This window comes from Gordonia sp. GN26, from assembly GCF_054823965.1.
This window is the reverse complement of the sequence record NZ_JSYC01000084.1, coordinates 1-46,222: the sequence shown is the minus strand read 5'-3', so window position 1 is coordinate 46,222 and position 46,222 is coordinate 1. Positions and strand designations below refer to the sequence as shown.

At 67.6% G+C, this 46,222-nt stretch carries 45 protein-coding genes and 1 riboswitch; of the genes, 30 read left to right on the top strand and 15 right to left on the bottom strand.

The window, feature by feature from the left end:
* The 14 genes from OK17_RS17045 to ppc form a co-directional block, all read left to right on the top strand.
* A partial coding sequence (locus OK17_RS17045) for a RibD family protein (protein ID WP_461418146.1) occupies window positions 1–230 on the top strand: 230 nt, incomplete at its 5' end.
* Window positions 231–324: 94 nt separating this feature from the next.
* Window positions 325–481, top strand: a riboswitch (FMN riboswitch).
* 44 nt (window positions 482–525) lie between these two features.
* Entirely contained in the window at window positions 526–1,161 is a 636-nt protein-coding gene (locus OK17_RS17040) for a riboflavin synthase (protein ID WP_461418145.1), read from the top strand.
* A 38-nt stretch (window positions 1,162–1,199) separates the two neighbouring features.
* Entirely contained in the window at window positions 1,200–2,513 is a 1,314-nt protein-coding gene (locus tag OK17_RS17035) for a bifunctional 3,4-dihydroxy-2-butanone-4-phosphate synthase/GTP cyclohydrolase II (RefSeq protein WP_461418144.1), read from the top strand.
* On the top strand, window positions 2,510–3,022 hold the full coding sequence (ribH, locus tag OK17_RS17030) for a 6,7-dimethyl-8-ribityllumazine synthase (RefSeq protein WP_006866312.1): 513 nt from the start codon (window positions 2,510–2,512) through the stop codon (window positions 3,020–3,022). Before OK17_RS17035 ends, ribH begins: the two co-directional genes overlap by 4 nt.
* A complete protein-coding gene (locus tag OK17_RS17025) occupies window positions 3,019–3,483 on the top strand; it encodes a PH domain-containing protein (RefSeq protein ID WP_232719336.1) in 465 nt (154 codons plus the stop codon). The genes ribH and OK17_RS17025 overlap by 4 nt, the downstream gene beginning before the upstream one ends.
* A gap of 10 nt (window positions 3,484–3,493) precedes the next feature.
* Window positions 3,494–5,584 carry an excinuclease ABC subunit UvrC gene (uvrC, locus tag OK17_RS17020; protein WP_461418143.1) on the top strand — a complete coding sequence of 697 codons (2,091 nt, stop codon included), beginning with the start codon at window positions 3,494–3,496 and terminating at the stop codon, window positions 5,582–5,584.
* Entirely contained in the window at window positions 5,577–6,527 is a 951-nt protein-coding gene (gene rapZ, locus OK17_RS17015; protein WP_232719334.1) for an RNase adapter RapZ, read from the top strand. The genes uvrC and rapZ overlap by 8 nt, the downstream gene beginning before the upstream one ends.
* A complete protein-coding gene (locus OK17_RS17010; protein WP_006866308.1) occupies window positions 6,524–7,543 on the top strand; it encodes a gluconeogenesis factor YvcK family protein in 1,020 nt (339 codons plus the stop codon). The genes rapZ and OK17_RS17010 overlap by 4 nt, the downstream gene beginning before the upstream one ends.
* A gap of 70 nt (window positions 7,544–7,613) precedes the next feature.
* Window positions 7,614–8,591, top strand: a complete 978-nt coding sequence (gene whiA, locus OK17_RS17005; RefSeq protein ID WP_174310871.1) for a DNA-binding protein WhiA — start codon at window positions 7,614–7,616, stop codon at window positions 8,589–8,591.
* A 179-nt stretch (window positions 8,592–8,770) separates the two neighbouring features.
* Window positions 8,771–9,790, top strand: a complete 1,020-nt coding sequence (gene gap, locus OK17_RS17000; RefSeq protein ID WP_006866307.1) for a type I glyceraldehyde-3-phosphate dehydrogenase — start codon at window positions 8,771–8,773, stop codon at window positions 9,788–9,790.
* A gap of 37 nt (window positions 9,791–9,827) precedes the next feature.
* Window positions 9,828–11,039, top strand: coding sequence for a phosphoglycerate kinase (locus OK17_RS16995; RefSeq protein WP_232719333.1), 1,212 nt, complete (start codon window positions 9,828–9,830; stop codon window positions 11,037–11,039).
* A gap of 3 nt (window positions 11,040–11,042) precedes the next feature.
* Entirely contained in the window at window positions 11,043–11,831 is a 789-nt protein-coding gene (gene tpiA / locus OK17_RS16990) for a triose-phosphate isomerase (RefSeq protein ID WP_232719332.1), read from the top strand.
* Between the two features lie 110 nt (window positions 11,832–11,941).
* Window positions 11,942–12,175 carry a preprotein translocase subunit SecG gene (gene secG / locus OK17_RS16985; protein ID WP_006357231.1) on the top strand — a complete coding sequence of 78 codons (234 nt, stop codon included), beginning with the start codon at window positions 11,942–11,944 and terminating at the stop codon, window positions 12,173–12,175.
* A gap of 98 nt (window positions 12,176–12,273) precedes the next feature.
* A complete protein-coding gene (gene ppc, locus OK17_RS16980) occupies window positions 12,274–15,114 on the top strand; it encodes a phosphoenolpyruvate carboxylase (RefSeq protein ID WP_232719331.1) in 2,841 nt (946 codons plus the stop codon).
* Here the strand turns inward: ppc and OK17_RS16975 are convergent.
* From OK17_RS16975 to OK17_RS16965, 3 genes are all read right to left on the bottom strand, one after another.
* Entirely contained in the window at window positions 15,111–15,830 is a 720-nt protein-coding gene (locus OK17_RS16975) for an NAD(P)H-dependent oxidoreductase (RefSeq protein ID WP_461418142.1), read from the bottom strand. The two genes, ppc and OK17_RS16975, sit on opposite strands and share 4 nt — an antisense overlap.
* Window positions 15,831–15,865: 35 nt before the next feature.
* Entirely contained in the window at window positions 15,866–16,192 is a 327-nt protein-coding gene (ppnP, locus tag OK17_RS16970; protein ID WP_232719329.1) for a pyrimidine/purine nucleoside phosphorylase, read from the bottom strand.
* A gap of 107 nt (window positions 16,193–16,299) precedes the next feature.
* Complete coding sequence (locus tag OK17_RS16965; protein ID WP_308196042.1) at window positions 16,300–17,454, bottom strand: substrate-binding domain-containing protein; 1,155 nt, start codon at window positions 17,452–17,454, stop codon at window positions 16,300–16,302.
* A 45-nt stretch (window positions 17,455–17,499) separates the two neighbouring features.
* Between OK17_RS16965 and OK17_RS16960 the strand changes: the two genes are divergently transcribed.
* The 5 genes from OK17_RS16960 to OK17_RS16940 all read left to right on the top strand — a co-directional run bounded on the left by OK17_RS16960 (window position 17,500) and on the right by OK17_RS16940 (window position 21,296).
* Entirely contained in the window at window positions 17,500–17,874 is a 375-nt protein-coding gene (locus tag OK17_RS16960) for a MarR family winged helix-turn-helix transcriptional regulator (protein WP_232719328.1), read from the top strand.
* A 181-nt stretch (window positions 17,875–18,055) separates the two neighbouring features.
* Entirely contained in the window at window positions 18,056–18,367 is a 312-nt protein-coding gene (locus OK17_RS16955; RefSeq protein ID WP_406567082.1) for a zinc ribbon domain-containing protein, read from the top strand.
* Between the two features lie 43 nt (window positions 18,368–18,410).
* Window positions 18,411–19,655 (top strand): formamidase, encoded by a 1,245-nt coding sequence (gene fmdA, locus OK17_RS16950; protein ID WP_232719327.1) that lies wholly within the window; start codon window positions 18,411–18,413, stop codon window positions 19,653–19,655.
* Window positions 19,656–19,704: 49 nt separating this feature from the next.
* A complete protein-coding gene (locus OK17_RS16945) occupies window positions 19,705–20,754 on the top strand; it encodes an alpha/beta fold hydrolase (RefSeq protein WP_232719326.1) in 1,050 nt (349 codons plus the stop codon).
* Between the two features lie 44 nt (window positions 20,755–20,798).
* Window positions 20,799–21,296 carry a DUF1097 domain-containing protein gene (locus tag OK17_RS16940; RefSeq protein WP_232719325.1) on the top strand — a complete coding sequence of 166 codons (498 nt, stop codon included), beginning with the start codon at window positions 20,799–20,801 and terminating at the stop codon, window positions 21,294–21,296.
* Between the two features lie 12 nt (window positions 21,297–21,308).
* Here the strand turns inward: OK17_RS16940 and pgl are convergent, their stop codons facing one another.
* The 5 genes from pgl to tkt are packed head-to-tail and all read right to left on the bottom strand — an operon-like array spanning window position 21,309 to window position 27,827.
* Complete coding sequence (gene pgl, locus OK17_RS16935) at window positions 21,309–22,043, bottom strand: 6-phosphogluconolactonase (protein ID WP_232719324.1); 735 nt, start codon at window positions 22,041–22,043, stop codon at window positions 21,309–21,311.
* Window positions 22,044–22,048: 5 nt separating this feature from the next.
* Window positions 22,049–23,050 carry a glucose-6-phosphate dehydrogenase assembly protein OpcA gene (locus OK17_RS16930; RefSeq protein ID WP_232719323.1) on the bottom strand — a complete coding sequence of 334 codons (1,002 nt, stop codon included), beginning with the start codon at window positions 23,048–23,050 and terminating at the stop codon, window positions 22,049–22,051.
* On the bottom strand, window positions 23,047–24,600 hold the full coding sequence (gene zwf, locus OK17_RS16925) for a glucose-6-phosphate dehydrogenase (protein WP_232719322.1): 1,554 nt from the start codon (window positions 24,598–24,600) through the stop codon (window positions 23,047–23,049). Before zwf ends, OK17_RS16930 begins: the two co-directional genes overlap by 4 nt.
* A 6-nt stretch (window positions 24,601–24,606) precedes the next feature.
* The gene (gene tal, locus OK17_RS16920) at window positions 24,607–25,728 is read right to left on the bottom strand and encodes a transaldolase (RefSeq protein WP_006866293.1); all 1,122 of its coding nucleotides are present in this window, start codon (window positions 25,726–25,728) and stop codon (window positions 24,607–24,609) included.
* 20 nt (window positions 25,729–25,748) lie between these two features.
* On the bottom strand, window positions 25,749–27,827 hold the full coding sequence (gene tkt / locus OK17_RS16915) for a transketolase (RefSeq protein WP_232719321.1): 2,079 nt from the start codon (window positions 27,825–27,827) through the stop codon (window positions 25,749–25,751).
* A 240-nt stretch (window positions 27,828–28,067) separates the two neighbouring features.
* On the opposite strand from tkt, the gene OK17_RS16910 reads away from it, so the two are divergent.
* On the top strand, window positions 28,068–29,060 hold the full coding sequence (locus OK17_RS16910) for a heme o synthase (RefSeq protein ID WP_461418141.1): 993 nt from the start codon (window positions 28,068–28,070) through the stop codon (window positions 29,058–29,060).
* A gap of 49 nt (window positions 29,061–29,109) precedes the next feature.
* Here the strand turns inward: OK17_RS16910 and OK17_RS16905 are convergent, their stop codons facing one another.
* A complete protein-coding gene (locus tag OK17_RS16905) occupies window positions 29,110–30,084 on the bottom strand; it encodes a quinone oxidoreductase family protein (protein ID WP_232719320.1) in 975 nt (324 codons plus the stop codon).
* A 75-nt stretch (window positions 30,085–30,159) separates the two neighbouring features.
* Between OK17_RS16905 and OK17_RS16900 the strand changes: the two genes are divergently transcribed.
* A complete protein-coding gene (locus OK17_RS16900) occupies window positions 30,160–30,543 on the top strand; it encodes a hypothetical protein (protein WP_006357241.1) in 384 nt (127 codons plus the stop codon).
* A 77-nt stretch (window positions 30,544–30,620) separates the two neighbouring features.
* Here OK17_RS16900 and OK17_RS16895 read toward each other — a convergent pair whose 3' ends face one another.
* The 4 genes from OK17_RS16895 to mptB form a co-directional block, all read right to left on the bottom strand.
* Window positions 30,621–31,655: a COX15/CtaA family protein gene (locus OK17_RS16895; protein ID WP_232719319.1), complete on the bottom strand. Its 1,035-nt coding sequence runs from the start codon at window positions 31,653–31,655 to the stop codon at window positions 30,621–30,623.
* Entirely contained in the window at window positions 31,652–32,455 is an 804-nt protein-coding gene (locus OK17_RS16890) for an ABC transporter permease (protein ID WP_406567088.1), read from the bottom strand. The genes OK17_RS16895 and OK17_RS16890 overlap by 4 nt, the downstream gene beginning before the upstream one ends.
* An 11-nt stretch (window positions 32,456–32,466) precedes the next feature.
* Window positions 32,467–33,417, bottom strand: coding sequence for an ABC transporter ATP-binding protein (locus tag OK17_RS16885; protein ID WP_461418147.1), 951 nt, complete (start codon window positions 33,415–33,417; stop codon window positions 32,467–32,469).
* Window positions 33,418–33,526: 109 nt separating this feature from the next.
* Window positions 33,527–35,359 carry a polyprenol phosphomannose-dependent alpha 1,6 mannosyltransferase MptB gene (mptB, locus tag OK17_RS16880; protein ID WP_232719500.1) on the bottom strand — a complete coding sequence of 611 codons (1,833 nt, stop codon included), beginning with the start codon at window positions 35,357–35,359 and terminating at the stop codon, window positions 33,527–33,529.
* A 175-nt stretch (window positions 35,360–35,534) separates the two neighbouring features.
* Here mptB and OK17_RS16875 point away from each other — a divergent pair, with 175 nt between their 5' ends.
* The 8 genes from OK17_RS16875 to OK17_RS16840 are packed head-to-tail and all read left to right on the top strand — an operon-like array spanning window position 35,535 to window position 42,427.
* Window positions 35,535–36,338, top strand: coding sequence for a helix-turn-helix transcriptional regulator (locus tag OK17_RS16875; RefSeq protein ID WP_232719318.1), 804 nt, complete (start codon window positions 35,535–35,537; stop codon window positions 36,336–36,338).
* Window positions 36,335–37,789, top strand: coding sequence for a Fe-S cluster assembly protein SufB (gene sufB, locus OK17_RS16870; protein WP_232719317.1), 1,455 nt, complete (start codon window positions 36,335–36,337; stop codon window positions 37,787–37,789). Before OK17_RS16875 ends, sufB begins: the two co-directional genes overlap by 4 nt.
* The gene (gene sufD / locus OK17_RS16865) at window positions 37,789–38,976 is read left to right on the top strand and encodes a Fe-S cluster assembly protein SufD (RefSeq protein WP_461418140.1); all 1,188 of its coding nucleotides are present in this window, start codon (window positions 37,789–37,791) and stop codon (window positions 38,974–38,976) included. Before sufB ends, sufD begins: the two co-directional genes overlap by 1 nt.
* 57 nt (window positions 38,977–39,033) lie before the next feature.
* On the top strand, window positions 39,034–39,807 hold the full coding sequence (gene sufC / locus OK17_RS16860) for a Fe-S cluster assembly ATPase SufC (protein ID WP_006866281.1): 774 nt from the start codon (window positions 39,034–39,036) through the stop codon (window positions 39,805–39,807).
* Window positions 39,808–39,833: 26 nt separating this feature from the next.
* Window positions 39,834–41,120, top strand: coding sequence for a cysteine desulfurase (locus OK17_RS16855; protein WP_461418139.1), 1,287 nt, complete (start codon window positions 39,834–39,836; stop codon window positions 41,118–41,120).
* A gap of 2 nt (window positions 41,121–41,122) precedes the next feature.
* Entirely contained in the window at window positions 41,123–41,605 is a 483-nt protein-coding gene (gene sufU, locus OK17_RS16850) for a Fe-S cluster assembly sulfur transfer protein SufU (RefSeq protein WP_232719313.1), read from the top strand.
* Complete coding sequence (locus tag OK17_RS16845; RefSeq protein WP_232719312.1) at window positions 41,602–42,012, top strand: metal-sulfur cluster assembly factor; 411 nt, start codon at window positions 41,602–41,604, stop codon at window positions 42,010–42,012. Before sufU ends, OK17_RS16845 begins: the two co-directional genes overlap by 4 nt.
* Window positions 42,013–42,031: 19 nt before the next feature.
* On the top strand, window positions 42,032–42,427 hold the full coding sequence (locus OK17_RS16840; RefSeq protein ID WP_232719311.1) for a DnaJ family domain-containing protein: 396 nt from the start codon (window positions 42,032–42,034) through the stop codon (window positions 42,425–42,427).
* Window positions 42,428–42,430: 3 nt separating this feature from the next.
* Here OK17_RS16840 and OK17_RS16835 read toward each other — a convergent pair whose 3' ends face one another.
* Together OK17_RS16835 and OK17_RS16830 are read right to left on the bottom strand one after the other, a co-directional pair.
* Window positions 42,431–43,567 (bottom strand): lycopene cyclase family protein, encoded by a 1,137-nt coding sequence (locus OK17_RS16835; protein ID WP_461418138.1) that lies wholly within the window; start codon window positions 43,565–43,567, stop codon window positions 42,431–42,433.
* 41 nt (window positions 43,568–43,608) lie between these two features.
* The gene (locus OK17_RS16830) at window positions 43,609–44,424 is read right to left on the bottom strand and encodes an SDR family oxidoreductase (protein WP_461418137.1); all 816 of its coding nucleotides are present in this window, start codon (window positions 44,422–44,424) and stop codon (window positions 43,609–43,611) included.
* Between the two features lie 99 nt (window positions 44,425–44,523).
* Here OK17_RS16830 and OK17_RS16825 point away from each other — a divergent pair, with 99 nt between their 5' ends.
* Window positions 44,524–46,152 (top strand): ABC-F family ATP-binding cassette domain-containing protein, encoded by a 1,629-nt coding sequence (locus tag OK17_RS16825; RefSeq protein WP_232715104.1) that lies wholly within the window; start codon window positions 44,524–44,526, stop codon window positions 46,150–46,152.
* Window positions 46,153–46,222 lie beyond the last annotated feature (70 nt).

The following is a 46,222-nucleotide window of genomic DNA, read 5'->3' as shown; positions in this document are numbered from 1 at the left end:
TGGAGGGCGGCCCGCACATCCTCGGCGCCTTCTTCGCCGCCGACCTCGTCGACGAGGTGCACGCCTACGTTGCGCCGATGGTCCTGGGCGCGGGACGCAGTTCCGTCGAGATCCCGGGAGTCACCACTCTGGGCGACGCCAGACGGTACGAGACCCGAGAGGTCACGACGCTCGGGAATGACGTGTTGGTCACACTCGCCCGCGCTGTGCGACCATCGGCGCAGGTCTGAGCAGGGCGAGATGCGCGACACGCCAGGGCCGGACTGTTTCGCTCAGCGAAATTCCAATGCGACTCCGTTCGTGCATCGTGCTAGCGTCGATATCACCAGTTCTCGGGGCGGGGTGAGATTCCCCACCGGCGGTGATGAGGGTGCTATGGATATGCACCTTCCAGCCCGCGAGCGCCTGTCGGAAGACAGGGACAGCAGATTCGGTGAGATTCCGAAGCCGACGGTCATAGTCCGGATGCGAGAGAACAGGCGACACAGTGCCGCCCTGTCTGCTCCGAGCGAGCAGGAGGAGTGCGTGTTCACCGGAATCGTGGAGGAACTCGGCGTCATCGCCGACCGCGAGGATCTCTCTGATGCAGCCCGCTTCACCGTGCGGGGACCCATCGTCACCGCCGATGCCGGCCACGGCGACTCCATCGCGGTCAACGGCGTGTGCCTGACCGTCGTCGACCTCCGACCGGGCGAGTTCACCGTCGACGTGATGGGCGAGACGCTTCGTCGTAGCTCCCTGTCCGACCTCGCCGCGGGCAGCACCGTCAACCTCGAACGCGCCATGCCCGCCAACGGGCGTTTCGGCGGCCACATCGTGCAAGGCCACGTCGACGGAACCGGTCGCGTCCTGTCCGTGAGCCCCTCGGAGAACTGGACCGTCGTGCGGATCGGCGTGCCGGAGAAGCTCACCCGCTACCTCGTGGAGAAGGGCTCGATCACCGTCGACGGTGTGTCGCTGACCGTCTCGTCCGTCGGCGGATCGGGCGACGACTCGTGGTTCGAGATCTCCCTGATCCCCACCACCCTCAACGAGACCAACCTCGGTGCCACCAAGCCCGACACCGTGGTCAACCTCGAGGTCGACGTGATCGCCAAGTACGTCGAACGTCTGCACCTCGGAAATACCCAAGCTGTCCCTGCGCTTGAAGAGACGAAATGAGCACAGCGGCCGAAATGAGCACAACGAGTGAGGTTCTGATGAGCGAATCGCCGCGTGATGGTGAAGACGCGACCACCGAAGAACGAGTCCAGCTCGACTCGATCGAACGGGCCATCGCCGACATCGCCGCCGGCAAGGCGGTCGTCGTGGTCGACGACGAGGACCGGGAGAACGAGGGCGACCTGATCTTCGCGGCCGAGAAGGCCACCCCGGAGCTCGTCGCCTTCATGGTCCGCTACACCTCGGGCTACCTGTGCGTACCGCTCGACGGCGACGCCTGCGACCGTCTCGGTCTGCCCCCGATGTACTCGATGAACCAGGACAAGCACGGCACCGCCTACACCGTGACCGTCGACGCCCGTGAGGGCATCGGCACCGGTATCAGCGCCTCGGACCGTGCCACCACCATGCGTCTGCTCGCCGACCCGGAGGCCACCGCCGGCGACTTCACCCGTCCCGGCCACGTGGTCCCGCTACGCGCCAAGGAGGGCGGCGTGCTGCGTCGTCCCGGCCACACCGAGGCCGCCGTCGACCTGGCCCGCCTCGCCGACCTCGCCCCGGCCGGTGTCATCTGCGAGATCGTCAGCCAGAAGGACGTGGGCTCGATGGCCCGCTCCGACGAGCTGCGCGTCTTCGCCGACGAGCACGACCTCGCCATGATCTCGATCGCCGACCTCATCGCATGGCGTCGTCGTCACGAGAAGCACGTCGTGCGCGTCGCCGATGCCCGGATCCCCACCCGTCACGGAGACTTCCGCGCCGTCGGCTACTCCAGCGTCTACGACGACGTCGAGCACGTCGCCCTGGTCAAGGGCGACATCTCCAGCGACGACGGACACGACGTCCTCGTCCGCGTGCACTCGGAGTGCCTGACCGGCGACGTCTTCGGTTCGTTGCGCTGCGACTGCGGTCCGCAGCTCGACGCCGCGATGGAGATGGTGGCCGAGGAAGGCCGCGGCATCATCCTGTACATGCGTGGCCACGAGGGCCGCGGCATCGGCCTGCTGCACAAGCTGCAGGCCTACCAGCTGCAGGACGCCGGCGCCGACACCGTCGACGCCAACCTGGAACTCGGTCTGCCCGCCGATTCCCGCGACTACGGTCTCGGCGCCCAGATCCTCGTCGATCTCGGTGTGTCGTCGATGCGTCTGCTGACCAACAACCCGGCCAAGCGCGTCGGCCTCGACGGCTACGGCCTGCAGATCGTCGACCGTGTGCCGATGCCGGTGCGCGCCAACGCCGAGAACCTGCGCTACCTTCGCACCAAGCGCGACCGGATGGGACACGACCTCGTGGGCCTCGACGACCTTGCGCACACCGGTGACGACGCATCTGAAGGAGCCCCTGCATGAGCGGCCACGGAGAACCGACCCTCGAACTCGCCGACGCCGGCAAACTCCGGCTCGCGATCGTGTCGTCGCAGTGGCACGAGAAGATCTGCGGCGCACTGCTCGACGGCGCGGTCCGCGCGGCCAACGAGAACGGTGTCACCGAGCCGACCATCGTGCAGGTGGCGGGCGCGATCGAGTTGCCGGTCATCGTGCAGGCGCTGGCCCGCACCCACGACGCCGTCGTCGCGCTCGGCGTCGTGATCAAGGGCGAAACACCGCATTTCGAGTACGTGTGCGACGCGGTGACCGCGGGTCTGACCCGCGTCTCGCTCGACGAGTCGACCCCGGTCGGCAACGGCGTGCTGACCACGCTCACCGAGGAGCAGGCCATCGCCCGCGCAGGCCTGCCCGGTTCGACCGAGGACAAGGGCGCCCAGGCGACCGTCGCCGCACTGGCGTCGGCACTGACCCTGCGTGCACTGGCACGCGGTGAGGCCCTGCCGAATGCGGTCGGAGGAGCATCGGCGTGACCTCCCCGCGATGGGACCTGGTCTATCGGCCGCGTAAGTTGCCCCGCTGGGCGATCATCGCGGCCGTGATCGTGATGGCCATCCACATCATCTTCGGGCTGCTGCTGACGGTCGAGGACGTCGGGGTCCGCAACCTCGGCGGCTCCGACCAGGTCGCGATCATCCTGATCGGCGTCCTCATCTCCGGCGCCATCCTCCTGTTGACCCGTCCGCGGCTGCGCGTCGGGGCCGAGGGCGTCGAGGTGCGCAACCTCGTACCGGTCCGGCTGTTCGGCTGGGACCAGGTGCTCGGACTGACCTACCCCGAGAAGGGGTACGGCGCCTGGCTGCTGTTCCCGTCCGACGAACACATCACCGTGCTGGCCGTGCAGGCGAACGACGGCCCGCGGGCCGTCGAGGCGATGGCCCGGTTCCGCGAGCTCGAAGAGCGCTATCGCGGGACCGTCCGACCCGCCAACTAGCCTGGAACACGTGGCCGACCCGACTACCTACCGTCCTGCTCACGGAACCATCCCGACCGATCCCGGGGTGTACAAGTTCCGTGACGAGCACGGTCGTGTCATCTACGTGGGCAAGGCCAAGAACCTCCGGTCGCGCCTGACCTCGTACTTCGCCGACATCGCCTCGCTGCACCCGCGCACCCGCCAGATGGTGACGACGGCCGCGTCGGTCGAGTGGACCGTCGTGGGCACCGAGGTCGAGGCGCTCCAGCTCGAATACAACTGGATCAAGGAGTTCGATCCGCGGTTCAACGTCCGCTACCGCGACGACAAGAGCTATCCGATGCTCGCCGTGACCCTGAACGAGGAGTACCCGCGGCTGTTCGTCTACCGCGGCCCCCGCCGCCGCGGCGTGCGTTACTTCGGTCCGTACGCGCATGCGTGGGCGATCCGCGAGACCGTCGACCTGCTGACGCGGGTGTTCCCGGCGCGCACCTGCTCGGCGGGCGTGTTCAAACGGCACCGCCAGATCGACCGCCCGTGCCTGCTCGGCTACATCGACAAGTGCTCCGCCCCCTGCATCGGCCGCGTCGACGCCGAGGAGCACCGTGAGATCGTCGAGGACTTCTGCGACTTCCTGGCCGGCCGCACCGACCTGCTGATCCGCAAGCTCGAACGCGACATGACCGCAGCGGCCGAGGATCTCGACTTCGAACGGGCGGCCCGTCTACGCGACGACATCGGCGCCCTCCGGCGCGCCATGGAGAAGCAGGCCGTGGTCCTCGGTGACGGCACCACCGCCGACGTCGTCGCGATCGCCGGCGACGAACTCGAGGTGTCGGTCCAGGTCTTCCATGTGCGCGACGGACGCGTCCGCGGTCAGCGCGGCTGGGTCGTCGAACGCAGCGACAACGGCACCGACGGTGACGTGATCGGCGAGTTCATCACCCAGTTCTACGGTGCGCAGGTCGATTTCGACGCCACCGTCGACGTCGGTCAGAACCGCGCACACGGCGAGTCCGTTCCGCGTGAGGTCCTGGTCCCCGAATTGCCCGCCAACGCAGCAGAACTCGAGGAGTGGCTGTGCGGGCTGCGGGGGAGCAGGGTCAAACTGCGCGTACCGCAGCGGGGCGACAAGAAGGCGCTGTTCGAGACCGTCGCCCGCAACGCGGGTGAAGCACTCACCCAGCACAAACTCCGACGCGCCGGTGATCTCACGACCCGCTCGGCCGCCCTCACCGAGCTGCAGGAGAACCTGATGCTCGACCAGGCGCCGCTGCGCATCGAGTGCGTCGACATCTCGCACGTGCAGGGCACCGACGTCGTCGCCTCTCTCGTCGTCTTCGAGGACGGCCTGCCGCGCAAGTCCGACTACCGGCACTACGCGATCCGTCATGCCGCCGGCGACGGCCATTCCGACGACGTCGCGTCGATCGCCGAGGTCACCCGCCGTCGCTTCCTCCGGCACCGTGCCGACCGCGACGCGCCGCCACCCGAGTCGGGCGAGGTCGACGCCGTGCCCGAGACCCCGGCGCAGCCACGGAAATTCGCGTACCCGCCCAACCTGTTCGTCGTCGACGGTGGCGCACCGCAGGTGCATGCGGCCGCGGCAGTCCTCGACGAACTCGGCGTCACCGACGTCGCGGTCATCGGACTCGCCAAACGCCTCGAGGAGGTGTGGGTGCCCGGCGAGGACGACCCGATGATCCTGCCGCGCAGCAGCCAGGCACTGTTCCTGCTGCAACGTGTGCGCGACGAGGCACACCGGTTCGCCATCACCTTCCACCGCAGCAAGCGCAGCAAGCGGATGACCGCCTCGGCGCTCGACGGCATCCCGGGTCTCGGGAAGACACGACGCACCGCGCTGGTGACCCACTTCGGGTCGGTTGCGCGTCTGCGTGAGGCATCCTTGGAGGAGATCGCCCAGGTTCCGGGGATCGGACTGACCACCGCCCGTGCGGTGCAGAGCGCGCTCGGCGGTGACACCGTCGTCGAGACGGTGCCCGAGTCCGAGGTGGTGGAATCCGAGGTGGTGCCGGTGGAGACGGTGGTGTCCGACGCGGTGAACGAGGCAGAGATGACGGTGGTGACCGGTGACGCGGGACGAGGTGTCGATGAGTGAGCAGGCCGAGGCCGAACACGACGAGCAGCTGACCGGTGGGGTCCGGAACGGCGAGGTGCCGGACGGACTCACCGTCCTGTTCGTCACCGGCATGTCAGGTGCGGGCCGCTCCACGGCGGCCAACGTTCTCGAAGACGACGGCTGGTACGTCGCGGACAACGTTCCGCCGTCGCTGATCTCGACGATGGTCGGGATGGTGCGGGAGAGCGACCCGACGATCACCCGGCTCGCGATGGTGTTGCGCGCCTCCCACCCCAACCTCGCCCACGAACTCGAACAGTTGCGGGACAGCCTCGAGGAGTCCGGGATTCGTACCCGGCTGCTGTACCTCGACGCGAGCGAGGAGGCGCTGGTCCGTCGCTTCGAACAGGTGCGTCGCCGACACCCCCTGCAGGGCAAGGAAACCCTCATCGAGGGCATCGCCCGGGAGCGCGCGATCCTGGCGCCCATCAAGAACGTCGCCGACCTCGTCGTGGAAACCTCGGCGCTCACCGCGGCCAAGCTCCGCTCCGTGGTGGAGGGCGTGTCCCCGGGCGACGCCGAACCGCGGCTGAGCATCGCGGTGCAGTCCTTCGGCTTCAAGTACGGACTGCCCATCGACTCCGATCTCGTCGCCGACGTGCGGTTCCTGCCCAACCCCCACTGGATCGACGAACTGCGCGACCACAACGGGCAGGAGGCGCCGGTCCGCGACTATGTCCTCGGCCAGCCCGACGCCGGTGACTTCCTCGACCTCTACACCGGCCTGGTGTCCATCGTCGGTCGCGGCTACCTACGAGAAGGCAAGCGCTACATGACGATCAGCGTCGGCTGCACCGGTGGCAAACACCGCAGCGTCGCCATCTCCGAGGAACTCGCCCGACGGCTCCGCAAGACCGTCGACGACTCCGGTGTGGCCTCCTACGATGTGCGCGTGATGCACCGCGATCTGGGGCGCGAATGACCCAGAAGATCGTCGCCCTCGGTGGCGGCCACGGCCTGTACGCGACGCTGACCGCGATGCGCTACCTCAGCACCGACATCACCGCGGTGGTGACGGTCGCCGACGACGGCGGATCGTCGGGCCGGCTGCGTGCCGAACTCGGGCTCATCCCGCCGGGAGACCTCCGAATGGCGTTGGCCGCGTTGATGTCTGCGCCCAAGGCGCTCGAGGACTTCCAGACCGCGGGCGATCCCGACACCCGTCGGCGCCACGAACTGTGGGCCGAGGTCCTGCAGCACCGCTTCGGCGGTCGCGGGGCCCTCGCCGGACACCCCATCGGCAATCTGATGCTCGCCGGCCTCACCGAGGTCCTCGGCGACACGGTGGCCGCGCTGCAGGAGCTCCGGTCGATGTTCGGGATCGTCGGGCAGGTGCTGCCCATGTCGACCGTCCCGCTCGACATCGAGGCCGACGTGTCGGGACTCGAGGCGGATCCCCGCATCAGCCGGGAGATCCGCGGACAGGTCGCGGTGGCCACGACGCCCGGCAAGGTACGCCGCGTGCGATTGATCCCCGAGGATCCGCCCGCCTGCGAGAGTGCCGTCGAGGCAATCGAATCCGCCGATCTCGTGATGCTCGGTCCCGGCTCCTGGTTCTCCAGCGTGATCCCGCACGTGCTGGTGCCCGAACAGCTCAAGGCCTTACAGCGCACCGCCGCCCGCAAGGTGCTGGTGGTCAATCTCGCACCCGAACCGGGGGAGACCCCGGGGTTCTCGGTGGAGCGGCATCTGCACGTCCTGCACGCGCACGCCGATACCTTCCGTGTCGACAACGTCCTGGTCGACGCGTCGTCGGTACCGGCCGGACGGGAACGCGAGCATCTAGTGCGTGCGGCAGGGCTCTTCGGCGCCGAGCTGAACGTCGGCGATGTCGCCGTACCCGGTCGCCGGGTCCATGACCCGGCGAAAGTCGCCGCCGTGGTGAACGAACTGTGCGAAGGTGAATCGAACCGTTACGCTGACCGGGCGGACGCCTGACACAGGCGATGATTCGGCGTTTTCTTCAGGGACGTGTGGGCTGTTGACAGGAGGACAGGGACCGGTGGCGATGACGGCGGCGGTGAAAGACGAGCTGAGTCGCCTGACGGTGACCCAGGTGAGTTGCCGGAGAGCCGAGGTGTCGGCCCTGCTGCGATTCGCCGGCGGCTTGCACATCGTGGCCGGCCGCGTCGTGGTCGAGGCCGAGGTCGACATGGGCAATGTCGCGCGGCGCCTACGACGCGAGATCCACGACCTGTTCGGCTACGGCTCCGACGTCCACGTCCTGCGCGGCGGCGGACTGCGTAAGTCGGCCCGCTACATCGTGCGCATCACCAAGGACGGCGAGGGCCTCGCCCGGCAGACCGGCCTGCTCGACCTGCGCGGTCGTCCGGTGCGCGGACTCCCCGCCCAGGTCGTCGGCGGAAGTGTTGCCGACGCCGAAGCCGCCTGGCGCGGTGCGTTTCTCGCCCACGGATCGCTGACCGAACCCGGACGTTCGTCGGCCCTGGAGGTCAGCTGTCCCGGCCCGGAGGCCGCCCTCGCGCTCGTCGGAGCGGCCCGTCGCCTCGGCGTGACCGCCAAGGCCCGCGAGGTCCGCGGCGCCGACCGCGTCGTCATCCGCGACGGCGAGGCCATCGGCGCCCTGCTCACCCGGATGGGCGCCCACGACACCCGCCTGGTGTGGGAGGAACGCCGCATGCGCCGCGAGGTGCGCGCGACCGCGAACCGCCTCGCCAACTTCGATGACGCCAACCTGCGACGCTCGGCTCGTGCGGCAGTCGCCGCGGCGGCCCGCGTCGAACGCGCCCTGGAGATCCTCGGTGACGAGGTCCCCGACCATCTCGTCGCGGCCGGGCAGCTGCGCATCACCCATCGGCAGGCCTCCCTGGAGGAGCTCGGCCAGCTCGCCGACCCGCCGATGACCAAGGACGCCGTCGCCGGACGCATCCGTCGTCTGCTGTCGATGGCCGACAAGAAAGCTCGCCAGGACGGCATCCCGGACACCGAGTCGGCGGTCACCTCAGAGCTGCTCGACGAGGCCTGATCGCTGCGAGGAAGCCAACAGGCGGACCTGCGGTGTGCCGGACGGAACCCGGCCTACTAGGCTGAAGTCGACGTGTGCGGACCGGGGTCGCCCCTGTGTGCCATCGGTGACCGCTCACGGCGCGGCCAGCAGGGCTTGACCCACAGGCCTGACCATGAATACCGCTAAGGAGCACAACTGTGACTGTTCGGGTAGGCGTCAACGGATTCGGCCGGATCGGCCGCAACTTCTTCCGTGCCGTCGAAGCGCAAAAGGCTTTGGGCACCACTGACATCGAGATCGTCGCGGTCAACGACCTCACCGACAACGCGACTCTCGCGCACCTGCTGAAGTTCGACTCGATCCTCGGCCGTCTGCCCGAAGAGGTCAGCCTCGAAGGCGACGACACCATCGTGGTGGGCGACAAGAAGATCAAGGCGCTCGAGGTCAAGGAAGGCCCCGCCTCGATCCCGTGGGGCGATCTGGGTGTCGACGTCGTCGTCGAGTCGACCGGCATCTTCACCGCACGCGCCAAGGCCCAGGGTCACCTGGACGCCGGCGCCAAGAAGGTCATCATCTCGGCCCCCGCGTCGGATGAGGACATCACCATCGTCATGGGCGTCAACGACGACAAGTACGACGGCAGCCAGAACATCATCTCGAACGCCTCGTGCACCACGAACTGCCTCGGCCCGCTGGCCAAGGTCCTCAACGACGAGTTCGGCATCGTCAAGGGCCTCATGACCACGATCCACGCCTACACCCAGGATCAGAACCTGCAGGACGGCCCGCACAAGGACCTGCGTCGCGCCCGCGCCGCCGCCCTGAACATCGTGCCGACCTCGACCGGTGCCGCCAAGGCCATCGGCCTGGTCCTCCCGGAGCTGAAGGGCAAGCTCGACGGCTACGCCCTGCGTGTGCCGATCCCCACCGGCTCGGTCACCGACCTCACCGCGCAGCTGGCCAAGCAGGCCACCGCCGAGGAGATCAACGCCGCGCTCAAGGCCGCTGCCGAGGGTCCGCTCAAGGGCATCCTCAAGTACTACGACGCCCCGATCGTCTCCTCCGACATCGTCACCGACCCGCACAGCTCGCTGTTCGACGCCGGCCTGACCAAGGTCATCGACGATCAGGCCAAGGTCGTGTCCTGGTACGACAACGAGTGGGGCTACTCGAACCGCCTCGTCGACCTCATCGGACTCGTCAGCAAGTCTCTCTAGTCCACTCGTCGTACAACGAAAGAGGAGTCAACGCCTCATGGGTGTTCCCACTCTGAAGAACCTTCTGGAAGAGGGTGTTTCGGGTCGCGGAGTGCTGGTCCGTTCGGATTTCAACGTCCCGCTCGACGGGTCGACGATCACCGATCCGGGCCGCATCCTCGCCTCCCTGCCCACCCTCAACGCGCTCATCGACGCCGGTGCCAAGGTGATCATCACCGCGCACCTGGGTCGGCCGAAGGGCGAGCCGGATCCGAAGTTCTCGCTCGCGCCCGTCGCGGCGCGTCTCGGCGAGGAGCTCGGCCGCAACGTGCAGCTCGCCGGTGACGTCGTCGGCACCGACGCGCTCGCCCGCGCCGAGGGTCTCACCGACGGTGACGTCCTGCTCCTGGAGAACATCCGCTTCGATCCGCGGGAGACCTCCAAGGACGACGCCGAGCGCGAGAAGCTCGCCAAGGCGCTCGTCGAACTCGTCGGCGACGACGGCGCGTTCGTGTCGGACGGCTTCGGAGTGGTCCACCGCAAGCAGGCATCGGTCTACGACGTCGCCAAGCTCCTCCCGCACTACGCGGGAGAGCTGGTGGCGGCCGAGGTCGATGTCCTGTCGAAGCTCACCGAGGAGGTGACCCGCCCGTACGCGGTCGTCCTCGGTGGTTCGAAGGTCTCCGACAAGCTCGGGGTCATCGAGGCGTTGGCTCCCAAGGTCGACACGCTCGTCATCGGCGGCGGCATGGCCTTCACCTTCCTGGCCGCACAGGGCCATTCGGTGGGCACCTCGCTGCTGCAGGAAGACCAGATCGAGGTCTGCAAGAGCCTGCTCGAGCGCTTCGGCGACGTCATCCACCTGCCGGTCGACGTCGTGGTGGCCGACAAGTTCGCCGCCGACGCGGAGGCGAAGACCGTCGCCGCCGACGCCATTCCGGACGGCTGGATGGGCCTCGACATCGGACCGGAGTCGGTGAAACGATTCGCCGCGGTCCTCTCGGGCGCCAAGACGATCTTCTGGAACGGTCCATCAGGCGTCTTCGAGTTCGAGAAGTTCTCGGCCGGCACCCGCGGTGTCGCCGAGGCCATCGCCGGGGCGACCGGCAACGGTGCGTTCACCGTGGTCGGTGGCGGCGACTCGGCCGCCGCGGTGCGGACCCTGGGCCTGCCCGACTCGGACTTCTCGCACATCTCCACCGGAGGTGGCGCATCGCTGGAGTACCTCGAGGGCAAGGAACTCCCCGGACTGAACGTGCTGGAGAGCTGAGCCATGGCAACTCGTAAACCGCTCATCGCGGGCAACTGGAAGATGAACCTGAACCACCTCGAGGCCATCGCGCTGGTTCAGAAGATCGCCTTCGCCCTGCCGGCGAAGTACTTCGACAAGGTCGACGTGACGGTCATCCCGCCGTTCACCGACATCCGCAGCGTGCAAACCGTCGTCGACGGGGACAAGCTCCTGCTCACCTACGGTGCGCAGGACCTGTCGCAGCACGACTCGGGCGCCTACACTGGCGAGATCAGCGGTGCCTTCCTCGCGAAGCTCGGCTGCACCTTCGTCGTCGTCGGGCACTCGGAGCGTCGCACCCTGCACGGCGAGACCGACGAGATCGTGCTGGCCAAGACTAAGGCCGCGCTGCGGCACGAGCTCACCCCGATCGTCTGCATCGGCGAGGGTCTCGAGATCCGCGAGGCCGGCGAGCACGTCGCGTACAACGTGACGCAGCTCAAGGGTTCGCTGGCGGGCCTCTCGGCCGATGAGATCGCCAAGACCGTCATCGCCTACGAGCCGGTCTGGGCCATCGGCACCGGTCGCGTGGCCAGTGCCGCCGACGCCCAGGAGGTCTGCAAGGCGATCCGCGAGACCCTCGCGGAGATCGCCGACGCGGAGACCGCGGCTTCGGTCCGCATCCTCTACGGCGGTTCGGTCAATGCCAAGAACGTCGGCGACATCGTCGGCCAGACCGACGTCGACGGAGCTCTCGTCGGCGGCGCGTCGCTGAAGTCCGACGAGTTCGCGACGCTGTCGGCGATCGCCGCGGGTGGCCCCTTGCCCTGACGGGTCACACCCACGCGTACACTGTGGCAGGTTGGTGTCGATTTGCGTCGGCACCACCTGCCACAGCTGTTTCTCCAGGTGTTTACGGAAGGGCGTTTCGACTCGTGACTGTGCAAGGTGCACTCGACATCGGATTGATCGTGACCAGCGTGCTGCTGATCGTGCTCGTCCTGCTGCACCGCGGCAAGGGTGGCGGTCTGTCGTCCCTGTTCGGCGGCGGTGTCCAGTCCAGCCTGTCGGGTTCGAGCGTCGTCGAACGCAACCTCGACCGGCTGACCATCTTCGTCGGCCTCATCTGGGTGATCTTCATCGTCGGCGTGGGCGTCGACATCAAACTTTCCTGAGCTGATTTCTGCTCTCGACCTCGGGCGACGCGTCAAACGCGTCGCCCGTCGCTTTCCCCGGGATGCCGGATACCCCTGATCTCGGGATACTTGAGGGCATGAGTGAAACCGCCCCCGCACAGGGAGCCCCGGCATCGCGTCCGTCCATCTCGATCGTCGACCACATCGTCGTCGACGACGAGGGGCGTGCACTCACCGAACCGTTACGCGAGGACATCCGTCTGCTCGGCGGCATCCTCGGCGAGGTCGTCGCCGAGCATTCCGGCACCGAGGTCTTCGATCTCGTCGAATCTGCTCGGGTGGCAGCATTCGGCGTGCGTCGCAACGAGATCGATCGCAGCGAACTCGCGGACATGTTCGTCGATCTCGACGTGGCGACCGCGGTGCCCGTCATCCGCGCCTTCAGTCATTTCGCGCTGCTGGCCAACCTGGCCGAGGACATCCACCGCGAACGTCGCCGTGCCATCCATGTGCGGGCCGGTGACCCGCCGCAGAAGTCCAGCCTCGCCGCGACCTACCGTCAGCTCGCCGACGCCGGACTCGGCGACGAGGAGGTCGGCAAGGCGCTCGCCGACGCCAACGTCGTTCCGGTCATCACCGCCCACCCGACCGAGACGCGTCGTCGCACGGTGTTCGAGGCGCAGAACCGCATCACCGAGCTGATGCGCTTCCGGGGCCGCACCGAACTGACCCCCGACGAGGATGCGGAGGTCACCGAGGCGATCCGACGCCAGATCCTCACGCTGTGGCAGACCGCGCTCATCCGCCTCGAACGGCTCACCATCCAGGACGAGATCCGTTCCGGTCTGCGCTATTACGATGCCTCGTTCTTCGACGTGGTGCCGGCGATCAACACCTCGGTGCGTGCCGCACTGCGGTCGGCGTACCCGGAGGCGGGTCTCGCCGACGAGCCGATGATCCGCATGGGGTCCTGGATCGGCGGCGACCGGGACGGCAACCCGTTCGTGACCGCCGAGGTCGTCACCCTGGCCACCACGCTGGCCGCCGCGACCGCGGTCGGGCACCATCTCGCCGAACTCGAGAACCTCGCGCAGGAACTGAGCATGTCGGCGCGACTGATCACCGGCACCGAGCCGCTGCTGGAACTCGCCGGTGCCGATGCCGACGACCCGGGCGTCGACGAACCGTTTCGGCTCGCGTTGCGGCACATCCGATCCCGTCTCGCGGCGACGGCGCGGGGGATGTTCGATGACGATTTCCTCTCCTCGAGCGACCTCTTCCTCGTCGACGGCAAGCCACCCTATGACGACGCATCGGAACTGCTCGCCGACCTGGACGTCATCGACGCCGCGCTGCGGGTCAACAACGACGCCACCATCGCCGACGATCGCCTCCTGTCACTTCGGGAGTCGGTGCGTACGTTCGGTTTCCATCTGTCCGGTCTCGACATGCGGCAGAACTCCGACATGCACGAGGAGGTCGTCGCCGAACTCCTGGCCTGGGCGGGCGTCCACGCCGACTACGCCTCGCTGGGGGAGGACGAGCGGGTCGAGATCCTGTCCGCCGAGCTGCAGCGGCGCCGGCCCCTCACCAGTCCCGACGCGGAGCTGAGCGAGCTGGCGACCAAGGAACTCGGGATCGTGCGGGCGGCGGCGAAGGCGGTCGCGACGTTCGGTCCGGAAGCAGTGCCCAACTACATCATCAGCATGTGCACCTCGGTGAGTGACATGCTCGAGGCCCTGATCCTGCTGAAGGAGGCCGGTCTCTACGATCCCGGTGCCGCGGGGGAGAACACGCCGCGATCGACTGTGCGGGTCGTGCCGCTGTTCGAGACGATCGAGGATCTGCAGCAGGGCGCCACCACGCTGCTCGCCGTTCTCGACGTGCCGTTCTACCGGGCGCTCGTGGAGTCCCAGAACGGCATGCAGGAGATCATGCTCGGCTACTCCGACTCCAACAAGGACGGCGGCTACATGGCCGCCAACTGGGCGCTGTACCGCGCCGAACTCGACCTTGTGGAGGCGGCGACGAAGTCGGGAATCCGGTTGCGGCTCTTTCACGGTCGCGGTGGCACCGTCGGCCGCGGCGGCGGACCCAGCTACGACGCCATCCTCGCGCAACCGCCGGGCGCGGTGCAGGGATCGCTGCGCATCACCGAACAGGGCGAGATCATCGCCGCCAAGTACGCCGAACCGGTGACCGCGCGCCGCAACCTGGAGACGCTGCTGGCCGCGACCATCGAGTCGTCGCTGCTCGACGTCGAGGGTCTCGGCGACGAATCGGAGTCGGCCTACGAGATCATGGACGACATCGCCGCCAAGGCGCGCGCGGCGTACAGCCGCCTCGTGCACGAGACACCGGGATTCGTCGAGTACTTCACCACGTCGACCCCGCTGTCGGAGATCGGCGCTCTCAACATCGGCAGCCGCCCGGCGTCGCGCAAGCAGACCGAGAAGATCTCGGATCTCCGCGCGATCCCGTGGGTGCTGTCGTGGACGCAGTCACGAGTGATGTTGCCGGGCTGGTACGGCACCGGATCCGCGTTCGAGGAGTGGGTCGGCGACGATCCCAGCCGTCTCGAGGCATTGCAGCGCTACTACGAGAAGTGGCCGTTCTTCCGCACCGTCATGTCGAACATGGCGCAGGTGCTGGCGAAGTCCGACATGGGTCTCGCCGAACGCTACGCACAGCTGGTTCCCGACGAGGAACTACGCGACAAGGTGTTCGGCATGATCGTCGACGAACACGAGCGCACGATCGCCATGTGCGCCAAGATCACCGGCACCGACGACCTACTGCACGACAACGCGGCCCTGAAACGCTCTGTCTACAACCGCTTCCCGTACCTCGAGCCGCTCAACCTCCTCCAGGTGGAGCTGCTGCGCCGGTTCCGTGCGGGGGAGGACACCCCGCTGGTGCGTCGCGGTATCCAGCTGACGATGAACGGTCTCGCGACGGCGCTGCGCAACTCGGGCTAGACCGCAGTGCTGCGCTGCTGGTGCGCAGCATTGCCTTCGACGCCCGGGGAGATGTGCTCGTGCAGACGGATCGAGTGGTCGTAGAACTCGTCCGCCATCGGCAGGTATGAGATCGGGTCTTCCTCGGTGGCGTGTTCGAGACGTTCCGTCAGCGCGCGCTCCACGGCGCAGACCGTCGACCGGTCCACGTCGTCGGCTTCGGTGACGAGGTGCGGTCGCAGTGGCAGCATGCCGGTGTACCAGAGGGTTCCGTGCAGTATCGGCCACAGCACATCGTCGATGTGGCCGCTGATCCCACGGGGCCCGAGGCTCGCGCGCCGGTCACCGGCGGTGACGACCACGAGCGCCCGTTTCCCGGTGAGTCCGCCCCGGCCGTATTTGAGGAAGCGTCCGGTCTCGGGGTCGGGGACGTCGTAGGCGAAACCGCTCTCGAAGACCCGGTCGAACCAGCCCTTGAGGATGGCAGGCATTCCGTACCACCACAGAGGGAACTGCAGGATCACCAGATCGGCATCGGCGAGTTTCCGCTGCTCGGCGCGGACATCGGCCGATCTGTCGTCGGCGACGAGGAGCGGGTCCCATCTCATCCGGTAGAGGTCGGATTCGTCGACGCGCCAGCCTGCTTCGCGTAGCGCCGCGACACCGACGTTCCGCAGGTGGCTGCTCAGGGAGGACTGATCGGGGTGGGCGAGCACCCACAGTGCATTGCCGCGCATGTGGCGTGCAACACTGCGTAGCCCGGGATGATTCCTCAGCCGTAGTGGCAGACGTAGCTGACGGCGTCCGTGACCTCGATGTCGAACGAGGAGTCGCCGGGCACCGAGAACGAGGAGCCCGCGCCGTAGGAGGTCCAGTCATCGCTGCCTGCGAGACGAACTCGGCAGGATCCGGTGTGCAGTTCCATGATCTCGGGTGCGCCGGTGCCGAAGTTCAGGGCCGCGGGAAGGATGACGCCGGCTGACTTACGGGTGCCGTCAGCGAGATGGAACGTGTGGCTCACGCACTTGCCGTCGAAGTAGACGTTGGCGGCCGGGTCGAGGGTCACGTTCGCGTAGGTCGAGGTCTCGGTCACGAGCACTGAGCCTAGCGAGCCGGCCACCGGATGATCGCGGGAGGTCCGTGGTCAGGAGCGCCAGACCCGGTCGTAGAACCTCGGTCCGCGAGGCGTCCGGGTCCATGGCGAGCTCAGTTCACACGTGCGATGACATCGAGTCCGACGCCGTCGGCCGCCGCGAGGTGAACTCGGTGCCGGGCACTTCCGTCTCGTAGATCCACCGGTCCGTGCGGTGAGTCCCAGCCCCATGACTCGAGTACCCGTCGCGCGTCATCGACACTCGGCATGCCGTCGCGGGCCATCCCGGCGAGCACTTTCAGCCCGGAGTAGGTGGTTTCGGCCATCGTTCCCGGCGGTGGTGCGGCGCCGACTCCGATGGGACCGGTCCCATGGATCAGGTCGAAAGCGCGTGCGAATCCGGTGGTGAAATCCGTTGCCGACGCCGAGTCCAGACCGGCGAACCATCCCGCGGAGATGTACAGATCGCCGGTGGCCTCGGCGCCACTGGCGAGGACCACGGTTTCATCGGTGAACGGACTGAATCGGGTGATGCAGGCGTCGAGCTGATGCCGCGCGAACGCGCGGTTGAAGCGGACGGCGTCGGAGCCGACGAGAAGCGAGAGAACGCCGTCCGGTTCGGCTCGGGCCACGGCAGCACATGTCGCATCCCACTGTGAGTCGTCCTCGGTACCGAGCGGCAGATAGCATTCGGCAACAACGCCGACATCGCTGCCCTCCAACCCTTTCCGTGTTGCTGCCGCCGTGCCTCGCGGCCAGATGTAGTCGTTGCCGACGATGTACCAGCGCTGCAGAGCGCGCTCTCGCCGAAACCACTGCAAGGAGGCGAGGATCTGGTCGATCGGGACCTCACCGCTGCACACCACGCCATCACTGTTCTCGCCGCCCTCGTATGCGGCGGCGTACACGTAGGGAATCGAGCCACGCACCACACGGGCGATGGCCTGTCGGGTGTTCGACAGGTGCCATCCGGATATCGCGTCGATGGCGCCGTCGTGCAGGAGCAACGCCACGTCCCGTGCAACCTGCGCCGGTGGCCGCCCAGCGTCGAGATGAACGAATTCGACTGCACGTCCACCGATTCCGCCCGTCGCCTCGATCTCAGTTGCCGCCAGTTCGGCGGCGGCCAGACATTGCGGCCCGAAGATCCCGGCCGGGCCCGTTCGAGGGAGGACGAGTGCAACTCGGCAAGAAGCGTCGGTCCGAGTTCGTCGGTCACCGGCCCCGCGAACAAGCGGCGACGAGTTGGTATGTTGCAGATTGTGCACGCCGCCGGAGTCGGGCGCGGGCGACAACGCGAAAGGGGACCAGTCATGACCGAAGTCCTCGCCGCCCTCTCTCTCTTGCGTCAGGCTGCGTTCGTTTCCACCCGTCTCGACGCAGCGCTTCGCGAACACGGACTGACGGCTGACCGGTGGCGAGCCCTGGCCGCCGTCGAGGCCAACCCCGGGTCGTCGATGGCCGACCTCATCGATGCCCTGGTGATCCCGCCGACCTCGGCGACTCGTGCGATCGACTCCCTGGTCGAAAGTGGAGCCGTTTACCGGAGCCCGGCGCCCGATGACCGTCGTCGGGTGACTCTTCAGATCTCTGCTCAAGGTGCCCTGCTCCTACGGGAGGTCGAACCGATCATCTCCCGGGTGTACGAGGAGTCGGCTGTGTCGTCGGTTCGCGAGTCGCAAGGATGAAACCCGCTCTTTTGTCACTCTGACACCGCTCGACCCCGCACGAGGTTTCTGCCGTGTAACGCCTTTCGTGAATGGTACGAGGTCTGTTGCACCGGCGTTAACAGTTCCCGAATGCCGATATCCACCGCCGTTCTGGCATTGACACCGTAGTGGCGCTGAGTAGTCTCCTCATTACTCCCAAATGGGAGTAATGAGACCGATGGAGGGTTCAGTGACCGTCTACGACTACCGGTGCCCCGCCCACGGTGACTTCGAACAGCGGTTTCCGATGGGGGAGACTCCGGCTGCGGTGCGCTGTGGCACCTGCGGCGGGAAGGCGCCCCGCGTCTACGGGCCGCCGGCGGTGTTGTCACACGATCCGTTGGCAACGAAATTACTTGCCCTGCAGCAGTCTTCCGGGGAGAGTCCGTCTGTTGTCAACCGGTCGCGTACCGCGGCAGGCCGCCGCGCGCCCATGCAGGATCCGCGCTGGCGGCAGCTGCCACGGCCCTGACAGGTCGATCCTCGACTACCCAACTCTCCTAGGAGGAATCCACATGCCTGACGTCATCTTTCCCGTCGACCATGCCAAACCTTTTCGCGCACAGGAGCTCGTCGGCCACAACCGGTGGCACCCCGAGATCCCGCCGGTGGCGACCGTTCGATCGGGGCAGTCCTTCCGGGTCGAGTCCAAGGAGTGGTTCGACGGTACGATTCTCAACTCCGATGATGCAGATGACATCCGTGACTGTGACCTGTCGATGGTGCATCAGCTGTCCGGACCCTTCGGAGTGGACGGCGCCGAGCCGGGCGATCTGCTGATGGTCGACATCCTCGACGTGGGCCCGGTGCCGCAGCAGCAGGGCCCGGTTGCCGGACAGGGATGGGGGTACACCGGCATCTTCGCTCGCGAGAACGGCGGCGGGTTTCTCACCGACTTCTTCCCCCAGGCCTACAAGGCTGTCTGGGACTTCGCCGGACAGCAGGCGACGAGCCGCCATATCCCGGGCGTCGAATTCACCGGGCTGATCCATCCGGGACTCATGGGCACCGCACCGAGCAAGAGCCTGCTGGCGACCTGGAACTCGCGCGAACAGGCGCTGATCGACACCGACCCCGATTGCGTACCACCGCTCGCCCTGCCGCCGCTACCGCACAATGCGGTGCTCGGCGGTGTCGACCCCGCCGACCACGAGCGGATCGCCGGCGAGGCCGCCCGCACCGCGCCGCCTCGCGAAAACGGCGGAAATCAGGACATCAAGAACCTGTCGAAGGGCAGCCGGATCTTCTACCCGGTCTTCGTCGACGGTGCGAATCTCTCGCTCGGCGACCTCCACTTCTCGCAGGGCGACGGTGAGATCACCTTCTGTGGCGCGATCGAGATGGGCGGCTACATCGATCTCCGGGTCGAGGTGATCAAGGGGGGAATGGAGACCTACGGGGTCACCACGAATCCGGTCTTCATCCCGGGGATCGTCGAGCCGCGTTACTCGGAGTTCCTCACCTTCGTCGGATTCTCCGTGGACAAGCAGGGAAACCAGCACTATCTCGACTCGACGCTGGCGTACCAGAACGCCTGTCTCAACGCGATCGAGTATCTGTCCAAGTTCGGCTGGACGAAGGAACAGGTGTACCTCCTGCTCGGTGCCGCACCGGTGGAGGCCAGATTCTCCGGCGTCGTCGACGTGCCGAACTCCTGCGCCACCCTCTACGTCCCGACGGCGATCTTCGACATCGACGTTCGTCCTTCGGCACAGGGGCCGGTACACGTCGATCGCGGCCAATGTGCAGTCAGCAGTTGATCCCGTAATCATCCGATTCGTTTCACACCCAACCAACAGGAGACCGACCATGCCGGCACCAACGGACGCCGAGTATTTCGAACTGGGAGATTTCACCCTGCAATCCGGCGCCACCCTTCGTGGCGCCCGCCTCGCTTACAAGACCTACGGTGCGCTCAACGACGACAAGTCAAACGTCATCGTCTACCCGACGTGGTATTCGGGGTGGCACACCGACAACGAGTGGCTGATCGGAGACGACAAGGCCCTCAATCCCAACGACTGGTTCATCATCGTGCCGAACATGCTCGGCAACGGCCTGTCCTCGTCGCCGTCGAACACCCCGCCGCCGTATGACCGGGCTCGATTCCCGGCTGTGACGTTCTATGACCAGGTCGAGGCCCAGTACAGGCTGGTCACCGAGAAGTTCGGAATCTCACGGATCGCGTTGGTCACCGGCTGGTCGATGGGTGCCGGGCAGACCTACCAGTGGGCGGTCAGCCATCCCGAGATGGTGGAACGTGCGGCTCCGTTCTGCGGTTCGAGCATCACTTCTCCGCACAACAAGGTGTTTCTGGAGTCGCTCGAGTTCGCGCTCAAGGCCGACGCGGCCTACGCCGACGGTGATTACACGCCAGAAGCACTGCCGATCAAAGGACTCCGCGCCTTCGCGCGCGTGTACTCGGGATGGGGTTACTCGCAGGCCTTCTACTGGGAGGAGGAGTGGCGTGCCCTGGGATTCACTTCGTTCGACGATTTTCTCTACGGGTTCTGGGAGAACTTCTTTCGTGACGGCCGTGACCCGAACAACCTGATCGCGATGCTGAGGACCTGGCATGCGGGCGACGTGGGCAACACCCCAGGATTCGACGGGGACACCACAAAGGCGTTGCGCGCCATAGTATGTCCGCTGCTCGCGATGCCGGCGGAGAAGGATCTCTATTTCCCGCCGGAGGACGAGCATTGGGCGACGCAGTTCATCGCCAACGGCGAGGTGCGGGTCATCCCGGGGATCTGGGGGCACTTCGCGGGAGGTGGTGCCAACGACGTCGACACCGCGTTCATCGACGCCGGGATCCGCGACCTGCTATCCAAGCCCGGCGCCGTCGCGAGCGATTGAGAATCGGCCGGGGACGGGGAGAGGAACGAGATATGCCTCAACGCGTGGCATCAACTCTGGTGATCGGGCTGCTCGCTGCGGTGTCGGTCTTGTTCACGAACTACGTGCTCGACGTCCCGATCTGGGTTGTGTTCATCGCGTGGGCGTCCTACTTCGCCGCCGGGGGTGGGCCGTCCGGCGCACGGTCCACGCTCGTGATGGGTATGGCCGGGGTCGTCAGCGCCACGATCACCCTGCTGGTCGCGAACGCCATGGGCGGCGAAGCCTGGGTGGTTGCGTTGTGCTGCATAGGGGGAGCCGGTGTGCTCGCGGCGATCTCGGGGATCCCCTGGCTGTCCTTTACGCCTGCAGGCTTCCTCGGGTTCGCCTCGACCGCAGGCACCATAGCTGCGACCGGGTCAGCGGTGAACGATCCGGTCAGCTGGCAGCACCCGAGTGTGCTCGTTGCGGGTGCGTTCGTGGTCGGCGTCGCATTCGGGATGGCGTCGGAGTACCTTCCGGCTCTGCTCACCGGCTCCGCCGGCGCACCGGCGACGGCCTGAGGACCGCGTCGGTCAGAGGTTCTTGGCGGCGTCCTCGTCGAGGAACCAGATGGTCTCGTCGGTGCCGTGTGCACCCGCGCAGGGCCAGTCCGCCGGATCGGCGCCGTTGTGGGCGGCGGCGACGGCCTCGGCCTTGTCGGCGCCCGCGACGAGGAACCACACGTTGCGCGACCGGTTGACCACGGGCAGCGTCAGGGTGATCCGACGCGGCGGCGGCTTGGGCGAGTCCTCCACGGCGACAACGGATTTCTCGGTCTCCGCGGTGGCGGCGGTGTGCGGGAAGAGGGAGTTGATGTGACCTTCGCCGCCCATGCCCAACAGATGCAGGTCGAACTCGGGGGCGATGCCGTCGACCGAGCGACCGGCCAGGATCGCCGCGTAGTCGGCTGCGGCGGCGTCTATGTCGTCGCCGAACGGACCGTCGGACGGGGCCATCGGGAACACCCGCGACGGGTCCACCGGCACCTTGTCGAGCAGGGCCTCGCGGGCCTGGCCGGAGTTGCGTTCCGGGTCGTCGGCCGGCACGAAACGGTCATCGCCCCAGTAGAGATCGACTCGCGACCAGTCGATCGTGCCGCTGTCGGCGGCCAGCGCCGACAGGATGCCGATCCCGTTGCTGCCGCCGGTCAGGACGATGCTCGCGACTCCGCGTTCGGACTGTGCGCGGGTCACCAGGTCGACGAACCGGGCGGCCGCGGTGACGACCAGTTCCTGTTTGGAATCGAAGACCAGCGTCTCGATGGCCACGTCGTTCACTCCTCTCCGTCGGCTGTTTCTGAATCGCTCTGCTGCGCAGCGTGGTTGACCGCGGCCCGCATGTCGGCCCGGAGGAGCGCCTCCTGCTCCGGCGAGATCCGCTCCACGTCGGCGACGCCCGCCAACGCCGAGGCGTACACCTCGTCGATGTCGAGGCGACGCAATTCCTCGGCGATGCACACGGGCAGCGAGCGCGGCGTCATCGCGATCTTCCCGTCCGGCTTGCCGGGAGCGGTCAGGACCGCGTTGTTGGCCTCGTCGACGGCCAGCACGGTGTCGCCGTCGGTCCGGACCAGCCGGACCTCGAAGCTGCCGGTGAACCTGCGCGTCGGCACACCCAGCGCCGACCGTAGCCAACCGGCGAGCAGGTCGATGGCCGGGCTGCGATCGGGACCGGTCACATCGACCTCGAGGACCGGGGTGAACGGAGGGCGATCGAGTGCCGATGCCAGGATCGCCCGCCACGGGGTGAGCTGGGTCCAGGCGATGTCGGTGTCACCGGGGGAGTACCCGGCCAGACGCCGTTTGAGGACGGTGTTCAGGCCCGGGTCACGGTTGGCGTCCATGATCCGGCGGCGGCCCAGGGTCCCGAGCGGATCGGAGGCCGGCTTCGAGGGACCGATGCTCGGCCACCAGGTGACCACCGGGGTGTCGGGCAGCAGGAAGGGGATCACCACCGCGTGCGCATGGTCGGCCATGTCGCCCGCCAGCGACAGCACGATGACCTCCGACGCGCCGGCGTCGCCGCCGACGCGGATCTCGGCATCCATCCGCGAACGGGCATGGCGCACACCGCGGGAGACGACGATGACGCGGCTGGGATGCTCGCGACTTGCCGCGATCGCGGCCTCGATGGCGCCTTCGGTGGGTTCGTCGTGTTCGGCGCAGACGACCAGCGTCAGCACACGGCCGTTGTTGACCGAACCCTCGGTCTCGTGGAGGTTGACCAGTCGCTTGGCGACTTCCCGGCTCGTCGTGTCGGGCAGGTTGACGATCATGGACGCCTCCACTGTCGGCCATGGCGCGCGAGCATCTCATCGGCGGACGCCGGCCCCCACGTTCCCGCCTCATATGCGTCCGGCCGACCGTTCTGGGCCCAGTGTTCGAGCACCGGATCGAGGATCTGCCAAGACAATTCGACTTCCTCGTTGACGGGGAAGAGGGACGGTTCGCCGAGCAGCACGTCGAGGATCAGCCGTTCGTAGGCCTCCGGAGACGCCTCGGTGAACGCCGTGCCGTAGCTGAAGTCCATGTTCACATCGCGGACCTCCATGCTCGTCGCGGGAACCTTGGAGCCGAACCGGAGCGTCATGCCCTCATCGGGCTGGACGCGGATCACCAGCACGTTCTGGCTGAGTTCCTCGGTCATCGTCTGGTCGAAGGGCAGATGCGGTGCCCGTTTGAAGACCAGCGCGATCTCGGTGACGCGCCGACCGAGGCGCTTGCCGGTACGCAGGTAGAAGGGCACCCCCGCCCAGCGTCGGGAATCGACCTCGAGAGCGATCGCGGCGAAGGTCTCGGTGGTGGAGTCCTTCGCGAAACCCGATTCCTCTTTGAGGCCGCGGACCTTCTCGCTGCCCTGCCAGCCGGCGGTGTACTGGCCTCGAGCCGTGTTCTCCGACAGCGGCTCGATGTTGCGGGTGGCGGCGAGGACTTTCGCCTTCTCCGCCTGTAACTGCTTGGGTTCGAAGGAGATCGGCTCCTCCATCGCCACCAGCGCCATCAGCTGCAGCAGATGGTTCTGGATGACGTCGCGCGCCGCGCCGATGCCGTCGTAATAGCCGGCCCGGCCGCCGAGACCGATGTCCTCGGCCATGGTGATCTGGACATGGTCGACGTAGTGCGCACTCCACAGCGGATCGAACAGCTGGTTGGCGAAGCGCAGCGCCAGGATGTTCTGCACCGTCTCCTTGCCCAGGTAGTGGTCGATGCGGAACACCGACGACTCCGGGAAGACGCTGTTCACGATGGCGTTGAGCTCACGGGCCGACTCGAGGTCGTGACCGAAGGGCTTCTCGATGACGACCCGGCGCCAGCTGTCGCCGGTCGGTGACGCCAGCCCGCTGCGCTCGAGCTGTTCACACACAGTCGGGAAGGCACCGGGCGGGATCGACAGGTAGAAAGCGTGATTGCCGTCCGTACCGCGTTCGTTGTCGAGCGACTTGAGGGTGTCGCGCAACTTGTCGAAAGCGGCGTCGTCGTCGAAGTTGCCCTGCACGAAGCGGAAGCCCTCGGCGAGGCGCTCCCACACTTCCTCGCGGAAGCCCGTGCGGGCGTGTTCCCGCACGGCGTCGTGCACGACCGCCCCGAAGTCCTCGTCGGTCCAGTCGCGCCGGGCGAACCCGACGAGAGCGAACGACGGGGGGAGCAGGCCGCGGTTGGCGAGGTCGTAGACCGCAGGCATCAACTTCTTGCGTGCCAGGTCTCCGGTGACGCCGAAGATGACCAGACTGCACGGGCCCGCGATGCGGGGGAGCCGCTTGTCCTGTGGGTCACGGAGCGGATTGGTCCAGGAATCGGGTCCTACTGCGTCCTCGCCGACGGCCACGTGGGTTCAGCCCTTGTTCGCCGCGGACAACTGCTCGGCGGTCGCGTCGAGCAGATCGTTCCACGCGTCCTCGAACTTGCTGACGCCCTCCTCCTCGAGGACCTTGAAGACGTCGACCGTGTCCACGCCGAGCGCCGCGATCTTGTCGAAGATCTCCTGCGACTCCTGCGCGAGACCGATGATCGAGCCGGTGTTGACCCAACCGTGGTCGGCGAAGGCGTCCATCGTCTTGCCCGGCATGGTGTTGACCGTGTTGGGCGCGACGAGCTCGCTGACGTACAGGGTGTCGGGGTAGTCCGGGTTCTTCACACCGGTCGACGCCCAGAGAGCGCGCTGCGGGCGTGCGCCGTGGGCGAGCAGGTCGGGGAAACGCGACTCGACCTCGAACACCTGCTGGTAGGCCGAGTAGGCCAGGCGGGCGTTGGCCAGCGCGGCCTTGCCCTTGAGCTCCACCGCCTCCGGGGTGCCGATGGCGTCGAGGCGCTTGTCGATCTCGGTGTCGACACGCGACACGAAGAACGACGCCACCGAGTGGATGTTGGACAGGTCGTGACCGGCTTCCGCGGCGGCGTCGAGGCCGTCGAGGTAGGCGTCCATGACCTCCTTGTAGCGCTCCACCGAGAAGATCAGCGTCACGTTGACGCTGATGCCCTCGGCGATCACCTTGGTGATCGCGGGGAGCCCGGCCTTGGTGGCCGGGATCTTGATCAGCAGGTTGGGGCGGTCGACGATCTTCCACAGCTCGATCGCCTGGGCGACCGTGCCGTCGGTGTCGTGGGCCAGGCGGGGATCGACCTCGATCGACACCCGGCCGTCGACGCCGTCGGACTCCTCGTACACCGGTGCGAGGACGTCACAGGCGTTGCGGACGTCGTCGGTGGTCACCGTGCGGATGGTGCCGTCGACATCGGCGCCGCGCGCAGCGAGTTCGTTGACCTGCGCGTTGTAGGCAGTGCCCTTCGACAGTGCCGCCTGGAAGATCGACGGGTTGGTGGTCACGCCGACCACCGACTTGGTCGCGATCAGTTCGGCGAGGTCGCCGGAACTGATCAGGTCACGGGACAGGTCGTCCAGCCACACCGAGACACCGGCGGCGGACAGTTCGGCGAGCTTCTCGTTCTGGGTCACGATCTCTCTCCTTGGGTTGGTCAGCCGGCGACGACGCGTTCGGCGGCCGAGGTGACGGCCTCTGCGGTGATCCCGAACTTGGTGAAGAGCACCTTGTAGTCGGCCGATGCACCGAAGTGCTCGATGCTGACGATCTCGCCACCGGCACCGACGATGCGGTACCACGGCATCGCGATGCCGGCCTCGACGGCGACACGCGGAACCGACGGCGGCAGGACGTGGTCCTGGTACCCCTTGGGCTGCTCGTCGAACCACTCGACACACGGCAAGGACACGACGCGGGCCTTGATTCCCTTGTCGGCCAATGCCTTCTGTGCCTCGACGGCCAGGTACACCTCGGAACCGGTACCGATGAGCACGACCTGTGGGTCGCCCTCGGAATCGCTGAGGATGTAGCCGCCGTTGGCGACGCCCTGTGCCGAGGTGCCCTCGAGGATCGGAAGGTTCTGGCGGGTGAGAGCCAGGCCGACCGGGTGGTTGCGCCGGGTCAGCAGGTGCGCCCAGGCATAAGCGGTCTCGTTCGCGTCGGCGGGGCGCACGACGTCGAGGTTCGGGATCGCCCGCAGTGCGGCCAGGTGCTCGATCGGCTGATGGGTCGGGCCGTCCTCGCCGAGACCGATCGAGTCGTGGGTCCAGACGTAGATCGGGTCGATCTCCATCAGCGCGGCCAGCCGGACGGCCGGACGCATGTAGTCGGCGAACTGCAGGAAGGTACCGCCGTAGGCGCGGGTCGGTCCGTGCAGGGCGATGCCCGACAGGATCGAACCCATCGCGTGCTCGCGGACACCGAAGTGCAGGGTGCGGCCGTAGGGGTTGGCCGACCACTTCTTGGTGCTGATCGACGTCGGGCCGAACGAGGGCTCGCCGTCCATCGTGGTGTTGTTCGAGCCGGCGAGGTCGGCGGAACCGCCCCACAGTTCGGGCAGCACCGGCGCGAGGGCGCCGAGCACCTTGCCCGAGGCGCTGCGCGTGGCCACGTCCTTGTCGCCGACGTTCCAGCTCGGCAGGCTGTCGGTCCAGCCCTCGGGGAGCTCATGGGCGGTCAGGCGGTCGAACAGCGCCTTCTGCTCGGGGTTCTTCTCGGCCCACGCGTCGAAGGAGGCGGTCCACTCCTTGCGCTGCTCGGCACCGCGCTCGACGAGCTTGCGGGTGTGCGCGATGACCTCGTCGGTGACCTCGAAGTTCTTCTCGGGGTCGAAGCCGAGGACCTTCTTGGTGGCCGCGACCTCGTCCTCGCCGAGTGCGGCGCCGTGGGCCATGCCGGTGTTCATCATGTTCGGCGCCGGGTAGCCGATGATGGTGCGCAGGCAGATGATCGACGGACGGTCGACGACCTCCTGGGCGGCCTTGATGGCGGCCTCGATGGCCACGACGTCCTCGCCGCCCTCGACGGTCTGCACGTGCCAGCCGTAGGCCTCGTAGCGCTTGGCGACGTCCTCGGACAGGGCGATGTCGGTGTCGTCCTCGATCGAGATCTGGTTCTGGTCGTAGAACACGATCAGGTTGCCGAGCTGCTGGGTGCCGGCGAGCGAGCTGGCCTCGGAGGTCACGCCCTCCTCGATGTCACCGTCGGAGGCGACCACGTAGATGTAGTGGTCGAACGGGCTCTCGCCGACGCCGGCGTCCGGGTCGAACAGGCCGCGCTCGCGGCGGGCGGCCATCGCCATGCCGACCGACGAGGCGAGACCCTGTCCCAGCGGGCCGGTGGTGATCTCCACACCGCGGGTGTGGCGGAACTCCGGGTGGCCCGGGGTCAGCGAATCCCAGGTGCGCAGCGCCTCGATGTCGGACAGCTCGAGTCCGAAGCCGCCCAGGTAGAGCTGGATGTAGAGGGTCAGGCTCGAATGTCCGCAGGACAGCACGAAGCGGTCGCGGCCGGCCCAGTCGGTGTCGGTGGGGTCATGCCGCATCACACGCTGGAACAGCGTGTAGGCCAGCGGCGCGAGGCTCATCGCGGTACCGGGATGGCCGCTGCCGCACTTCTGCACCGCGTCGGCGGCCAGCAGGCGGGCCGTGTCGACTGCCCGGGTGTCGAGGTCGGTCCAGTCGTCCGGATGGCGGGGGGTGGTCAGTGCGCGGATCTCATCTGTGTCGGCCACGATGGTGATTGTCTCCTGTGCCTGCTCGGTTTTCGGCGCGTTCGAGTCCAGAGTAATCGGCTGCGACGGCGACCTGCGCGCCGACCGAAAGTTACCCGCCGGTTCGCCGATCGTCGCCGGTCACGGGCTCCGCCACGACGCGATTCACGGTTCGCAAAGGCAAACGTCTACCATGCTCTGTAGTAGCCCGCGGCGATCTGTGCGGGCGGACGAGGAGTGTTCGTGAGGATAGGGGAGCGTGTGAGCGGAGATCATCCCGCCGCATCCCACTCGACCGACACCGCATCACAGCAGGTTTCGACCGAGCCGGTCATGCCGGCGGATCTGACGTGGGCCGGACGTGTGCGCGCGACGGTGCTTGCGTATGTCGCGCTGACGAAGCCGCGGGTCATCGAGCTGCTGCTGGTTGCGACGATCCCGGTGATGCTGCAGGCCGATCGCGGTCACGTCGACATCGCCGTCATCGCCTTCACCCTGATCGGTGGATGGCTCGGTGCCGGCAGCGCGAACACCCTCAACATGGTGGTCGACGCCGACATCGACAAGAAGATGAAGCGCACCGAGCGGCGGCCCCTGGCCCGTCGGGCGGTCGCCACGCGCAGTGCGCTGATCTTCGGCCTGGTGCTCTGGGCGGCGTCGTTCGCGGTGCTGTACTTCGCGGCGAACCTGCTGTCGTCCCTGCTCGTCTCGGCCACGATCATCTTCTACGTCGGCGTTTACACGATGATCCTCAAGCGCCGCACCTGGCAGAACGTGGTGTGGGGCGGTGCCGCCGGTTGCATGCCGACGCTGGTCGGCTGGGCCGCCGTCACCGGCACCATCAGCTGGCAGCCGATCGTGCTGTTCCTGGTCATCTTCTTCTGGACTCCGCCGCACACCTGGGCGCTCGCGATGCGTTACAAGGAGGACTACAAGGCGGCCGGCGTGCCGATGCTCCCGGTCATCGCGACCGAGGAACGCGTCACGCGTCAGATGCTGGTCTACACCTGGCTGACCGTCGTCAGCTCGCTCGCCCTGATCCCGGCCACGAGCTGGATCTACACCGTGATCGCCCTCCTCGCCGGCGCCTGGTTCCTCGAGCGGGTCACCAAGCTCTACCGCGACACCAAGCGCGGTGCCGAGGTGAAACCCCTCAAGGTGTTCCTGCAGTCCAACGAGTACCTGGCGATCGTCTTCTGCGGTCTGGCGATCGACGCGGTCGTCGGCATGCAGACGATCTCCTCGTACTTCTGACCCCGGTACTTCTGAACCCCGGTACTGCTGATCCCGTCCGTCTGACGCGTCAGGAATCGGCCGGCAACAGCACGGTCGCACCCGTGGTCTTCCGTGCCTCGAGGTCCGCGTGGGCCTGCGCGGCGTCGGCCAGGCGGTATCGCTGACCCACCCGCACGTCCACGTCGCCATCGAGGATCGCCTCGAAGTATTCGCCGGCCCGCCAGTTCAGTTCCTCCGGCGTCGCGGTGAAATGCGCCAGCGTGGGCCGGGTCACCGACAACGAACCGGCCGGATTGAGGCGCTGCAGATCGAACGGCGGCACCGGTCCGCTGGAGGCGCCGAACAGGACGATGATGCCGCGGACGGCCGTGGCGGCCAGCGACTGCTCGAAGGTGTCCGCGCCGACCCCGTCGTAGACCACCGGGACACCGCGGCCGTCGGTCAGCTCCCGGACGCGCGCGGCGAGGTCGTCGGTGTACCGCAGGACGTGGTCGGCTCCGGCCTCCCGGGACAGCTCTTCTTTCTCGTCAGACGACACCGTCGTGATGACCCGTATCCCGTGGCGTTTGGCCATCTGGGTGAGGATCAGCCCGACCCCGCCGGCCCCGGCGTGGATCAGCACCGTGTCCTCCGGATGCGGATGTGCGCTCCCGTCCAGGAGGTAATGCGCGGTGAGCCCCCGGAGCAGCGACGATCCTGCGACCGCGTCGTCGATCCCGTCGGGGACGACGACCGCCTGCGCTGCGGGCACCGCCACGAGTTCGGCGTACGACGCGGGTGCTGCGCACCACGCGACCCGTTGGCCCACTTCGAGGCCGGACACCTCCGAGCCCAGGGAGACGATCTCACCCGCGCCCTCGGTGCCCGGAATGTACGGCGGGGTCGACGGGTAGAGCCCGCGCCGGAGATAGGTGTCGATGTAGTTGACGCCGACTGCCGAGGTCCGGACGATCACCTCGTCGGCGGCCGGGATCGGGTCGTCGACGGTTCCGAAGGCCAGGACGTCCGGACCGCCGTGGCGGGTCACCTGTATCGCGCGCACGACACCCGTTGTACACGGGGAACACGCCGGATGTGATGCCGATCCCGCTATCGGGACCGGCCCGGGCCCACCGGTATGCTGAGCGTCATGACTGACAGTGCCGCCACCGACACCACAGCCACGCCGACCGTCCAGGCCCCGGGCGATGTCGTCGCCTCGGTGAAGAAGTTCGTCGCCCGCGAGGGCGGCAGCGCGAAGGTCGTCCTCCAGGCGATCGGTGCGGCCGGCGTACGGATCACGCTCGTCGGTGACGCCGGGGGCGTTCTCGGTGACCGCGTCGTCGCCGACCTCGCGACCGCGCAGGCCGTCGTCGATGCCGTCGACGGACTCGAGATCGCCGAGTGGGACCGCGATCTCACCTCGGAGACCACCGTCAAGCCGTCGCACTACCGCAAGATGGCCGGCTGGGTGGCCCGCCAGAAGCGCTTCCCGAAGGCGCGCAACCGCGCGATCCTCTGACCGACGGTCCGACCCGCGGAACAGAAACGACCCCCGGCGTGATCGCCGGGGGTCGTTTCTCGTTTCGTGGCTCGTGGTCAGGCCGCCGCCTCGACGCGCGGCTGATCGGTCGCCCGGGCGACCAGCACCTGCCAGGTGGCGCCGATGAGCAGCAGCGCACTGCCGAACATGTGGGCGATGACCAGCGCGACGGGCAGATCGGTGAAGAACTGGACGAAGCCGATCACGCCCTGCAGGGCGAGCAGCCCCACGAAGACCAGCGCCGAGCGCTGTTGGGGACGCGCGAAGACGCGGGCGTAGACGAGTGCTGCCAGACCCAGTCCGACGAGGACGAACACCGCGTCGGCGTGGAGCTGGGTGGCGTTGTCGGGGTCGAGTCCGTTGCGAGGAGCGTCGACGTCGCCGGCGTGCGGGCCGGAGCCGGTGACCACGGTGCCGAGGTAGATCGTCACCCAGGTGACCACGTACAGCAGTCCCGCCAGGTAGATGCCCAGTCGCCGGGTCGCCATCCCCGGGGTGTCGGTGTCGGCAGGGGCGGGCTCGGTCGGAGTCGGGTACGGGCGCATCCGGAAGACCAGTACGGTCGCCGCCGACACCAGGATCATCGACAGGATGAAGTGCAGCGCCACGACCCACGGGTTGAGGTCGGTGAGGACGGTGATGCCGCCGATCACGCCCTGGAACGGGATACCGAGCGCGATCAGGGTGACGAGCCACTTGTCGCGACGTGCCGATCCGGCATACCGGAGCACGGCGATCCAGGTGGCGATCGCGATGATGATCAGGACCCACGTCAGCATCCGGTTGCCGAACTCGATCGCGCCGTGGATGCCGAGTTCGCCGTGCGGGACGAAGGAGTCGTCGGTGCAGCGCGGCCAGGTCGGGCAGCCGAGACCCGAACCCGTGACCCGCACGGCGCCGCCGGTGGCGACGATCCCGACGTTGGAGACGAGCAGCGCGATCGCCCAGCGGTGCACGAAGCGGATCGTCGGTCGGCCGAATCCCGGGATGGACCGCCAGAACCCGCTCATCCGCCGGTTGCCGCGCTCGTCGGGGGTGACCCGGTCGGGGTCCGCCCCGTCGGGTCGTGTCGAAGTCTGCGACGTCGTCATCGGAATCGGAACCACCTCACCGCCAAGGTGCCGGCCACTGCGGCCCACACCAGCAAGACGCCCACCCCGAAGGCGTCGAACGAACCACGCGAGGCCATTTCGAGGGCCTCACTGAGCGCACCCGAGGGGATGCACCGTGCCAGGGTGTGCACGGCGCCGGGAACGTTGGAATCGACGACCACGAGGCTGCCGAGACCGATGAACGCGAACCAGAGCAGGTTCGCCAGGGCCAGGACGACCTCCGCCTTGAGCGTGCCGCCGAGGAGCAGTCCGAGCGCCGCGAAGCAGGCGGTGCCGATGATGATCACCAACGCGCCGATCAGCAGTCCGACCGCGTCGGGCCGCCACCCGAAGGCGAATCCGATGGCGCCGATGATGACCGACTGCAGGGCCACCACGATCAGCACCGCGACCGACTTGCCGACGATGATGCCCCACCGGGGGATCGGCGTGGCGCCCAGTCGTTTCAGCGCCCCGTACCGACGGTCGAAGCCGACGGCGATCGCCTGGCCGGTGAAGGCGGTCGACATCACGGCGACCGTGAGGATCGCGGGGACGAAGAGCGTGGCCCGCTCGGCCGGTCCGTCGCCGAACGTCGTGTTGATCGGTAGCAGGCACAACCCGACGAGCAGGGTGATCGGGATGAACATCGTGAGCAACAGCTGCTCACCGTTGCGCAGCAGGAGCTTGAGCTCGAGCGTCGACTGTGCGGCGATCATCGCCGGCAGGGATGCCGGACGCGGCGCCGGGCGGAACATGCCGTCGGGGAAGAGTCCGGTGCCGGGAGCAGGGGAGTTCACTGCGGGGGAGTTCACGGTCGTAGGGCCCGTCCGGTCAGGTCGAGGAAGACGTCTTCGAGACTGCGGGTCTCGACACGGAGATCGGTTGCGAGGACGTTGATCTTCGCGCACCAGGCGGTCACCGTCGCGAGGACCTGGGGGGTCATCGGACCGATGACGAGGTACGAGCCGGGGTTCGCCTCGGTGCAGTGGTAACCCTCGGGCAGCGCGAGCGTCAGCATCGACAGGTCGAGCCCGCGGGGTGCGGTGAACCGCAACTCGTTCTCGGCGCCGGTGCTGGTGAGATCGGCGGGGGTCCCGGCGGCAACCGCGCGGCCGTGATCGATGATCACGACCTGGTCGGCGAGTTCCTCTGCCTCGTCCATCAGGTGGGTGGTGAGCAGGATGGACACCCCGTCGGCGCGGAGACGGTCGACGAGTTCCCAGACGACGAGACGCGCATGGGCGTCGAGGCCCGCGGTCGGCTCGTCGAGGAACACGAGTTCGGGACGGCCGACGATCGCGCAGGCGAGCGCAAGGCGTTGCTGTTGCCCGCCGGAGAGGCGTCGGTACGACGTGCGTCGGACGTCGCTGAGACCGAGTGCGTCGAGGAGGAATTCGGGGTCGATCGGGTCGGCCGAGTAGGCGGCGACGAGCCGCAGCATCTCCTCGGCGCGGGCGCCGGGGTAGGCGCCGCCGCCCTGGAGCATCACGCCGATACGGCGGCGGAGGGCGTCGTTGTCGACGATCGGGTCGAGCCCGAGAACCCGGACGGTGCCGGCGTCGGGGGCGGTGAAGCCCTCGCAGATCTCGACGGTGGTGGTCTTGCCCGCACCGTTCGGTCCGAGAAGGGCGAGGATCTGACCGCGCTCCACGGTGAGATCGAGTCGATCGACGGCGGTTCGGTCACCGAAGGCCTTGACCAACCCGCGGACCTCGACCGCGGGGGACGCGACGGGGTCGGTCGGCGGACGATCGTTCATCCGATCGTCGTCGCTGATCTGCCGAGGAGTCGTGCTGCGCACACAGGTCAGACTAGGCGCTCGGACCCCGCGGACGAAAAACGCCGCTCGCGGGTGCGGTGGGGGATCGTCATGGCGTCGGGGCGTTCTCGGCGGGTTCCGGGGTGTCCTCCGGCGCCCCGGTTCTGCGGCGACGCCACCGACGCGGCGAGCGGTCCTCGAAGAAGAGCGCGGTGAGTGCTGCGACCATGATCACACCGGCCAGAAGGCCCTGTGCGAGAACGACTCCACTGGTGTTGGAGCTCGTGGGCATCACGACGATCGCGATGATCGCCGACGCGGCGATGGTGGAGATCCGGAACCACGCACCGGTCGCCCAGGCCGCGAGGGGGATCACTGCCCAGAGCAGATACCAGGCCTGAACGAACGGGAAGAACAGGATGAATGTGGCCATTGACACACCGAGTGCGCCGAGCGGGTGGAGGCGTCCGCCGAGGGTCGCGAGCATCCAGCGGATGATGAACAGGCCCGCGACGAGCTGGCCGACCGGACGGGCGACCTCGAGGATCGCCTGCGTGTGTTCGCCGAGTCCGAGCGTCACACCGATGCGTCCGGTGGTCACACCGAGCAGGGTCGGCATCGACATCCACGACCGCACGATCTCACCGGTCGACAGCGTGCCCGTCCAGCCGAATCCGAGCCCGGTCCCCAGCGAGATGCCGACCATCACGATGCCGAGCACCACCGCGTAGAAGCCGGCGGAGACGCAGAGGGCATACACCGACCATTTCGATCGGGACCACCATTCGCGGACCGGCGCGCGTCGAAGCGCCGGCAGCGTGGCGCCCCAGCGCATGGCCAGGGCGATCCCGACGAAGCCGAGCGCGAGCAGGGAGGCGACCTTGATCATCGCGGACGCCGCTATCACCGCGCCGCCGGCGATCAGGATCCACCCGGCTCTCGTGGGTATCAGCGTTCCCGGCTTGCGTAGCCGATCGACACCGTAGATGGCGCGGAAACTCAGTTCGAGGCCCACGAGCATCAGACCGAGCATGAGTGCCTCGTTGTGGATGCCGCCCACCAGATGCAGGATCACGAGCGGGTTCATCGCACCGAGCCACAGGGCGGCGACCGAGGACACCCCGCAGCGCTTCGCCAGCCGCGGCAACGCCCACACGATGAGCGCGACACCGAGCAGCGCGACGATACGGTGCAGGAAGATTGCCGCGGTGATGTTCGCGCCGGTCACCTTCGTGATGCCCTCGCCGATCCACAGGAAGAGTGGTCCATAGGGTGCCGGGGTGTCCCGCCACAGGTTGGGCACCGATCGCGTCAGGATGTGGTCGACGCCCAGACCTCGTACCGGGCTGACCGAGTAGGGGTCCATGCCCCGGTAGGCGATGGCACTCTGCGCGAGGTACGAGTAGACGTCCTTGCTGAGCAGCGGGGGAGCCAGCACGATGGGCGTGATCCACAGCATGAGGGTCCGGTCGGCCTGACGTCGACTCATCCGGCGTTCCGGGCTGCGCCCATGCAGGACCTCGACGCTGAACCGACCCACCGCGAAACGGCCGATCAGCAGCCACGCGACCACCAGGGTGATGGTGCCGCCGATGGAGAGGGCGAGTGCGGTGCCGAACATCCGGGACGGCAACGACAGCACGCGCATGCCGGCCACCGGGTTCTGCAGCACCGGAACCGCGCCGGTACCGAGTGCGCCGATGAGGATCAGGACGGAGCCGGTGGCGCCGAAGAGCTTGATGCGGCGAAGGCGTCGGGTCTCCGCGGCGTTGAGGGGGCCGACCTCGCGTTCGTCGTCGTGTAGGCGGGCGACGGTCTTTCCGTAGTCGCCGCGCTGCTCGGTGGCGTCGGCGTCGGGTTCGACCGGGCGCTGTTTACGTAGTCCGAGGTAGTTCAACACGGAGAGCAGGTGATTCCACACGAGTCCGAAGAAGTCCGGCACGCGGCGGCCAGCTGTGGTTTCGGGCACACGACGACTGTAATCGTCGGCGGCCGATACCTCGCGACCACCCTTTATCCGGACAATCGAGACACCGTGGCAGAATTCCATCGCTTCGCTAAGGGCACCCTTGCTGGCAGCGTGGAATCAATTACGTCACACTCGTGTTGTGAAAACCATGCGGAACGATGTTGTGCTGCCCTCGGGCAGCGGCAATGCCGTGCCCTCCGCTGGTACGGCAAGCCCTCAGCCGACCGCCGGTGCCGAACAGCACGACGGTCAGACGCGTGACGCCGTGGTGAACCTGCTCGTCGAGGACGGCCCGCTGACCGCGGGCGAGATCGGCGAGCGTCTCGGCATCTCCGCCGCCGGCGTGCGTCGTCACCTCGATGCGCTCACCAGTGCCGGGGACATCGAGGTCGCCTCGACCGGGTTCGGTCAGCGTCGCGGTCGTGGGCGCGGTCGCCCCGCGAAGTGGTTCCAGCTCACGCCGGAGGGGCGCGGCAAGATGCGCCACGCCTACGATGACCTCGCCGGTGCCGCGATGCGCAAGCTTCGTGACCTCGGTGGCCACGACGCCGTCGCCGAATTCGCGCGGGAACGAGTCGAGCGGATCGTGGCCGACGTGTCGCCGAGCACCGACCCCGTCACGGTCGCCGACACCGTCGAGGAGATCGCCGACGCGCTGACCAGCGCGGGCTATGCGACCAACACCCGGCAGGTCGGCAACGGCATGCAGATCTGCCAGCACCACTGCCCGGTGGCGCACGTCGCCACCGAGTTCCCCGAACTCTGTGAGGCCGAGACCGCGGTCTTCACCGAGCTGCTCGGTACGCACGTGCAGCGCCTGGCCACCATCGCCAACGGTGACTGCGCCTGCACCACCCACGTACCGATCCATCCGCCGCCGGAGTCTCCACCGTCTCCTCAGCACGGAACCTCACAGACACTGCCCACGACAACCCGAAAGGCCACGCGATGACCGTCACCGATCCGGCCGCCACCACGCCGACCGCCCCGGCTCCCCTCACGCAGGAAGAGACGATTGCCGCCCTCGGCAAGTACGGCTACGGCTGGGCCGACTCCGACGTGGCCGGCGCCAGCGCCAAGCGCGGACTGTCCCCGGCGGTCGTCGCCGACATCTCGGCCAAGAAGAGCGAGCCCGAGTGGATGCTCGAGCAGCGCCTCAAGGCACTGAAGATCTTCGACAAGAAGCCGATGCCGGGTTGGGGCGCCGGACTCGAGGGCATCGACTTCGACAACATCAAGTACTTCGTGCGGTCCAGCGAGAAGCAGGCCGCCACCTGGGAAGACCTGCCCGAGGACATCAAGAACACCTACGACAAGCTCGGCATCCCCGAGGCGGAGAAGCAGCGCCTGGTCTCCGGTGTCGCCGCCCAGTACGAGTCCGAGGTCGTCTACCACTCGATCCGCGAGGACCTCGAGAAGCAGGGCGTGATCTTCCTCGACACCGACACCGCGCTCAAGGAGCACCCAGAGATCTTCCAGGAGTACTTCGGCTCGGTCATCCCGGCCGGTGACAACAAGTTCTCCGCGTTGAACACCGCGGTCTGGTCCGGTGGCTCGTTCATCTACGTCCCGCCGGGTGTCCACGTCGACATCCCGCTGCAGGCCTACTTCCGGATCAACACCGAGAACATGGGCCAGTTCGAGCGCACCCTGATCATCGTCGACGAGGGTGCCTACGTGCACTACGTCGAGGGTTGTACCGCGCCGATCTACAAGACCGACTCGCTGCACTCCGCGGTCGTCGAGATCATCGTGAAGAAGGGCGGCCGCTGCCGCTACACGACCATCCAGAACTGGTCGAACAACGTCTACAACCTGGTGACCAAGCGCGCCAAGGCCGAGGCCGGCGCCACCATGGAGTGGGTCGACGGCAACATCGGCTCGAAGGTCACCATGAAGTACCCGGCGGTCTGGCTGACCGGTGAGCACGCGAAGGGTGAGGTCCTCTCCGTCGCCTTCGCCGGCCCCGGACAGCACCAGGACACCGGTTCCAAGATGGTCCACCTCGCGCCGAACACCTCGAGCAACATCATCTCGAAGTCGGTGGCCCGAGGCGGTGGCCGCGCTTCCTACCGCGGCCTGATCAAGATCAACAACGGAGCGCACGGCAGCCGCTCGACGGTGAAATGCGATGCGCTGCTGGTCGACACCATTTCCCGCAGTGATACCTACCCCTACGTCGACATCCGCGAGGACGACGTGACGATGGGGCACGAGGCGACCGTCTCGAAGGTCAGCGACGATCAGCTCTTCTATCTGATGAGCCGTGGTCTGACCGAGGACGAGGCGATGGCCATGGTGGTCCGCGGCTTCGTCGAGCCGATCGCCAAGGAACTCCCGATGGAATACGCGCTCGAGCTCAACCGCCTGATCGAGCTTCAGATGGAAGGAGCCGTCGGCTGATGGCCGATCCGACACTCCCGGTTTCGACACCGGGCTCGCATTCGCCTGTCGTCAACAAGGGTGAACTGTTCACCTCGTTCGACGTCAACGCCTTCGAGGTGCCCAGCCCTCGCGAAGAGGCCTGGCGCTTCACCCCGTTCCGCCGCCTGCGCGGTCTGCACGACGGTTCCGCACAGCGGACCGCTGAGGCGACCGTCGAGGTGACCGGAGTGTCCGAGGGCGTCACCGTCGAGACCGTCGGTCGCGACGACGAGCGTCTCGGCCAGGGCGGCGTGCCCTTCGACCGGGTTGCCGCGCAGGCATACTCGTCGTTCACGCAGGCCACGGTCGTCACCGTCGGCCGCGAGGTCGAGCTGTCCGAGCCGGTCACCATCACGGTCACCGGTCCCGGTGAGGGCGAGACCGCCTTCGGTCACACCCAGGTCCGGCTCGAGCCCTTCGCCCGCGCCGTCGTGGTGCTGGACCAGAAGGGCGGCGGAACCTTCGCCGAGAACGTCGAGTTCGTCGTCGGCGACAGCGCCGCGCTCACCGTCGTCAACGTGCACGACTGGGACGACGACGCGGTTCACGTCGTCGCCCATCACGTGCGCACCGGCCGCGATTCCGTGGTCCGCCACTTCGCGGTCAGCTTCGGCGGCAACCTCGTCCGGCTCTCGCCGATCGTCCACTACGACGCGCCGGGTGGCGACGTCGAGATGTGGGGTCTGTACTTCGCCGACGCGGGACAGCATCTCGAGCAGCGCCTGCTCGTCGACCACAGCCAGCCCAACTGCCGCTCGAACGTGGTGTACAAGGGTGCACTGCAGGGTGATACGAGCGGCGACCGGTCGCGTGAGGCGCACACGGTCTGGATCGGCGACGTGCTGATCCGCGCCGAGGCCGAGGGCACCGACACCTTCGAGCTCAACCGCAACCTGGTGCTCACCGACAACGCCCGTGCCGACTCGGTGCCCAACCTCGAGATCGAGACCGGCGAGATCGTCGGCGCCGGCCACGCCAGCGCCACCGGACGTTTCGACGACGAGCAGTTGTTCTACCTGCAGGCTCGCGGCATCCCCGAGGATCAGGCGCGCCGTCTGGTCATCCGCGGATTCTTCGGCGAGGTGATCGCCAAGATCGGCGTGCCCGAGCTCCGCGAGCGTCTGTCCGCCGCCGTCGAGCGCGAGCTCGAACTCTCCGGCGCCTGACCAGCGACCGCGTCCGACTCAGAACCTCCCACAGCCTGTTAGAGAGAACTCAGAAACATGACCACACTGGAAATCCGTGACCTGCACGTCGATGTCGCCCAGACCGACTCCGACGCCGAGCCCATCCACATCCTCAAGGGTGTCGACCTGACCGTGAAGTCCGGTGAGACGCACGCGATCATGGGGCCCAACGGTTCGGGCAAGTCCACGCTGTCCTACGCCATCGCCGGTCATCCCAAGTACCAGGTGACCTCCGGCTCGATCACCCTCGACGGCGAGGACGTCCTGGAGATGAGCGTCGACGAGCGTGCGCGCGCCGGCCTGTTCCTGGCGATGCAGTACCCCGTCGAGGTGCCCGGCGTGTCGATGTCGAACTTCCTGCGTACTGCCGCCACCGCCGTCCGCGGCGAGGCGCCGAAGCTGCGTCACTGGGTCAAGGAGACCAAGGAGGCGATGACCGCTCTGGAGATCGATCCGTCGTTCTCCGAGCGCAGCGTCAACGAGGGCTTCTCCGGCGGTGAGAAGAAGCGCCACGAGATCCTGCAGCTCGACCTGCTCAAGCCGAAGATCGCGATCCTCGACGAGACCGACTCGGGTCTCGACGTCGACGCGCTGCGCGTCGTCAGCGAGGGCGTCAACCGCTACAAGGAGCGCGACAACGGTGGCGTCCTGCTGATCACGCACTACACGCGGATCCTCCGCTACATCAAGCCCGAGTTCGTCCATGTCTTCGTCAACGGACGTGTCGTCGAGTCCGGTGGCCCGGAACTGGCCGACGTGCTCGAGGAGAACGGCTACGAGCGTTTCACCTCGGCGGCCAAGGCCGGCTGAACCAACACCCCTGGAGGTGCACGTACGTGCCACTCTCGCCTGAGACCACAACTGCGGCAGCTGCTTTCGACGTGGAGGCGCTGCGCGCGGACTTCCCGATCCTGTCGCGCACCGTTCGTGACGAGAAGCCGTTGGTGTACCTCGACTCCGGGGCCACCTCGCAGCGTCCCGTGCAGGTGCTCGACGCCGAGCGGTACTTCCTCACGCACCACAATGCGGCGGTGCACCGGGGAGCCCACCAGCTCGCCGAAGAGGCCACCGACGCCTATGAGGATGCGCGTGAGGTCATCGCGGCCTTCGTCGGCGCGTCGTCGGATCAGCTGGTGTTCACCAAGAACGCCACCGAGGCGCTCAACCTGGTGACCTACACGCTCGGCGATCCGCGTTCGGCGTCGATCCTCGGCGGATCGGCACTGGGCCCGGGCGACACCGTGGTCATCACCGAACTCGAGCATCACGCGAATCTGGTGCCGTGGCAGGAACTCTGCCGTCGGACCGGTGCGACGCTGCGCTGGTACGGAGTGACCGACGACGGTCGCATCGACCTGGACTCGCTGACCCTCGACGAGTCGGTGAAGGCCATCGCGTTCACCCACCAGTCGAACGTCACCGGTGCCGTCGCCGATGTCGGAGAACTCGTCTCGCGTGCGCAGGCAGTCGGTGCGCTCGTCGTCCTCGACGCGTGCCAGTCGGTGCCGCACATGCCGGTCGACCTGACCGCGCTGGACGTCGACTTCGCCGCGTTCTCCGGGCACAAGATGTTCGGTCCGAGCGGTGTCGGCGCGCTGTACGGCAAGACCGAACTCCTCGATGCGTTGCCGCCGTTCATCACCGGCGGCTCGATGATCGAGACCGTCACGATGGAGGTGTCGACCTACGCGCCGCCGCCCCAGCGTTTCGAGGCCGGTGTGCCGATGACCTCGCAGGTCGTGGGCCTCGGTGCCGCGGTGCGCTACCTCCAGACCATCGGCATGGAAGCCGTTGCCGCCCATGAGCATGCTCTCGTCGAGCACGCGCTCTCACGGCTCGGTGAGATCGACGGCCTGCGCATCATCGGCCCGACCACCACCGAGAACCGCGGGGGAGCGGTGTCTTTCCTCGTCGACGGCATCCACGCCCACGACCTGGGGCAGATCCTCGACGACGAGGGCGTCGCCATCCGCGTCGGCCACCACTGCGCATGGCCGCTGCACCGACGCTTCGGTGTGGCCGCGACTGCGCGTGCGTCGTTCGCCGCCTACAACACGCTTGCCGAGGTCGACGCGTTGGCCGCGGCGATCGTCAAGGCGCAGAACTTCTTCGGGGTGAACTGAGCATGCGTATGGAGCAGATGTACCAGGAAGTGATCCTGGACCACTACAAACATCCGCACGGTCGAGGACTCCGCGAGCCGTTCGGCGCCGAGGTCCACCACGTCAACCCGACGTGCGGCGACGAGGTGACCCTGCGCGTCGCCGTCTCGACCGACGGCAGCACGATCGACGACGTGTCCTACGACGGCCAGGGATGCTCGATCTCCCAGGCCTCCACGTCGGTGCTACACGACCTGATCGTCGGACAGTCGGTCGGCGAGGCCCTCGCCACCGTCGAGTCGTTCAACACGATGATGACCTCCCGCGGCAAGGATCCGGGCGACGAGGACATCATCGGCGACGGCATCGCGTTCACCGGTGTCAGCAAGTACCCCGCGCGCGTGAAGTGCGCACTCCTCGGCTGGATGGCGTTCAAGGATGCGCTTTCCCAGACGATGGACCGCCACGACACCGACAGCCATGAGAGAGAAGCGGAGTCAGCATGAGTGACGAGACAATGACCGAGAACCCGACCACGACCGACACCGCGACGACGGACACCACCGCAGCCGGTACGCCGGCAGCCCCCGCGACCTCACTGCCGGCCGTCGAGGACGTCGAAGAGGCCATGCGCGACGTCGTCGACCCCGAACTCGGGATCAACGTCGTCGACCTCGGACTCGTCTACGGCATCGAGGTCACCGATGAGGCCGTCGCCAAGATCGACATGACCCTGACCTCGGCGGCCTGCCCGCTGACCGATGTCATCGAGGACCAGTCCCGGGGCGCGCTCGTCAGCAGCGGTCTGTGTACCGACCTCGAGATCAACTGGGTCTGGCTGCCGCCGTGGGGCCCGGACAAGATCACCGACGACGGCCGCGAGCAGCTGCGAGCCCTCGGCTTCACCGTCTAGGTAACCCTTCTCGACGGCCATGACGTCGTGGTTCGAGTCCCGGGTCGAGCGGATGATCCGCGAGGCGACCGAACGCGGCGAGTTCGACGACCTGCCCGGTGCCGGCAAACCGCTCGACCTGTCGGACAGCGACGACCCCGACTGGTGGGTCAAGCGCAAGATCCGTGATGAGCACCTGGACTCCTCGGCTCTCCTGCCGGCGCCGCTCCAATTGCGCCGGGAGGCACAGGATTTCCCGGACTCGCTGCGCGACATCGCCGATGAGGCCGTAGTCCGCGACATCCTCACCGACTTCAACCGTCGAGTGCGCGAAGCCCACCTGGCGTCACGTCAGATCGCGATGCCGCACAGCGTCGTCGCGCACACCATCGATGTCGACGACATGATCGCGCAGTGGCGCGCACTGCGCCGCTGACCGTCACCCTTGTCGGCGGGCGTCCCCGGTCCATTCCGGCGTGGACATCGCGCCGCGCGCCACCACCGCTCGGGTCCGCATGTCCACGCTCCGGATGACCCGGGTCATCGCACCCATCGTCCCGGCCAGGTCGTCGCGCCGGCTGAGGTAGCTGCGCTGCGATTCGATCGGCATCGCGAAGAACGCCTCGAAGAACGCGATCGTCTGGGTGGGGCTGAGCTGCAACAAGACGCTGAGTCCGCGCAGACGTAGATTGTGGACCGCGCGGGCCGAGGCAGGCCACAATTCGGGTATTGGGTCGCGCCCCGCGGCCAGTGCGGCGACGACGCTGTCGACGCACTTCAGTGAGTAGGCGACGCTGTAACCGGTCGTCGGATTCTTGAAACCGCCTGCGGCGCCGAAGCGGAACGTCGGTTCCCGCCACGGCTGCGGCGACGACCCGGTCATCGGGAACGCCACCCGCTCGACCCGGCGGACTCCCGACGGCAGCCCGCCGAGGCGGACGTCGAGCCGACGCTTGAGCTCGTCGAGACCCAGCGCGGGCCGGCCGACCAGACAGGTCTCCTCCAGCAGGTACTCGTCGTCGCCGAGGGGCACCACATAGAGGAACGACGGTAGCGCCCGGCGGTCTACGATCCCGCCGCGCCAGTCCATCAGCAGTGCGTCGTGCCCGTCGAGATATGTTGCGGCAGTGGCCTTGTCGACGACGATGCCGTAGGCGGTCTGCCGCGGCGACTCGTGGGGGAGCGCGCCGCGGCAGTCGACCACCACGTCGCCGGTCAGGACCCGGCCGGATTTGAGATGCACTCGCGCGCCGTCGATTTCGGTGACCCGGTCGGTCACGATCTCCGCGCCATCGAGCGTCAGCGAGCGTTGCAGACCGGGGGTGTCGAAAACCGTGTAACCGCGGTCCACCTCGTCGAGAGCGGTGCCGGCTACGCCGACGCGGTCGAGTCGGGCGGCGAAGGCCGCCGGGTCGAGCCAGTCGGGGAGCTCGTCGGACCAGCAGGCGAAGGTGGACTGCCAGACGCGGTCGGGGTGGGTGTCGACGATGGTCACCGGCACCGCGGCGGCGAGCAGCCGATGTGCCAGGGCACGCCCGGCCGGTCCCGCACCCAGAACGATCACTCCGCCGACCATGCCCTCGATCCTGCCACGAACCGGCGGGACGCGGCTTCGGCCTACGCGCCGCCCGTGGCCAGGGTCCCGCCGTCGACGGCCAGGGTCTCGCCGGTGATCCAGGCCGCCTCGTCACTGGCCAGGAAGGCGACCGCGCGGGCCACGTCCTCGGGTTCGCCGATGCGCTTCATCGGATACGCCGCGGCGGCGCGGGCCTCGTTCTCGCCCTCGATGAGTCCGGAGGCGAACTTCGTGCGCACGATCGCGGGTGCGATGGCGTTCACCCGGATGTTCGGGCCCAGTTCCCACGCCAGTTCCGCGGTGAGACGGATCAGCGCCGCCTTCGAGGTGCCGTAGGCCGCGATGACCCCTGTCGATCGCAGGCCGGCCACGGAGGAGATGTTGACCACCGCGCCACCGGTGTCCTTCATGCCCGCCCGGTAGGCCTCCTGGACGAACCCGAGGGCGGCGACGACGTTGGTGTCGAAGGTCTTGCGGTAGGCCTCCAGATCGGCGTCCATCAGCGGCCCGGCGAGGGGAGCGATGCCGGTGTTGTTCACCAGGATGTGGATTCCGCCGCCCTGGGCGACGGTGGCCGCGACCGCGCCCGCCCGATGATCGGGATTGCCGGTGTTCGCGGCGAACGCCGTGACCGCCGCCGACGGCACGGCCTGCCGGATGCGCTCGGCGGCCTCCTCGAGGGGCTCGGCCTTGCGGCTGGTGATGACGACCGAGGCGCCGCGTCGGGCGAGCTCGGTGGCGATGGCCTCACCGATGCCCCGGCTGGCGCCGGTGACCAGAGCGGAACGCCCGGTCAGGTCGGACGTCTGGGGGAAGGAAGACTGGGGAAACGTTGTGGATTGCGTCACGTCCCACACCGTATCGGTCCACCGTGTCGCCGCGGGGCGACTCCACGAGGAGGTCCGCGACGGTTTCGTGGACAAACCACTGGACGCGCCCCGGTAGACTGGTCTGTCGTGATCACCGCGACCGACCTGGAGGTACGAGCGGGCGCTCGGACCCTGTTGTCGGCGCCCGGCGACGCCCTCCGTATCCAGCCCGGCGACCGGATCGGCCTCGTGGGCCGCAACGGCGCCGGAAAGACCACCACCCTGCGCATCCTGGCGGGTGAGACCGAGCCCTACGCCGGCACCGTCCGCCGTTCGGGCGAACTCGGCTACCTGCCCCAGGACCCCAAGGAGGGCGACCTCGACGTCCTCGCCAAGGATCGGGTGCTCTCCGCTCGCGGACTCGACGAGATCCTGCGCGACATGGAGAAGCAGCAGGCGCGGATGGCCGAGGCCGCCGACGACAAGCTGCGCGACAAGGCCGTCGCCCGTTACGGGCGTCTCGAAGAGCGTTTCGCCGCCCTCGGCGGTTACGTCGCCGAGTCCGAGGCCGCCCGCATCTGCAACAGCCTGGGTCTGCCGGATCGCGTCCTGAACCAGCCGCTGCGCACCCTCTCCGGTGGTCAGCGTCGCCGTATCGAGCTCGCGCGCATCCTGTTCGCCGCCTCTGACGGCTCCGGGAAGTCCGACACGACACTGCTGCTCGACGAGCCGACCAACCACCTCGACGCCGACTCCATCGCGTGGTTGCGCAGCTTCCTGATGAACCACGAGGGCGGGCTCGTCGTGATCAGCCACGACGTCGACCTGCTCGCCGACGTCGTGAACCGTGTGTGGTTCCTCGATGCGGTGCGCGGCGAGGCCGACATCTACAACATGAGCTGGAAGCGCTACCTCGACGCGCGCGCCACCGACGAGCAGCGTCGTCGCCGTGAGCGTGCCAACGCCGAGAAGAAGGCGTCCGCGCTGCGCGCCCAGGCCGCGAAACTCGGCGCCAAGGCCACCAAGGCGACGGCCGCCCAGAACATGCTCAAGCGCGCCGAGCGCATGATCGACTCGCTCGATGAGGAGCGGGTGGCCGACCGCACCGCCCGGATCCGGTTCCCGGAACCGGCGACCTGCGGCAAGACACCGCTCATGGCCTCGGGGCTGTCGAAGAGCTACGGCTCCCTGGAGATCTTCACCGGCGTCGACCTCGCCATCGACAAGGGCAGCCGCGTCGTCGTCCTCGGACTCAACGGTGCCGGCAAGACCACCCTTCTGAAAATGCTTGCAGGCGTGGAGAAGCCGGACACGGGACAGCTCGAGCCGGGCTACGGCCTCAAGATCGGTTACTTCGCGCAGGAGCACGACACCCTCGACGATCAGGCCTCGGTGTGGGAGAACATCCGCCACGCCGCGCCGGACGCGGGTGAACAGGACCTGCGAGGACTGTTGGGCGCCTTCATGTTCAGCGGCGCGCAACTCGACCAGCCCGCCGGCACCCTCTCCGGTGGTGAGAAGACCCGTCTCACCCTGGCCGGTCTGGTGTCGTCGGCCGCCAACGTCCTGCTCCTCGACGAGCCGACCAACAACCTCGACCCCGTGTCACGCGAACAGGTCCTCGACGCCCTGCGCAGCTACACCGGGGCCGTGGTCCTCGTGACCCACGATCCCGGCGCCGCTGCCGCACTCGACCCGCAGCGGGTGATTCTCCTGCCCGACGGCACCGAGGACCACTGGAGCGACGAGTACCAGGAGATCATCGAGCTCGCCTGACCTCCTTGGGTTTTGGTGGGGTCCAGCGTGCCGACACCTCCCGCTGCCTGAGCAGCCTATGAGGGTTTGT

Coding starts and splice junctions, on each gene's coding strand:
- OK17_RS17035 (WP_461418144.1), top strand. CDS start 1,200: ATGAGCGAATCGCCGCGTGATGGTGAAGACGCGACCACCGAAGAACGA.
- ribH (WP_006866312.1), top strand. CDS start 2,510: ATGAGCGGCCACGGAGAACCGACCCTCGAACTCGCCGACGCCGGCAAA.
- rapZ (WP_232719334.1), top strand. CDS start 5,577: ATGAGTGAGCAGGCCGAGGCCGAACACGACGAGCAGCTGACCGGTGGG.
- OK17_RS17010 (WP_006866308.1), top strand. CDS start 6,524: ATGACCCAGAAGATCGTCGCCCTCGGTGGCGGCCACGGCCTGTACGCG.
- whiA (WP_174310871.1), top strand. CDS start 7,614: ATGACGGCGGCGGTGAAAGACGAGCTGAGTCGCCTGACGGTGACCCAG.
- OK17_RS16995 (WP_232719333.1), top strand. CDS start 9,828: ATGGGTGTTCCCACTCTGAAGAACCTTCTGGAAGAGGGTGTTTCGGGT.
- tpiA (WP_232719332.1), top strand. CDS start 11,043: ATGGCAACTCGTAAACCGCTCATCGCGGGCAACTGGAAGATGAACCTG.
- ppc (WP_232719331.1), top strand. CDS start 12,274: ATGAGTGAAACCGCCCCCGCACAGGGAGCCCCGGCATCGCGTCCGTCC.
- OK17_RS16975 (WP_461418142.1), bottom strand. CDS start 15,830: ATGCGCGGCAATGCACTGTGGGTGCTCGCCCACCCCGATCAGTCCTCC.
- OK17_RS16960 (WP_232719328.1), top strand. CDS start 17,500: ATGACCGAAGTCCTCGCCGCCCTCTCTCTCTTGCGTCAGGCTGCGTTC.
- OK17_RS16955 (WP_406567082.1), top strand. CDS start 18,056: ATGGGAGTAATGAGACCGATGGAGGGTTCAGTGACCGTCTACGACTAC.
- fmdA (WP_232719327.1), top strand. CDS start 18,411: ATGCCTGACGTCATCTTTCCCGTCGACCATGCCAAACCTTTTCGCGCA.
- OK17_RS16945 (WP_232719326.1), top strand. CDS start 19,705: ATGCCGGCACCAACGGACGCCGAGTATTTCGAACTGGGAGATTTCACC.
- OK17_RS16930 (WP_232719323.1), bottom strand. CDS start 23,050: ATGATCGTCAACCTGCCCGACACGACGAGCCGGGAAGTCGCCAAGCGA.
- OK17_RS16900 (WP_006357241.1), top strand. CDS start 30,160: ATGCTGAGCGTCATGACTGACAGTGCCGCCACCGACACCACAGCCACG.
- OK17_RS16895 (WP_232719319.1), bottom strand. CDS start 31,655: ATGACGACGTCGCAGACTTCGACACGACCCGACGGGGCGGACCCCGAC.
- OK17_RS16885 (WP_461418147.1), bottom strand. CDS start 33,417: ATGAACGATCGTCCGCCGACCGACCCCGTCGCGTCCCCCGCGGTCGAG.
- OK17_RS16875 (WP_232719318.1), top strand. CDS start 35,535: ATGCGGAACGATGTTGTGCTGCCCTCGGGCAGCGGCAATGCCGTGCCC.
- sufB (WP_232719317.1), top strand. CDS start 36,335: ATGACCGTCACCGATCCGGCCGCCACCACGCCGACCGCCCCGGCTCCC.
- sufD (WP_461418140.1), top strand. CDS start 37,789: ATGGCCGATCCGACACTCCCGGTTTCGACACCGGGCTCGCATTCGCCT.
- sufC (WP_006866281.1), top strand. CDS start 39,034: ATGACCACACTGGAAATCCGTGACCTGCACGTCGATGTCGCCCAGACC.
- sufU (WP_232719313.1), top strand. CDS start 41,123: ATGCGTATGGAGCAGATGTACCAGGAAGTGATCCTGGACCACTACAAA.
- OK17_RS16845 (WP_232719312.1), top strand. CDS start 41,602: ATGAGTGACGAGACAATGACCGAGAACCCGACCACGACCGACACCGCG.
- OK17_RS16840 (WP_232719311.1), top strand. CDS start 42,032: ATGACGTCGTGGTTCGAGTCCCGGGTCGAGCGGATGATCCGCGAGGCG.
- OK17_RS16835 (WP_461418138.1), bottom strand. CDS start 43,567: ATGGTCGGCGGAGTGATCGTTCTGGGTGCGGGACCGGCCGGGCGTGCC.